Here is a 57,671-nt window from a genome sequence, read left to right as displayed (position 1 = left end):
AAAAAAACGAGAACCCCGTCTATATCTCCTGATTTAAACGAAAAAGAAACAGTATTCTTTCCAACTAATTCTTTTTTAATCTCTCCGATCAATCCTTCCAATTCCTGGTAAGAGCGTCTAACGCTAGTTTTAATTCGGAATTCTTTTCGAGAAGCATCTTTAGAAGATCGCAGAACGAGTTTGAGTTCCATTTGAGATTCGCTTTTTTTTTCGTATGTTCCGGCAAGATGATAAAAACAACCTGCATTTTTACCGGACAAAAATAGAGTACTATCTTCGGGCGGAGCTTCCTCCGAAATAAATTCGGTTTTTAAGGTTAGAAAACGAGGATCTTTTTCCGGAGAAGTCTCCTTTATATTCTTTACCCTTTCCAAAACATCACCATCCCATTCTCCCTTTTTTAATCTTTCTTTTTCGGTGGGATCTCCGAAACCATGCTGGATACTTTTTGGAATTACATCCGGATCGAAAATTTGAAAAAGCCCTTTTAAGCCTGAAAATAAAACCCCTCCGTAACCTTTACTCAAATAGTCTAGATTCGGGTCTGCGTTTTGATTTTTAAGCGGGAATATACATAGTTTTCTTTCGGTTTCAAAAGTGACTTTTGCGTGCATTCCAGATCCCGGAAAACGATAGTATTTGTCGATACCTTGTGCAAAAATTCCTATATTCAAAATAGATAATATTAAAATAAATGCAGATAATCGAATCATTTTTTTTTCACGCTTAAAGCAGCAACCAAACCGACAATCCCTACGATAGGCATCGCCAAAGCAAAAGGAGCAGAATAAACATAATCCCTTGCAAAGGAAATTTGTTCTCCTAAACCGGGGCCGAACCAGTCGGAGCCCGCGCTGACTCCCAGATAACTAAAAAGTGCCAACGTCATTACAACCCCAGGTAATCCTGTAGTAAATAGAACTTTTAAAACTGGAAAAGCCGAAGGAAAAATATGATTTTGAAAAATGTTAACCCTAGAAGCCCCAAAAAAAGAAGAAGCAAGTACAAATCCACTTCCATCCGTTTCCCGAATTTTACTTTGAAGAGTCTCGTATGAAAATGCCCAATCGCCTAACAAAATTGCGACAATCAAAACGTAGGATCCTTGTCCTAACGCGTGGACCGTAAGTAAAGCGATAAGTAAAGAAGGAACGGAAACAAACACAGAAGAAATCGGAGTAAAAATCCATCTTCCGGTAAACGGAAAAGAATATTGAAAAAGACAAATCAAAGAACTAAACGCCAAAGTAAATAACCTAGAAGGTAAAGAAAATATAAGAGTGGAAATTGTTCCGTAAGAAAAAAGACTATATACGTCTCGGCCCAATCGATCACAACCAAAAGGATGGCTCCAAGTTACAGAACAGAAACTGTCTTCTAAAAAAACTTCTGTAGGCGGATTTTTCCATAATACACCAATTAAGGTCAAGAAAACGAAAAAGATTCTCAGACCATTACCAAAGGAAATCAAAAAAGGTTCTCCTTACCGGTAAGACTCTCTTGAAAACGAAGGGAAACCCTACTGAAAATATAAAACGTAAGGCCACTATAAAAAAGAAGCGCACTCAATAATTCCGCATCCATAGTTTGAATCGCGTAATACATGGATTTCCCAATTCCAGGAAAAAAGAATATCTCTTCCACGATCATCGCTCCGGAAAGGAGAGAACTGAAATCGAGAAGAATCAAAACCACAAGCAATGGAAGAATTTTTAATAAAATATGATTCCATAATATTCTATTTTTAGAATATCCTCTAGCTCTCAAAACCTTTATATAAGGGGATTTCAATTCAATTTCAGTAAGGCTAAGAGCAAACTGATAAATTCTAGCCCAAACTCTAGAGCCCAAAGCAATTCCTGGTAAAACCACATAAGTACTATTCCAAGGTTCGTAACCGCCAGGAGGAAACCATTCCAGTTGTACAAAAAAAATTAGAAGTAAAACAACTCCTACCACAAAAACCGGCGTGGACAAAATCCAATTACTCAAAAACAAAAATATATTTTTAAAAATTCCTTCTTCTTTTTTAGAGCTGACAAGTGCCAGTGTTACTGCAAAAAAACTCCCCCAACCCACCGAAAAAACTGCAAGGTGTAAAGTAGGCAGAATTCTTGAAAAAATATGTTTCCAGACAGATTCCCCGGATGTAGTTTTACTAGATTGAAACATTATAATTCCTTTAACAAAGGAAAATATTTTAGATGAAAAGGATTTTTGTTCCAGAAAAGATTCTTCCTTAGAAAAGGAAGAATCTGCGTAAAGATATTCTTTATTTAAAGAACGTAGATGACCGAAAAGAACGGAGAAAAAAATTAATGCGACAAAAAATAAAAGGAACCTAGAGATTTCTCCCTGCACGGTTAGACGTTCCGAGAAAAAGCTTTTTGGATTTCCTCGAAGGATCCAGAACGAATCAATTTTTCTCTATCTTCTTTTACATTTAATGCTTTTGCAATCTGCGCGAGCGTCTTGATATGTTCTTGAAATTTGGTTTTGGGAACGATAAGAAGAATAAAAATATGAACCGGTTGATGATCAATCGAATCAAAATCAATCCCATTTGGATTAAGCCCCATCACACATTTGAGTTCATCTACAAGATTGACAGAACAATGAGGAATCGCAACTCCACTTCCAATTCCGGTAGACATTGACTTTTCTCTAGCAAGAAGAGACTCTAAAATTTCTTCTTTGTTTTCCGTATCTATCTGATGTGTATCTATCGCCTTTTGCAGAAGTCTGGAAATCACTTCTTCTTTGCTTCCGGATTCTAAATTAAAAATAACTGTTTCTGGTTGAAGAAGAGTCAAGAGCTGATTCATATCCATTCTCCTGACTTTTCGTTTTGTTGTCTACGTTTGTTACAATACACGATCATCATTCTAATTACAATTCGAGTTACTATAATTGCCCGAAATTATTGACTCTGCTTCCCAGAAATATACGGATCAAACTGGCTTCAATGAAAAAATAGAAAACGGAAAAGGTGAAAATAGGTAAGGAGAAACGTACCAAAACTTGGATGACATAAAAAAGGACTACAGTCGCTAAAACCGCTATGAATGAATAAACACAAGCGGTATATAAGTTTCTTCCGGGTGAAGCGAAAAGAATCGAAAATGATATCCAAGCAGACAGAAGAACGGGAAAATATTCCAAGGCTAAATTTCCAACTCCTATGCACAAACCGACTATAAAAATTAAAGGAATGTGAAAAGAATTTGGTCTTTTTAAAAAAACAGGAATCAGAAAAAGAACCGAATATGCTCCCATAGTTTCTAAAGAAGAAAATCTCAAAGGAGAATAACCTTCCTGTGAAAAAGAAAGAACGCTGAAAATATCGGAAATAGATTCATCCCTAAAAGACAAACTTGGTTTACCTGCAATTCCGGAAAAAATATCTACAGTAGGCAACAAAAGATAAAAGAATAAAAAGATCAAAAGCTGGATCAAAGAAAGTGGTATCTGAATTCGAAGACGATCGAGAGAATTTAAAAAAATTCCAGCGATTCCTGCAATTATGGCCCAGACTATCGTTCCAGGATGAATTGGTAAAAGAAGAACAAAAATTCCTGTATGAACAATCCATTTTAAAGGATAAATAGTACGTTTTATGATCGTAAATTGATAAACAAAACAAGTTCCCAAAACAATCACATAACAAATCCATAATGGAATGGTCCCGAACAAGACAATTCCTATAAACAAAAAAAGTCCCATCAAAATATCCGGATAAAACGGATCCGACTTTCGAAAAAAACCGATTTTAGTAACTAAAAGATAATCAGGCATTTCGATTTTCCTGGGTTCTACTTTTTACTTCTCGGATTTTATTTCTGATAGAAATTCCAGAAGGGCAAAGGTAAGTACAGATCCCGCATTCGATACAAGCGTCTGCAAAAAATTTTCCCTGTCCATTAACAAGAGAAATAGGATTACATTCTAAAGGACAATTATAAGTGCATTCTCCACATTCGATACAAGGAAGTTCATTCCGCTCCTGAATTTTACCAGAAACGAATATAATAGAATGATGTTTATAAATATCTAAGAAATATTCCTCGGATGAAGAATGAAATTCCCCCCCGTCAAAAAAGGAATTGAAAGTGAAGTTAGGATACTCTTTCTTTTTTTCAGAAAGTAAAAAGCCAAGACTTTGGCCGTCTCTGAGCTTAATCGGAGATTCCTCTTTTTTAAGACCGCCATTTTTTCCCACATAATAAATCGTAATATTCCTTTCTATATATGGAATTTTTTTGAATAAGGCTCTGTAGAGATGATAAAGAGTTTCGGGTCCGAGATAAAGAATTTTTTCCTTTTGGAATACATTTTCAGACAAAGCCTTTTTTACAAAATACTGCGGGTATCCTAGTGGGTATTCGTATTTTCGAAAAGGTACCGGAAACAGTATATAATCTTTAACGGAAGCTTCCGGAAACCATACTTTCAAATATTCTAAAAATCGAATATGCAGTTCTCTGCATTCTTCTAAAAGAATTTTTTGAAAATCGACCGACTGGGTTTTAGTATATGGGGAAAGTACAATCAAAGTGGAGCAAAACGTTTTAAAAAGAGAAGATAAAGTTGTATTCGAAAAATCGAGAGAGACAAGTCCGAGTTCGTCCATTCTCTGTAAGGCTTGGTCTAATTTCAAAGAAGAATCAATTCTGGTTTCACTGGATAATTGAAAACTTCCGTCTTGTACGATTCGAATCTTTGTGGAATGTTCTCCCTGAATGAGACTCGCAATTCCATCGACAGGAGACAAAAGTGTTCCGACAGACTGCCTAACGAGTGGTTCTCCTGCAAATACTCGAGTGGGAAATTCTTTTAAATAGAGGGCTCCCGATTCGGGAAATAATGTGAATGGTTCTTCCAGGACGGTTTTACGAGAAAATTTTCCGTGGACCAATCCTGGTTTGAGGGTAAAAGCGGAGGGCTTCAAAACTCTTTAGGTGAGATTTTTCACCATGTAGATTTCGTCTTTGATTGGAAGTTCTTTCTTTAGATTTTTAATATAAGGAAGAATTTCACCCATAGGCTCATAAAATTCACAGTTTACTTGCATACGGCGAGCAACGGTGAAATATTTATAGAGTTTTTCTTCTCCGGATCTTTTGGACCATTTTTTCTTGGTGCATTTTACGCGGAGAATATACTTATCCGCCTCGGATTCATATTGCCTTACGGTTACACAGTGCAGGCAATTAGCGCAGTAAACTTTCTCACTCATTCGGGTTCCTATAAAAAGTAACGGTTTTTTGTCAATTTTTCAGAAAAAAGTGCAAAGTCAAGCATAAGCCTTAGAGCTTTCAATTCTGAGTTTCATCAAAGATTGGCAAGAAAAGTCTTTTCAATTGAAAACTATTATACGTTTCTATTTTTTTATAAAATATAACGTTTTATGGATTCCCGCCATAAAAATGTGGAAACTCTACGTTTTACTATAAACGAGTCATCGGCTATAATCTGGATTCCCTTGTAGATTTAGAAAAATGCTTAGGGTTCATTATGAATTTTAATAGAGAAATAAGGGAATTTTTTCTAAAAAACAGTAGTTTTTACATTTTATTCTTACCGCCATTTTGGGAGAAATTGACTGTGTTTTTCAAAGTTTTATTGTGAGATCTGAATTTGTGGTAGTTCCCACATTTTACTGTAAAACCTGAATTTGTGAGAGTTCCCACATTTTATTTTCACAGAAAAATCAGTTTTTATAAAACGAACTTCTTACATCAAGTTTTACACTCAGGAAACCTTTATAAAATAAAGTGGATTCAACGTGAGGAATCCATGATTCATTTTTCTGAAAAAAAAATCGTGAACTTCACAAATCAATTCCTAAAATGTGGGAACTACTGCAAATTAAAAAACAGAAATTTATAACAGTTGAATCTGTCGTAGTCTAGGAACTCACATAAAACTTAGGTTTATCTGTAAAATGTGGGAACTACTGCAAATCAGGATTTTACAAACAAATTCTAAGATTGTAGAAACTCATACTTTTAGAAAATTCTTTCTTAACCGAACTCGTGTTAAAATAGGTCTTTCATTTTCGTAATGGTCACAAAACTGCAATTTCATACAAAAATTTGATTAGGCGATAATTCTTTTTGAATTTTAATAGAGGCCGATTTATGGAAAAAACTGATTTTCTTTTCAAAAAAACAAAGCTAAAAAAAGCTCTTTAGCCTTGTTTTGTTTTTATCCTTATGCCTGGGTAGAAAGTTCTTTTGCAGATTCTTGCTTAGAAGCTCCCAATTTCCAGAGTGCATCTTTCAAAGATAAATATCCCACATAGAAAAATCCGAGTGCATAAATCATTAAGAAACCTACAATCTGAGGCTTTCCGAGTGCAAAAGAAAGAAAAACGGTCCCAATACAATAAAACCCCATTAGAAATTCAAGCACCACATGAAAATCCAAAGGCACAGTATATTTCAGTCTTTCTTTCAATATATCCGTATTCTTTTCGATCTTAAGTTTAGGAGTACGTTTGAATGAAGATTGAATCCCAAGTATCGCTTCTAACCAAGCTCTTGTGTTTACAATCGCAATTCCAGTTCCGATCATAATTAAAATTGGAAGATATAACATTCTTTTTTTCCAATCTTTATGAAGAATTTTCTGAGAATACGCATAGAAGATCATAGGACCGACAGATCCTACCGATAAAATTGCCGCAGTTCCCATTAAAATTTCAATTGGTAAATCATAGAAGCTGAAACCAGACCAGTAGTCCATCAGCAACAAAGGAGCACTGAAAAGTATATTGATCACCATTAAAGGATGAACCGAATAATTAATTAAGTGAACAATCGCCTCTGACTTAATTCTCCAAGGAAGATCTGCACGAAGAATTCTTGGAAGCAACTTGACGGCAGTTTGTATAGAACCTTTACACCAACGGAATTGCTGTGATTTATACGCAGAAATCATTGCTGGAATCTCGGCCTTACATTCAATATCTTTAAAATAGCGGAATTTCCATCCCTTCATTTCTGCGCGGTAAGAAAGATCAAAATCTTCCGTAAGAGTATCGTGTTCCCATCCACCGGAATCAATAATACATTCTTTTTTCCAAATTCCAGCAGTCCCATTGAAATTCATCCAAAGATGAGATCCATTTCTGGCAACCTGCTCGATCATAAAATGTCCATCGATTCCAAAAGATTGTGCTTTGGTAAGAACATTATAGTCCGCGTTGATATGTCCCCAACGAACTTGTACCATTCCAATCTGAGGATCATCAAAATATGGCACGGTTTTAATTAAGAAATCAGGATTCGGCATAAAGTCCGCGTCAAAAATTGCGATGTATTCTCCTCTAGCAACTTTCATCCCCGCTTCTAAAGCCCCGGCCTTGTGTCCGGTACGCTCCGCCCCTGATCGATGAAGATGATGAATGTCAAATCCAAGTGATTTATAATGGTTGATTAGATTTCTAGACTTTTCGACAGTCTCGTCTGTAGAATCATCTAAAAGTTGTATTTCAAGTTTATCTTTCGGATATTTAAGTGCGACAGTTGTTTCAATCAATCGGTCCACTACATAATATTCGTTGAAAATCGGTAATTGCACAGTCACTACTGGCAGATTTGGATTGTTGATGTCTAAAATTTTGTCTGGCTCGGATTCACAATATGTATGGTTCTTTTTATAAAGGTATACCATGATATAGGTATGAATCCCAAAGAAAAAGAGAGCGACTATGTCGATCCCATAAATAGCCAGAAACAATATAGTTACGACGGTCAGCATAATGATAGCCAGGAAATATTCTTCTCGTTAAAAGTCAAAGATTTTGCACTGCATAAATTTTTTAGTTTTTTAATTTGGTCCTTTATTTTTTATTCAGAAGCCTAATGTAGGAACTCCCCTTGCCGATACTTTTCAATGGATGGACTACAACCTCCCTGGTTGTGTCTTCCACTGCGAATTTTCACTTTAAAATGGACGGGGGACGAAAGTTACACCGTCCCCTTTTTTTCCGTCTTAAGAAATATATAGCTTCTAGCCTTTATCAACTTTTCACATAAGCTCAAAAAACGTATAAGAATCCATCCCATCCTCTGAATTCATTTTTTTATAAGGGAATCTCTACAAAATCCGAATATAACTTTCTCAATATCAATTTTCTTCATCAAATCGCCGTTTTACGATTTTCATTAGAGTTGTTGAAAAAATTCCATAGTAGAGTTTAACAAAACCGCTTCAATCGATCATTTCCATCCAACGGAAACCGATGGAGAATTAATTTTTCAACAATCTACTTTTAATTTTTATCGCAAGCCTTAGTTCGCGTAAAATACTGAAGCTTTATTATATACTTCTGAGTAAAAAATTTTCTTAGTTTTTCTTATACCGAACTCATGTTATTTAGAGCTAACATAGTTTTTTTTCAAATCCATCACATCTTTTTCTATAAACCAGCAATTTCAGTTTTTACTGTTTTATTTTCGCGTGAGCGGGTTGGAGGGCGCGAAGCGTTCTCGTAGAGAACGAGCGGAAATCCGCGAGCCCGTAAACACGCGACTCCGCGCCAAAACCAGAAAATATTTTTTTAAAAATTTTGAGCGCGGAGGCACGCCCGATTCATTCATCAAAATAGTAAATTTAAAAAACTTAATATTCTAAAACTCATTTAGAAAGAAAATTGATTTATTATAAATCTATCTTCTTTCAATTCTACAAAAATTCTATTTTTGCAAGAACCTATATTAAATAGTTTTTTCATTCTTGTTGATAGTCACAAAGCGATAACTGATTCAAAAATTTGATTGAGCGACGATTCTTTTTGAATTTTATAGATGGCCCTAAAATAACTTTCTACTCAGAGCCATATAATTAATATTTAAAATTCGGGCCTAAGCGGTTTTTTAAATTTATAATATTTCAATATATAGAATCAATAAAATAGAATTTCTACAGAAATCGTTGTTATTCCACCATCTTTGAATTATAAATTTATTTTACAGAATTATATTTTCTATTTCCATTTTTCTAATATTCTTAAAATATCATTGCCGAATTTTTCTACCTTAGCAACGCCCATTCCTTTTACACAAGATAATTCTTCAGGAGTTTCCGGCATAACCTTTGCTATTTGAACAATAACAGGATTTTGAAGTACCATAAACTTTTTCCATTTTCTTCTTCTGGCTTCTCTGTCTCGAAAGTTTTTTAATTCTTGAATCAAGTTTTTGGCGGGAATTACTTTTTTTTCGCTTTCTACATCCAAACTTTTTTTCTTACGGGGAACCTTGAGAATTACCGTAGAAGAAAGAATCAATTTAGGATATTTGTCTCCTACGATCTTTACCTTTTTTTCTGAAATCCATTCGTCCAAAATTTTTAGAATCGCTTCTTCCGCAACAGAACGTAAAGAACCGTATCCGATTAAACGATCCAATTTTTTTCTCAGAATTTCGTTCGACCTAGAACCACGCAATATTCCTACGATCATTCTTTTACCGAACTTACCTGGAATTTGTTCTAATACTTTTTCAATCGTTTCTAATTCTTCCTTTGAAAAACTATATCTTTCTTTTACTTCTTGTTTTAATCGTTTGGTTTTTTCTCTTTCCAAAAACTGATTTCTTTCGTCTGCAAAATTAGATTCTACGGATTCTTTTTCTAAACAGATGTCACAGATTTTGCAAGGTAAGATCTCTTCGCCAAAGTAAGAACAAAGAGCTTGTTGTCTGCATTTGTTAGCAATGGAATATTCTTTTAAATGGGAGAGTAACGTTTCTCCTCCTTTTCGATTGTTTTCCTTTCCTATTATAAAACCTTGTGTCACAAGATCGGAAGGATGATAAAAAAGAATACAGTCAGAAGGTTTTCCGTCCCTTCCTGCTCTTCCCGCTTCTTGATAATAACTTTCCAAAGAAGCTGGTATTTGATAATGAATCACCAAACGAACATCCGGTTGATCCAATCCCATTCCAAACGCGTTAGTCGCCACTAGAATATTTGTCTTTCCGTTGTTATATCCATCCTGTGCCCTTTCTCTACTGGAATCGGTTCTTCCCGCGTGATATTTACCAACTTTGAATCCATTCTTCTTTAGAAAACCATAAACTGATTCTACTTTTTGTCTAGTTGCACAGTAGACGATCGCTCTTCCACTTGAGATTTTTTGAAAGTTTCCTTGGGCCAAAAGTTTCAAAAGTTCGTTTTCTCTTGAAATTTCGTTTTGAGGAAAACGAACCGAAAAACTAAGATTTTCCCTATAAAAACTTCCCTTGATCAATATTGGATTTTTGAGTCCTAACGAATCTGATATGTCCTTGATAACTCTAGACGTAGCCGTGGCGGTTAACGCAATTACCGGTATCGATTTCGGATACTTTTCCCTAAGTTCATGTATCTTTCTATATTCGGGTCTAAAATCGTGTCCCCATTGGGATACACAATGCGCTTCGTCTACGGCAATTCTTGCCAAAGGAAATTTTGGAAGAATTTCAAGCACCTGTCTTCCAAGCGCCTTTTCGGGTGAAAGATATAAAATTCGGATTTTACCGGTAACGGCCCTACTTAAAATTCTCAGTTGCTCTAGATCGTCTTGAGTGGAGTTGCAGTATTCCGCCGCGATTCCTTTTGCCTTGAGTGAATCTACCTGATCTTTCATCAATGCGATTAAAGGAGAAATTACAAGTGTCAATGAGGTTTCATCCAAAACCGCCGGAAATTGATATATGAGAGATTTTCCTCCTCCCGTTGGAAGAATAGCTAACGTATCTTTCCCAGCCATCAAAGATTCAATCGCGTTTTTTTGTCCGGATCTAAATTTGGATAATCCCCACTTTTTTTTGAGAGTATATTCTAAATTTTGAATATGTTGTTTCTGTTCTGAATTCATTGGATTTGAAATCGTAAACATTCGATTGTTATAGAATGTTCGGTTAAACTATAAATATAAAATTTTGTCCTAAAGTCAGCCTCTTTTTAAAAGAAACTTAAAAATTCAAATACTCTTAAACTATCCTTGATTAACCATCACCAACCCCACAAGTATTTGATCTCAATATAAATCTGTCGGAATTACGACAAATCCTCTGTAAAACTTAGTTCCCACACCACAACGCGACCCATAGGAAAGCGTTGTGTTGAGTTTTCCCTATTTTTGGGTGGAGGTGGTAAGGTTCGGAAAATTTTCCTCTATCAGAAAAACATACTTTTTGCAAGTAAAAAAACTCATTCTTGTCGGAACACTTGAAAAATGTGCTTTTTTAATCCTTCTCATTCTAAAATCCTATTCAACTTGTGGGGTTGGTTATCTTGATTAACTCGTAAATATTTTTTTCATTCTATGATCAAACAATTTCATTTAATCTTCTCCACAATTGATCGAACTAATTTCTGTAAATGTTTATTATAAAGATATATAAAATGGTACTCAAAAAAATGAACCTAAATTTTTTCGAAAACATAAAGATTTTGATGTGTGTCTGCCTTAATTTTTTTGCGTTAGCTCTACAGATTTTGTATCGAGTGGAATTACTGATCTCTATAAAATTGAGTACCGCTAATTTTATCACAAAACGCTAGTTCCATACAAAATATTAGGTACTTTATTATATAATTATGAATAATAGGACTATGTTTGTAATAGTTCTTACATTCTTAGAATTTAAACTGTAAAATTGTAAGAGCTCCTACATTTTTAGATTTTCTGGAATGAATTTTAAAATGAAAAGAATAAACATTGAACTTTCTCGAGCTCATATATTCTAAACTGAATTGCAAAAACTACTACAAAAGTTTGAAATGATCAATTCTTGATATTTATCTCTAAAGTATGGAAACTCAATCACCCAATTCAATGTACTTGTTTTAAAGTTAGAATGTAAGATTTACTCTAAAAAGAACATAAAATGGGGCTACGCACAATTATAAGAACTTCTATATATTTGTAAAATCAATCGTTAATTTTGAATAATCCAGGTTGGTAAATGAGTAAATTTTAGTACTTCCAATTATACAATCATAAATCTCTTATAAACCAAGCTGGGCTCTTAAAAACAAACTAATCTTTTTCGCCAAAGATTAATTTCAGCAAATATCTACCCATAAATTAAAACTTTATTATTATCTAATTTAGATAAACATTTCTGGACTTTTTTGACAAAAGAGTCTTTCACAAGATCATTGAGATGTATCGTCCGATAAATTTTCTATTATTTTGCAGAAGATATATAAACAGCCATTTTAAAAATAGAGTTGTTGAAAAATTAATTCTTGATCTGTTTTCATTGTATTGAAACGGACAATTGAAGCAATTTTATAAATCTTCACTATGGAATTTTTCAACAACCTTAATATCAAATAAAATTCAAACTCGTATTTTTTTATCCACTGAATTTAGCAGTAATTACTACTCAGACGCATGAAAACGGTATAAAATGAACCGTCGATTTTACAAAAATATAGAAGTCCTCAAAAATTGCGTCCAATCCGAAATTGTTAAGCGTTTTGAGTAAGTTGTATATTCTAACTTTTGAAACAATTTATGGTAATATTATTTTCAGACCTCCGATTAGTAATTTTATAAATTTTCATTTATCGAATCACTAATACTAAATTAAAACCAAATCAACCTTCATAGTTAAAAAATCTTAACATATATAATCTATATATATGCTCGAAATAAACGAACTATCATTCAAATATCCTAATTAATGCAAACTTGCTTTCACTAAAGAGTAAAAAAAGAAGAATCAAAGGTAAAAATGATGGAAAAAATTTAATAATTCTGATCTATTTCTTTTTTATTAGAGTTGTTGAAAAATTCGTAGTAGCGATTAATAAAACCGCTTTAATCAACCATTTCATAAAACAGAAACAAGACAAAGAATTAATTTTTCAACAATTCTATTGTTCAGAATTCTACAATAGAGCATCTAAACATGGATTCATCAAACTTCGTGGCGTTTTAAAATGTATATTATAACAAGTTTATATATAATTTAGTTTTGTATAACAAACATAATCTAAAGATACTGATTATAAAGTTTGGAGATTGAATCTATGATTTAGAAAAACACTACAATTCATTTTTCACTCAATCCGATAGCTCTATTTATCAACTTGTAGCAAAACGGGTTCATATAAAATTTGCTATAAACATTATATTTATTTTATATACTTACAATCGCGTATTGTTATGTCATATCGCAAAACACCTAATATTTTGCACTGAAATAGTGTTTTGCGATAAAAATTTAAAAGATACACAATTTATAGAGAGCAGTAATTTAAAAAGAGGAGTTAAAAAATGCGAAATCGGAAGAAAGTTATCATAGTGATTTTGTTAGTTGCTACTATAACTTACTTGAAATACGGTATAGACCATACACATATCCACGCTTCATCAAAGATTGAATACTCGGTTATTCAAAAACCTACCGATCCACCAAAAGACAAACCAATCAAAGTAATTGTAAGCGATGGAGGAAAGTTTTGTTACGGTCCTAATTTTAGCGGAGGTGAAAGTTACATTATAATTGAACAGTGTTGGCAAATGCACGTTATGAATGCAAGATACGACGTGTTTCAAAGAATTTCGTATAACATCAATAATACGTGGTTATGTATTACTGCTCCGGAGAAAGTAATTAAAGCAGAAGAAACCTGGGACTATGTTCATCTCAGACCTTGTACGATCAATGATCCTCTACAGAGATGGATTATAAAAAACAATTCTTTTTGGACTGCAAATGGGTTTTACCGATTGAAGGATTATAATTGGTACGGCTATATCTCTAGAAATTCTGGTGATAGATACAATCATACTTTAGATCCTTCCATGAACGATTGGGTGAATACAATAGCCACTCCCGGAAATATCAGCATTCAAACTTCTATAGCCTGGGATTTGCAAACTACTGAGGGACAGGAACGTTATTTTATTCGCTGGGGTGGTTCGGATAAAAATACAACTCCTCTCTACTACAATCCTGAAAATGGACATCTCGCTCAGTATGATCCAATCAGTGGTTCTCTCTACTGTATGTATTCTCAAGTAGACAACTATCAATGGAATTGGGTGAAATGGAAATGGTGTAGTGATTCACTTGAAAGTAAAAGCAAGGGAAATCCAACTTTTTGGAATGTCTTTTTTGAAACTGATCAAGGAGGAATGATTACAGATTATAAGGGAAATGCGCTGAGAGTTACTAGATATGGAAGCAATTGGGGTGTTGCTTATACGGCTAAGCCTGATTTTGTCAAAACGGATACCAAGAATAGTCCCACTTCTTTATTTGTAGTTGATAAAAGCTTACTGGATTGGACACGTTATACGTCTTCTAATCTTGGAAAGACAGAGCAGTATTGTCCAGCTGGTAATAAAGAAAGTGTTGTACATAAAAAAGCCAAAAGAACCTTACCGCCCGACTTTCAATTAACTGAGGCTTGGATTAGAAGACTTTATGAAATAGCAAGGACGGATCCAAGTTCGCGTACGTCACGTGGAGTATGTGGTGTTTGTATGCTTCAAGCTCTTCAGATGATAGCAGAACTCCAGGAGTATCATTCTCAAGGACCTCTTCAGAGTGGAGGTTACTTCTTCAATACGGCTCCTAATACAAACCCTTTTATCTCGTTCGAACAACGTTATCCGCACTTGGACAGGTTGCTAGTAGATATTTACAGAGTGTTTGACCATTTCTTTGACACAAGCCATACGTTAGGATACTTATCTGCTATGAATCTCTTACCTCAGTACGAATGGGGGCGCACTCGTGAATTCTCCACTATGTCTGAAATACGATCCCACATTAGATCACTCATAACTTCCCCACCCGGAAATATTTGGCTAGTGTTAATGACAATGATTTATCCAGATGGAACGAGAGGAGGGCATGCGGTTCCAATTCTTAGAACCCCTCAAGGATTAGTTGTAATTGAAACAACCATGGCAACCGCAACATTTGAAGAATACAGAGCAGCGTTAAGACCCACTACAGATTTTGAACAGATAATTAGAAATCTGAGAGGACCCAATAATATTCTAATAGGACTTTCAACTTTACAATTAGGAAGATTTTACCACAATCCGTTGGACTCTATGATATCTAACAGAAATTGCACCGGGGAAGGAAGTGATAGAAGAGGCACAGGAGGATATCCAGCTAGCACATCGGTAAACCAATGCTCAAGTAAAAGCAGCCGGTGCTCCCTGCAGTAATTTAACGACTTAAGAAACGTAAGTTCAGTTTAAAAATTCGTTTTATAAAAAACTGATTTTTATATAAACAATAAATAGAGTTGTTGAAAAATTCCATAGCAACAATTAACAAAACGCCTCAATCGACCGTTTCCATGAAATAGAAATCAATGGAAAATTAATTTTTCAACAATTCTAATGTAGGAACTCTCCAACTCGAATTATAAAAGATGAATGTTTAAAAATTTATTATGCGACTTAATCTGTGGGAACTCCCATAAAATCTATATTTTACAGTAAAACTTTGAAATGCAGAAACTCCGCTGTTTTTAGCCTTTAAAAAATTAGATCAATCATTTCCAATAAATGAATGTAAGAACCACTACTTTTAGAATTTGTTCGTAAAATCATGATTTGTTGTAGTTCCTACATTTACAAAAAAGTCTCGAACCCTTCAATAGAATTATAGTGTACACTTTAAGATATAATCCAATTTAGCAGACTTTACTACTCGGACGCATGAAAATAGTACCAAGTTATTAACGGCCTAATTTACGAAAAAATAGTGGTACTTAAAAAATAACGCAAATTCGGGATTTACGGCATTTTAAAGCAAGACCCAAATATTCAAATTTTTGAAACAATCTAACACAAGTATTCTATTCATGCGTCCGAGTAGTAATTCTGCTCAAAACCTATAAAAAATACCTAAAAGCTTGTCTCAAATCTCAAAAAATTTTTACACGATAGTTCTTTAGAAATTTTTAATAAACTGCAGTAGTTCCTACAAATTAAGTCGCATTTGACAATTGGTGAACTTTCGAGTAGTTCCCACATTTTAGGAATCGAGATCACAATTTTTTTTAGAAAAATGAATTCTCCATCTATTTCCGTTACATTGGAATAGATAATTGAAGTAAATTTGCTAATCTCCACTTTTAACAACTCTATTCGATTTAAACAAGAAAATTAGAAACACAGTTCTAATTTTTAAAAATGTTCAATTATAAAGTATTTAAAGTTTCTCTAAAATACCTCAAAATATAATTTAACAAAACTTCTGCTTAATTCAAGTAGATTGATTTATTAACGGAAAAATTTTTATTTTCTCAATCAGATTATATAATAAATACCCAATATTTTTACGTCGAAACAGTGTTTTGTAATGAAAATTAAAAGCACTCAATTTTATAGAAATCCGTATATGCAGATTTTATTTTTTAAAAGAAAGATCTAACATTCTTTGAACAGACATTCTGCCTTTTTCGATCACTTCCGGATCAAGATGAATTTCATACTGATCGTATAACAAAGAATCTCTGATTTTTTCGAGGGTGATTTTTTTCATATGAGGGCAAACCTGACAAGTAGAAACAAAATGTCTGTCCGGAAATTCGGAACGAAGATTATCTCCCATAGAACATTCGGTAATTAAAAAAATATTTTTAGCTTCAGACTTACGGATAAAATCGCTCATCTGAGAAGTAGAACCAGAATAATCCGAACGATCCACCACTTCAGTTTTACATTCTGGATGAGAAATCACTGTAACACCAGGAAATTGTCTTCTTGTTAGTTCAATGTCTTCCGCAGAATACATTTCATGAACCATACAACTTCCTGGATGAGTGATGATTTTTTTCTGAGTAAGATTTTGAACGTTCGCAGCCAAATAACGATCTGGTAAAAAAATCACGGTATCACTTTCCAGAGATTCTACCACCTGCAAAGCGTTAGCCGATGTACAACAAATATCTGTCTCCGCCTTTACATCCGCAGTACAATTGACGTAAGTCACGACAGGAACACCCGGATATTTTTGTTTTAGATCAATTACATCTTGTCTAGTAATACTTTCCGCGAGAGAACAACCAGCCTTCAGATCCGCAATGAGAACTTTCTTTTGAGGAGACATCAACTTAGCTGTCTCCGCCATAAAGTGAACCCCGTTAAAAAGAATTACATCCGCATCCGTATCCGCTGCCACTTTACTCAGATAAAGAGAATCGCCGGTAATATCCGAAACACCATGAAACACATCCGGAGTCATATAGTTATGACCAAGGAGAATCGCGTTCTTTTCTTTTTTTAATCTTTGAATTTCTTGGATCAGAGGTAATTTTTCATCCACCTCATGTTCCATATAAGTGTTTTTAAGAGCTTTTGCAACTTCTTCGAGAGTTTTCATGGATAAGGCCAATAAGTAGTTGTAGTTGAAATCCCATTTAACTTTGGAAAAGAAGAATTCGTTCCCGTGTTACAATTAGACTGGCATTGTCTCCAAAGATTCCCGCTATTTGTAGAACTAGAACGTTTAGCGGTAACATAATCAGATTCGGTTTCAAAAGAACATGAACCGGAATAATTCAAAAAAAACGTGGAATTACATTGGCTCCAACACCGTAATAATTCTTCTAAAACTTCCCTATTTTGCATATTAGCTGGCTGAATTCCTTTTTGGAATCGATCCATTTCCTGATCAGAACATTTTTCGCTGATAGATACGGGAGATTTTAAACATAAATTTTCTTGAGTATAATAATCCGAACAAACCGGGTTTGCATTCAAAGATAAGATCCAACCCAAAAGTTGTTGATTAATTGTATCCTCTTCTTTTTTAGAAGTGACACAATTTAAAAGAATAATAATACAAAATAGAAGAATAAAAACAAATTGTTTGTGCACAGCAAAACCCATTTGTAATTCAGTATCTTGTATGAGAAGTGTCTCTACAATCAAAAAAACAAAGAACAAAAAATCCGTTTTTCAAATCTTAGTTTTTCGATTCTAAAATAATTGACATGATTCTTTTTGATTTTTAAATCATCCCTTATTCCCCAAAATCAAACAGGATTGGTGTTACTTTTCATGAGAAAATTATCTTCTCTAATTTCTGTGTTAGTTCTCCTTATGTTCTTAGGAAATTGCGCAGCTACAGTCGATGTAGAATATCCGGTATTCCCGAAAGATAAAGAAGGCCGTGCACTTCAGAAATTCCTCGGAACCATTCGTAACGTAGGTTTGGCTGTTGAAGCTCCTAAAAAAAGTCTTTGGGAAGCAATTTTCGGTGAAGGTTCCAGCTTTATCGATCAGATGCCTTCTAAAGTTTTCGAGGCGTTTGACAAAGAATCTTATTACAAACTTACCGACCTGAGTAAACGTGCAGACGCAATCAACGAAGCAAGTCTTTCTCTTACAGGAATCACTAAAAATAGAGCGAAGATCGGAAATCTGATTGGAGCGGAAGCAATTCTATACATAGGTTACCAAAAACCTTATACAGAGTGTAGTACTGAAAATAAAATCGATGCAGTTGCAGCTGGTTTGAAAGTGGCAGGTTTCGCCGCTTCTATGGCAACTGGTAAAGACGTAAATACAGGAAACGAACCAGTATCTAAACCTACTGGAGTACGTATGATGTTAATTCCTCTCGATGCTACTCTCATTAAAGTAGAAACTGGGGAAGTAAAAAAAGCGGTAGTTTCCAGTCCTGCAAAAATTTTCAATAGCGTAGGGAATTTAGAATGCCCTTCAATTTTAGATTCTTTCGGACAAGGTTTGGATGAAGCTGCTGCTTATATCAAGGGCAGACTTTCTCCAATCGTTAAAACAGAAAGAATTAAAGTTTTCGTTAAAGACGAGGACGAAGAAGTAAAAGAACTTCTTCAAGAAGGTTACGAAGAAATCGTTGGTGAAACTCCAAGTTTCAAAAAAGCAAAAGAAGCTTGGGAAAAAGCTGATAAAAAAGCAAAAGGTCAGTCTTGGGGAGCAAAAGCAAACCTTGCAACCTACTATTTTTCAACAGGTGATTTCGAAAAATCAATTAAACTCTACGAAGAAGCTATGAAATTAAAAGATGCTGATAAGAGCTATCTGAGAGAACTTAGAAAAAGAGTAGAGGCTACTTTCGCCGTTGATGAAAGCAACGCAAAGTAATCTGGTTTCTTTGAAATTACAAAATTGTATGAAAAGCGGACGAAAGTCCGCTTTTCTTATTTTTATCCTAACTTTTTCGATCTTATTTTTTATTGAATGTAGAAAAACTCCGAACGAAGAAGAATGCGTAGAAAATCAAATGCACAACGTCAAACTAATTGCAGATGCATCTGAAGACGAAATCCCACCTACAATGCAACAGATTATGTTGAAACAGATTCTTCAACCGGACATGTCAAAAGCGATTGTTCTACGTTGTATGTCCGAAAAAACACTCAAACAAGTACAATGCGAATTGAAAAAGGAAAAGTTCAGGGATTTAATAGAATGTAAAAAATTCGGAAAAGAAGAATCAAAATGAACACGACCTTAACGATATTCTCAAAATCTACAAATAGATTCAATTTTTTAAATATTATAAACAATTAATTTTTCTAGATTTCTTAAAAAGAAAATTTCAACAGATTTTTTTTTGAAAAACTATGGTAAACATTCTTAAAAATACCTAAATTCGGGGCAATTGATTGGAATCGACCTATTTCAGAGTTTTGAAAAATTCCATAGCAACGATTAATAAAACTGCTTCAATCGACCATTTTATGAAACAGAAACAAGATGAAGAATTAACTTTTTAACAACTCTATTGTACTGAAGTCTATGGAACTCACGCTTTTTAATTCGTAAAATGCGATGCAATTCCTACATTTTGTAGAAAATTAACAACGAAATTTTATAGTAAACCCAGATTCGTGAGAGTTCCCACAAATTTAGTCACATTACGAATTTTAAATACTCATAATTCTAATTTAGCTTCGTAAGAATTCCTACAACTTAACAATAAACCCAAATTTGCGGTAGTTCCCACAGATTTAGTCACATTACGAATTTTAAATACTCATAATTCTAATTTAGCTTCGTAAGAATTCCTACAACTTAACAATAAACCCATATTTGTGGTAGTTCCCACAGATTTAGTCACATTACGAATTTTAAATACTCATAATTCTAATTTAGTTTTTGTAAGAATTCCTACAATTTACAATTTCAAAAAGATTCAAAACAAGAACATAAAAACTGATAACGTATTTTTTGATTTTACTATTTCTACTATAAAAACGCATAAAAATGGAAACCAAGAACGAACGGCAGATTCTTCGAAAACATAAAAACTTTTACAAATTATACCAACCCAGAATTGATAATTTTAATTAACGTGAATAGGACGTAAAAAATCCGTTTTATTTTAGATCAATTTTTTCGTAAAAAAAATAAATGTGGGAACTCTTACAAATCGTGGATTTACCAATTAAACTTTGAAAATTGTGGGAACTACCCTACCATAAAACATAAAAAGAATCATTGTCCAATTAGATTTCTGCACAAAACCGCTGTTTTGCGGCCATCATCAAAATTTAAACCCATTTTAATGTGAGTTCGGCGACGAATAAAAATTTTCTAAAAGTATGAGTTCTTACAATTTTAGAATTTGTTCGTGAAATCGTGATTTGCAGTAAGTTCCACATCATTTTACAGAAAAACCTAAACTTTGCGGTAGATCCCACATTTTCAAAACAAAAACAAACGGTGGATTTTTGGAAAATGTGGGAACACTCACAAATTACGCCTAATCTGGAATTGTTGACTTATTAGAAAAAGATCCTACATTTTAAAACAAACTAGCTTTTGATACGTCAGAGTAACAAGCCGTATTTATTTTCTTCATAAGTAAAACAGAATTTTCTAATGTTTTTTCGAAAAAAAATAGTAACTTTAAGGTCCAGAACTGTTTCTTCTTAAATAGGCAGGAATATCGTAGTCCTCAACTTTAGAAGAAGAACTATTCGAAGAACGTAATCTTAAAGATCCCGAATTTCGGTTTTGTTCCGTATTCTCATCTTGGAAAAAGTCTTTTTTTTCAAGAGCAGAATTTTCCATACCAACTGCTTTTCTTTGAAACCCGTAATTCTCTTGTGCTCCTCTCTGAATCGAATCTTGATTTTGAAGCAATTTACCTCGTTTGTGAAAACCAGTCGCAATCACAGTCACTCTAATTTTATTAGAAAGACTTTCATCCTCATGAAGACCTACGATGATATTTGCATTCGGATCAACTTGAGAAGTGATAATTCCAGAAACCTCGTTCCAATCCGAAATCGTAAGATCCTTTCCACCAGAAACGTTGATAAGCAAAGAAGAAGCTCCGGCAATCGAAGTAGAGTCTAACAACGAATTGTTGATTGCATACTCCACCGCTTCTTTCACCTTACCTTCACCGCTTCCTTCACCTACTCCCATCACTGCGTCTCCGGTATCGCGCATAATCGTTTTTACGTCCGCAAAATCCACGTTGATCAGTCCCGGATTGTTGATGATGTCGCTAATTCCCCGAACTGCATTGAGAAGAATATCATCTATTACTTGAAAGGCGAGATCAATCGGAGTATTTTTATCTACAACTCTAAAGATAGAATCATTATTGATTAAAATCAATGTATCCACGTGAGAACGAAGTTGTTCGATTCCTTTGCGTGCAAATTCCATTCTTCTTCTACCTTCAAAAGAAAAAGGAAGAGTAACCACCCCCACAACAAGACATTTCATTTCTTTAGCGATCTTTGCGATCACAGGTGCGGCTCCAGTCCCGGTCCCGCCGCCCATTCCGGCAGTTATAAAAACCATATCCGATCCACGAACAATGGATTGAATTCTTTCCTTATCTTCTTCCGCGGCTTTTAGCCCAAGTTCTGGATCTCCACCGGCTCCCATACCCCGAGTAACTTTTGTTCCTAAGATGATTTTATTTTCTACGGGAGAACGAAGTAAAACTTGTTCGTCTGTGTTGAGAATCGCGAACTCAACTCCTTTCAAACTAGAATTGGACATTCTAGTCACCGCATTCATTCCTCCACCGCCAACTCCAAACACCTTGATTACAGCGGGGCTCGTTTTAGTTTCTTCTTCAAATCGGATCATGTTATTTTTCCTTACAAGTCAAAGATTGTCTTCGATCCATCTTCTAATTTTTTTAGACCATCCTTCCGAACGATCCACGGATTTTTGATCCATATCAGTCATCCTGTCTGCGTATTTAATCATACCAATGGTCGTAGAGAATTCAGGAGAAGACGCTTTCTCCGCAAGTCCCGTAATTCCACCCGGCCTGGCTCTAGATGACGTTAGACGAAATACGTCTTCGGCAAGAGTATCAATCCCTTCCAAAAGACTTCCTCCTCCTGTCAGAATTACCCCACCCGCGAGAAATCCTTTTTTACCTGACTTTTCCAGTTCCTTGTCTACCATCTCAAAAATTTCTCTCATTCTAGGTTCAATGATAGAAACCAATTCTTCTCGAAGCACTTGTCTTGCGGGTCTACCACTGATTGGAGGGATCTCGATCGTTTCGGTCGGATCAATTTCAGAAAGAATCGTATGTCCATATCTTTTTTTCAAAAGTTCTGCGGTTTCTAAAGTGGTTTTAAGTCCGATGGATATATCGCTCGTAACATTGATTCCTCCAAAAGGAATCACGGAAGAATAAGAAATTCCCCCGTCCACATATACGATTAAGTCGCAACTTCCGGCACCGATGTCTAACACGGCGGTTCCCAAATCTTTTTCCCCCGAAGTCAAAACCGCTTCTGAGGAAGCAAGACTGGAAAGAATCATTACCTCACAACCTAGACCGGATGATTCAATACATTTTTCTAAATTATGAATTGCTGTTATTCCGGCTGTGACTATATGAACTTCCGCTTCTAAACGAACTCCGGTCATTCCAATCGGATCTCGAATGCTGCTTTGATCATCGACTGAAAATTCTTTGGAAAGCACGTGTAAAATTTGTTGATCCGCAGGAACTCGGATCGCTTGTGCGGCTTCGATCACTCTTACTACGTCTGGTTCCGTTACGGTTCGATCACGATTTGTAATCGCCACCACTCCTTTAGAATTATCTGCCTTTACGGTTTTACCTGTGATATTAACTGCAACCACAGAAATTTCTTGACCAGACATAAGTTCCGCCTCACTTACAGCTTCGATGATGGAACGTGTAGTAGATTCAATATTGATAATAGAACCATTCTTAATTCCAGAAGAGGGGTAAGCACCGGTCCCGATGATTTCTACCTCGTATTCAGAGACTGGACGGGCTACGACTACTTTGGTCAACGAAGTCCCCAAATCCAAGGCGGCAATAATTCTATCTCTTGGTTCTGACATATCAGTGATAGACAGCGTCTTCTCCTCTGATGTCTACAAGTTCGGACTGAATCCGATCTTTTTCAAAATATGCTAATATAGCGTAGAGTTTTCTGACCTGATCTCTATGAAGAAGAGTACCGATTTGAATTCTCAAACGGATCGGTTCATCCGCAAAGAAAAAAATTTCACCGTCTTCTTGTAGTAAAACTTCGGAGATTCTAGGTTTCAAAGCTGGATACATTTTAAACGCGTGTTCCACCGAATTATAAAGATCTCTAAAACTTGCGTCTTGAATAGCTCCACCTTTAATCTGGAAATTCCCAGAAAGAACACATAGATCTTTTTCACGAATATCATCCTGAGAAAGAAGTCGTAACTCCGAATCAATCTCATAGAGATGCCCACTTGAATTGACGACGTAAATTGCTTTTCTCTCGGTAAGTTCCACAAGAAGCTGATCTTCCGACTTTTTAGTAATACGGACGGAGTTAATCCTCGGAAGTCTGGAAAGTTTTTTCTCTAAAAGATCTAAGTCCAGCGAATCAAAAGATGTCCCGGGTTGGATTTCAAGCATTCTTACGATTTCTTCCGTTTTAAGCTTTTCATGCCCCGTAATGATTAATTTATTCAATTCTCGTGGAATCATCCCTTGATAACCGAATCCAAGAATCATTCCAATGCTCAAAATTCCGATCAGGAGAGCCAAAAGTAGGACGTTTCTTCTTTTTTGCACAAATTCTCGTAGAAAGTCAATCAGATTATGTCTCATAATAAATTCTTAGAAGAAATTTCTTTTGTAGTTTTCTTATCGGTATTTAGATCTTATTTACACATTTTGTTTTTTGATGCAGACGGCTGATACGTTTTAACTTGTTCAAAAACTAGAAATTTTACCGTGAAAAAGACCTAATTTGTAGGAACTCCCTTCCAAAGTGTTGAAGAAAAATGAAATCCGATCAAAGATTATAGAAAACAAAGAAGGTTTATCTAACGTGAGTTCGGCCATGATTCATTTTCTGAAAAAAGTTGGCATCTGAACTTTACAGATCGATCTCCTAAGATGTGGGAACTACCACAAATTACGATTTTACGAACAAATTTTAAAATTGTAGGAACCCATACTTTTTTTCTCATCCTCTTACGCAGAACTTACATCATTTGGAATTCGTCCAAAACTCATTTGTTTCTCTCAATTTAATTTTACTTCTTCAACTAAATTTTGGACAAGCTCTTGCTTTTGACAGATATAAAATCCAGTAAGAACATCACTTTGTCTTAATCATAAGATGTATCAGTTTTTCTAAAAAACAAAACTTAGGTTTCATAAGAACTCCTATATAACTTTCAATTAAGATTGTTAGTTGATCACTACCCGAAATTTTTTAAAAAAGAAAGTCGCGTCAAAACGACCGTTCTATAAAATCCGATCTTAACGGGAACCTAATCTTTTTATGAATCTTTCCAAACACACAGCCGTTCTCACAGGGATTGTTTTCTTCTTAGCATTTTCCTTAAGTATGTATGTCTCCGTTATTGAAAAAGCCGGAACCAAAGACGAATATCCATATACCATGAAAATTTATTATCCCCGTTTGGAAGGAATTCATCCAGGTGCACCCGTTCGAATTTTAGGAGTAGAAAAAGGAATTGTACGTAGTTTAGACGTGGTTCCGATTGACGAAGTAGAAGATCAAAGATTCCTCAATAAGGATCAAACGAAGGCAATCGAAATTATTGTTAGACTGAAAGAGCCAATCACACTCTGGGACAATTATAAAATTACATTCCAAACCAACACGATTCTCTCTGGAAGAACCATCGATATAGACCCTGGATCTTTCGATAAAGAAGAGACGTCCTTTTTTCAACCTACTTACTTAGAAGAAGAACAAAAATCTCCAGACTTCTTACCTTCTGCAGATTACTTTGAAGATTTTTTCGCGGCTTCCACGGGAGTCATCCGAGAAAATCGTGAAGACATCCGAACTTCTTTTAATAATTTTTATGAAATTTCAGAAAAATTGAAATCAAATCGAGGAACAATTCCCCAGATCATTAACTCTCCGGAAACGTACGATAACGTGATAGAATTACTTACAGATGCTAGAATTTTCGGTAACGATGCTCGTCGTTATCTGGAAGGGAACCGCAAGTTGGAACGTTCTGCTCCGATTCCACTCACGATTAATATGTATCGTAGAACTACTTTGATCGGAAACGTGAGTAATCGGTATTATTTCGGAAAGTTATAAATTTTAAAACTCTTCTTCTCCTCGACGGGAATTGTTCTTTCAAAGATATTTGTATTGTATGGAATTTAGCTTTCCTTTACCAGGAAATCCCATCTTTGATTACGTTCTATTGCCTTGTTTTATTTTTTTATCTAGAGTCACAGACGTATCCATCGGAACAATTCGAGTTATACTTCTTACAAGAGAAAAAAAAGGAATCGCAGCCTCTTTAGGATTTCTAGAGGTTCTACTTTGGGTCGTAGTAATCACCCAAGTCATCAAAAATCTAAACAACGTATTTTGTTATCTCGCCTATGCAGGTGGTTTTGCAACGGGCACTTTTATCGGAATGATTTTAGAAGAAAAGTTGGCGATCGGATTTTCACTTCTGAGGATCATATCTCCGCAAAACGGAAGTGAAATCGCAGACAAACTTTCCGAAGCAGGTTATAGAGTAACTATAATGAACGGACATGGCAGCCGAGGTCCGGTCAAAATCGTTTTTACGGTTTTAAAAAGAAAAAAAATCGATCAGGCAATGAAGATCGTTCAAAACGTGGAACCGGACGTATTTTATTCGATAGAAAACGCCCGAAGGACCAATACGACCACATTCGAAGATTCTCCAGGACTTCTCAGAAGAGGAATCCTGGAAAAAATCCTAAAAATTAGAAAGTAATATTTTCGTTTGGGTTTTTATACCGGAATTTTGACGTAAAGTTTTTTGATTTCTTTTTGGATGAATTTAGGGAAGTTCATCTGATATTCGTTGATTAGAAGTTTCCAATCATCTTTTCGAATAAACTTTCTACAGTTTACCGATCCACAGCCGCACTCGAAAGTTTGGTCGAAGTTTACGATGAAATTCGCATAATCGATGGTAAGTTCTTCTCCGGCCCGAATGTCCCTTTTAGCTACAATGTTATCGTCTTGGTCATACCACATATTTGGATCACAGGAATGATTCATGAAATTAGAATGATTGATCACATATTGATCACTAGTAGGTCCGGTCACTAAACCGAAGTCTACATCATATCCGTACTTCATGAAGATGTCCTTTTCAGAATCGGGAAGCGACTCGGCTTCTTCGACCGTTAGAACTTTCCATCCAAATTCTTCGTCTTCGATCCACTCACTGTAACTGAACAGCAAGGTTCCCTTGGGGATGTCCTTCGTTGCGAAGGTTCCGTTCTCCCCGAATTTGTTGATTCGTTTTTCGATCATGCAGAAGATCCCTGCGTTTATTGCCATTGGCAAAATTTTTATCTATCAAGAATGGTATAAAAAAAACTTCAATTAAAATACTAAATTCGAGTAATATTTAATGCAACTTCCCGCCGACCTCAATTTCATTCCAAAAACGTAAATCACCTTTCTAAGATCTACCTTGAAACAAAAATTAAGGGACCCGCGACTCTCAAAAAGTTTTATCCTATTTCGTTTCTGACGAATCATTCATTCAATTTGAAAATTATTTTCTTAAATTTCTAAGACCAACGAAAATTTGTGAAAGAACCTATTTCTATTTAGGACCTTTCTTTACTCAGTAAAACTCTAAAAAACAAAACGTAAAAAATCAATCTCCCATGTTTCCTTGAATCAGTTTTATTTGTTCTTCAAAAATCCTTTTCTTTAATAGAATCGGACTTTTTTGCGAGTGTATAAAGTTTTCTCGGATAGCCGAATCCTCCTGAAAAAGTAGGATAAGATAAACTTTTTTATGAATGAGTTTCTTTTTTAATACAATCTCGGATCTAAAAGTAGAATGATCAGTTTCAATTTCTCTAAAAAGTTTTCAGAGACGTATTTTACAGCAACCATACAAGCTAAATATATGTATAGTTATTTATTAATGCGACATGAAGATTTATATTTATTGAGTTTTTTCAAACAAATCAAAAACTGCAAGATCTCATTTTGATTTTGGGACAAATTCTTAAATTCGATAAATCTAATTTTTACTTTTTAGATTTTATAGAGATTCTCTATGAACATTAAAAATGAAAGGTCACCTAAATTGATTCAAATGGCCGATTTAACTACAAATTTTAATACTTCGGTTTAACGAAATTTTTCTAAATGAAAATCTTTTTTAAAAAAAAACGTATAGAAGCTCCGGATACCCTTGCACATCTTTATCTCAATCCGAAAAATTCTTCCTGGGCAAACTTCGGTTATTGGAAAGACACTACCGACTACCCTACTGCCTGTAAAGAGTTAGCACTACTTTTAGGTAGAAAAGCAGATCTGAAACCTGGGCTCAAAGTATTGGATCTGGGTTTTGGATGTGGGGATCAATTCTTTGTCTGGAAAGAAAAATTTTCTCTAAACTTTTCCGATCTAGTAGGCGTCAACGGCTCTTTCGTCCAAACTGAATTTGCAAAAAAACTGATAGAATCTAAATCAAATGTTTCCCCTAAATTGATTTGTTCTTCCGTCGAAAAAGCGATTCTTTCTTTTCCACATCAATCTTTAGATAGAATTTTTTGTCTAGACAGCGCTTCTTTCTTTTCCGATCGAATAGAATTTTGTAAACAGGCCTTTAAAATTCTCAAACCTGGAGGCAAATTAGTTTCCGCAGAACTGATTTTGAAAAATTCGAAACTGGGAATGATAGATTCTTGGTTTAGAAAAATGATTTGTAAATCCGGTTCGATCCCTAAAAACAACCGAGTTACACCGGATTCTCTTTCCCAACTTTTAAGATCTTCTGGCTTTTTGTTGGAAGGTTTTGATTTTTTAGAAAAATACATCTTTGAGGGTTTTTCAAATTTTCTTAAAATGAAATCGAAAGAATCGAGTATTCCCAAAGAAATCTCTCGTAAATATTCCTACTTTGCCGAGTTTTTAGGTGGAGAAAGAATGAAAAAATACTTTCAATTTGTTTTATATTCGGCGGTCAAACCAGACTAAAAACGTTCCGAATTTTCTACCCAACGTTTTACATCTAAAGAAGTGGATACCCCTGCTTCTAATAGAGGAATTCCATATCTTGCATAAGAGCCACAAAACCAGATTTTTCTTCCAGGCTGTTCTTGAAGAGCTTTTAGTTTCTCTACCGTTTTTTGATTTTTCAAATCGATGATCGGTCTTTCAAATCGAGAACGGGAAATCAAAGTGCCTCGTTTAGGTTCTTCTAATGGATTCCAGGTTTGAAAGATTTCAACCTTTCCAATTTCCGGAAGGACCTTGTTCAAACGAATCGTAGCAGAAGGTTTGTCTGTCTCCGGCGAAAGAGTAAAACAAAGTGGGGCCCAATGTCTTTTTTTATTTGGCATAAAAGAAGGATCGGTATGCATTAAAATTTCCGATTCTTCATAATGAAACGAAGACAGAAGCTCTTTTTCCGGAGCCATCTCATCTGGAAGCAACGAAATCGCCTGATTTGCCGGGGTGGCTATAATTACTCGATCAAATTCTTCTTTTCCGTCATCAAAAGAAACAAATACTTTTTTTCCATTCTGTTCTATCTTTCTAGGATTGGTTTTTAATCTAAGTTCTTTTGCTCCAATGGAAAGTTTTTCTGTAATGTCCTTGGTTCCATGACTTGCGGTTAAAAATCGTAAAAACTTCAGTCCCTTAGAATGATAACGAATCACCGCTTCCGCTGGATAATTTTTTGCACTTAGAATCGTACACGTATTAATGGTGGCGAACATTGGAATCAGATATTTATTTTCAAATTCTTTAGAATATCCGAATCTTTGTAAGAATCCGGAAATCGTAAGTTGTTCTCCACGCAGGGACTCTAATTGTTTTGCAGATTCGCCATAAAAACGAATTGTATCAGAAAAAATTTTTCTAGATTCACCGTTTTTAAAACAAACCGGAGAAACGAATGGGTAAAAATTTCCTCCGATCCCGATCGTAGCAAATTGAAAATAAGTAGTTCCGTCCCTTTCACTCAAAGAAAAAGAATAATCTACCGGTCTAAACTCAATTCCGGCTTCGTTATACATTTCTATTAGACAAGGATAATAATTTTGTTTGAACGCTCTAAAAGGAACGTCAAATCTAAAAACTCCGTCCTTTAAAGATATATCCGTTCCATGCGCATCCATTCCGGGAAGAGAATGACGTTCAATTAAAATTACGTCATGTTCTTTGCTTAAATACCAACACGCGCTTAACCCCGCGATTCCACTTCCTAAGATTGCGATTTTCATATTTGGTTCTTAATTTTAGATTTCTGAAAAGAAAACATAGGATTTTTTTCTTTTAAAATGAAAATCATATTTATACGTTCGAAAGATTTTTTGATAATCGAATCGATCCTCAAACTGAATTTTAGACCTTTAGTTGGTGTATAAGTTTGATGTTCCTTTTTTACTTGCGAAATAATTTCTATCCTCTTGCATACATTTTTTTGAATGAAATATTTGTCGGAAGAAAGTAAGTATTCATTCAACTTTAAGATCTAAATTTGTGGTAGTTCCCGCAATTTTTTAGAGTTCTTTCTAAAATCTCAAAATAAATCTATTTGAATATTTAACAAACGTGGTAGTTCCCACAATTTACCTCACATTGCGAATAAAAGCTTTTCAGTTTTGAGACATTTTCTGAATTGAATTGTAAATTTTAGTAGTTCCTACATTTTTCCAATTCTCTTCCGTTTATCAATTCTATATAATAAAGCTATTGCAGAAATTTACTCTACTTCAGTGTAAGAAAATTTTGGCAAATAAACACTTTAGGTCATAGTAGTTAAGCTCACGAATTTCATAGCTAAGATGACTTGCGGTCACTCTCAAACAGATTTTATGATAAAAATTTGCGGTATCTACGATATACTCTGAATAAAATCATTCTTTTTAAATTCGATAGAAGTTCCCTTAAATTAATAGTATAAGTTCTTTTTTTAGTAACAAATTTTTCTAAACTTCGAATTCTTTTAGTAGGATGTTTAATCTTAAAATTTTAATTTTTATCTATATTATATTTTTTTCTCCTAATTTAATGGCGACTCCTAAAACAGAAAAAGCCACATTTGCCGGCGGTTGTTTTTGGTGTATGGAAGGACCATTCGAATCTCTTCCCGGAGTTATCTCGGTCGTAGCCGGTTATTCCGGGGGAAAAGAATTCTATCCTACTTATCAGGAAGTAAGTCGAGGCAAAACGGGTCATAGAGAAAGTGTTCAAATAGAATTCGATTCTTCTAAAATTCGTTATGAAGAATTACTAACAGTTTTTTGGAATCAAATCGATCCAACAGACAATGGTGGACAATTTGCAGATCGAGGAAATCAATATAGAACTGGCATTTTCTATCATAACCAAACTCAAAAAAAAGCTGCCGAAAAATCCAAACGTGAAATTTCAGAATCCAAAAAGTTTCCCGGTTCGATCGTAGTCGAAATCATTCCTTTTACTTCTTTTTATCCTGCGGAAGATTATCACCAAAATTATTATAAAACCAATTCGGAACAATATAAGAAATATAAAAAATACTCAGGAAGAGAAGATTACTTAGAAAAAATGTGTAGGCAACGTTAAAACACAAGGAATCAGAATCGATTGTGTTCCACTCCAATTCCTTGTGTTTTTAAATCTGATCAGCAGAGACGAATCAAAAACATAGTAAGTCTTTGAAGTTTATCTCTTCCTTGTCCTGGTTGAGGCAAATCCTTTTCGATTGTTTTTCTATAAATCGCTTTGAGATGGTTCTTTAGAGTTCCTGAATGTACTCCAAGTTGTTGAATGAGACAAGCTCTTGTCTGCCCAGCAACTAAACGTTCACAGATTTTCGCTTCCTGACATGTCAGCCCGTATTCCCTTTGCAGTTGTGGGAAAAGAGATTCTTTAACTTTTGTGTTTTGAAAATTTTCGACGGGCATCGACTGTTCTTCGGTTGGAACTGCACTGACCTCGTCTTTCGAAGAAAGGTCTACTCTACATAAGAAATTTGAAATGTTTCCCGCTTCGTCTCGAAGAGGGGTAATCCTTTCCTTCCAAGCAATCGTTTCTCCTGATCCATTTCGATTTAAGAAATTCCCTTCGTATTCTTTGCCTGAAAGAATTGTTTTCCATAATTCTTCGTAAAAATTAGGGTCGTGTACTCCCGCTTGAAACAACTTTGGGTTCTGTCCAATCAGTTCACTTCTGCTATAACCGGAAAGTGTTTCAAATACCGGATTAATATATTCAATCATCCCGCACCGATTTGTTATAAACATCGCATGTGGATATTGATAAAAATAAGAAACTAAAATCGAAGAAAGGTTCATCATTTCTTTACCTCCTCGATTTTTACTTTCGTCGTAGACATAGATCTCCTCCATTTCTTAAGGAATAAACGATTCTTATCTATATTGAACCGCTATAAACATACCTAAGTATTTAGTTGGATTCGTCAACTAAGTGGCCTTCGAAAACATTCAGAAACATTGATAAAAATCAATAATTCAAATCCATTAAGTAATAGACCATCTTATTTAAACGCAAATATTTGCTTAAATTTTATTTCTACTTAATTAAGAGAATACTCTTCTCTTAATTAAATGTTTAACGAACAGGATAAAAATTATGAAAGAATGTTTAATGCCAAAAAAGTATCTTATTGGAATTGGAACTCGTACAAAAAATGAAAACGAAATGGGATCAAACGGAAACATTCCGAAGTTATGGGAAAAATTTTTTGGTGAAGTTCTACCTAAACTTAAAACCACAGACAAGTTCATCTATGCCGTTTACAAAGATTATGAAAGTGATGAAAACGGAGAATACTCTTATTTCATCGGAGTTCCTTCTGATGAAATAAATATTTTCGAAACAGTTCAACTTCCAGAAGGAAAATATTTGGAACTGACTTCGTTAAAAGGTAAAAGCCCCAATATAATCATTGAGCTCTGGCAAAAAGTTTGGACAAATTCGGATATAAAACGCAGAAGAGCCTTTGAAGTAGACTATGAAATTTATCCAATTGACTTTTCGGAGACTCCAGAAACTCAAGTCCACCTTCTTCTTTCCGTTAAAGACTGACAAGAATTAATAGTTAAGTACTTTATAAAGTTATTAACTATTAATTTATAATTTTCTGCACAACAGTCACTATGTTTTTTTAAGTTCTGTCGAACGAGCCGAGAGGACGTTTAATTCAATTCAGCAAGTTGCATTAATTTTTTATTCGTCAAGATTTTCTCTACGAATTTACGTTAACGAAAGAGTTATAGGTGCTAATCGAGTAGGTTTTTCAAGACAATTTCTCTGGAAAAATTGTAATTTGTAAGAGTTCCCACAATTGTTTTACAAGAAAACTTTTTCATAAAACGTGGTAGCTCCCACAAACCACAATTTACAAAAAAACTTTTGAAAATGTAAGAATCACTATTTTTAAAAAAATTTTCTCACACTAACTCATGTTAAAAACCAAATAAGTCCGTAAACTTCAGGCAAATTCGAATGAGAGTTCCCACAGATTAAGTCTCATTTCTAATTAGTCTGCGGTTTTTAATTTGTATTTTTGCTGTTGTAGTTCCCACATTTACAAAAAAGTCTCGAACCCTTCAATACAATTATAGCGCACACTAGGATATAACCCAATTTAGTAGACTTTAATTTCTGCTCAAAACCTATAAAAAATACCCAAGAGCTTGAAACCTCAGAAAATTTTACATGATAATTCTTTAGAAATTCTTAATAAAATATAGTAGTTCCTACAAATTAAGTCGCATTTGGCAATTTGTGAACTTTTGAGTAGTTCTGATGTCGTTCAATTTTCATAATAGTTCCCACATTGGACGGTTTTGAGATGAAAATTCATGATTCCAATTTTTACAGAATTAGTAACCAATCACCTTCTCTTCAAATCTAGAAAGAACGCCATTTTATCTAATTTCAACTTTCAAAATTTCATTTTCAAAAGAATTTGGCCGTATGACAAATCTTCAACTTGTAATTGGTGATAAAAAACTTTCCTCTTGGTCCATGCGTCCTTGGATTTTATTAAAAGAAAAGAATATTCCGTTTATTGAAATCTCTTTAACTCTAAACACACCAGAATTTTATGAAAAGATAAAACTCTATTCCAATGCAAGTAAAGTACCAGTCCTAATAGATGGAGACATCAAAATCTGGGATACTAATAGCATCGTAGAATATTTAGCTGAAACCTTTCCCGAAAAAAATCTTTGGCCTAAAGATAAAACATTAAGAGCCATCGCTCGTTCCATCGTCGCAGAAATGCATTCTGGTTTTTCCGATCTTAGAAAAAATCTACCAATGAAAATAATTGAAAGACTCTATGGCAAATCGTTTCCCGAAGAAGTTTGGAAAGATATTCAAAGAATTGAATCTATCTGGAAAGACTGTTTAAATTTATATCAAGGTCCTTTTTTATTCGGAAAAGAATTTACAATCGCCGACGCATTTTACACTCCGGTTGTGGGAAGATTCATCACATACGGAATAGAACTCGATTCAGAAGCAAATAAATACGTTTCTACAATCAGCGGTCTTCATTCTTATAAAGAATGGATAGAAGAAGCCTTAAAAAGTAAATAATAGAGTTTATAAAAACTACTCAGAATTATATGATAGAGTTTTCAATTCAACAATTTACACATTTATAATAGAGTAGTTGAAAAATTAATTCTCCTATCTGTTTCTATTTTATGGAAACGGTCGATTGAAATAGTTTTGTTAATCGGAACTAGGGAATTTTTCAACAACTCTAATTCTATAATGCAAATTCAACGTAAGAAAATTTGAGCGAATCCGGCTTTGCCGGACCGCGCTTTCAGCTGCAGTCAATAAATTGCATAAAAGAAGTGTAATACAATATTACGTCTTTAGTTTCAATTTAGAACACGATCTGTCGAGCGCCTGAGATACTGAGTTTGAGAGAGCGTTCTGCTAAGTTTCTCTACACTTCAATCGCTTTCGAATTAGATTATACCGAAGTTAAGCTAATCGACTCTTTATCACAACATTGATAGGTACTCAATTTATAGAAATGGATAATACGTCTTGTTAGGGATTCAAACATGATTAATTATAAAATTTTGGGACAAGTTCAAAGATGAAACTTTTGACTCTACAAAACATCAATTTCATGCAGAAATTTGATTAGCCTATCATTCATTTTGTATTTACAGAGGTTCACTTAAAGCAAATTTACATCATATTATTATTTTTTTATGTATTTTTTCTATGAAAATAAAACATTTTAATATATTAAATTACTAATTTATTGAAAATCAATCCCTTTGTAATCTAAGGGCGTTTAAAACTACCGAAACCGAACTGAGAGCCATAGCCCCACCCGCAACCCAAGGTGCTAAAAATCCTGCGGCTGCGATCGGAATACCTAACGTATTATAGAGTAGCGCCCAGAAAAAATTCTGTCGAATATTATAAACCGTTTTTCTGCTGATAGTAATAGCGTTTACAATTGAATTCAAATCCCCGTTTACGATCACTAAATCGGAAGATTCCATTGCCACATCCGTTCCGGTTCCCATAGCAATCCCAAGATCCGAAATCGCAAGCGCAGGAGCATCGTTAATTCCGTCCCCCACCATAGAAACCACTTTTCCTAAACTTTTTAGATTCTTTACTTCCATCGCTTTTTTCTCCGGAAGAACTTCAGCTAACACGCGTTCAATACCACAATCTTTTGAGATAACTCGAGCCGTTCTTTCATTGTCTCCAGTTATCATATAAACTTCTATACCCAAAGATTTCAACTTTTCGATCGTTGCCGGAGTAGATTCTTTAAGCGTATCTGCTAATGTCAATATAGCAGAATGAATTCCGTTCACACTCAAATGGACGACCGTATTTCCTTCTTCTTCTCTTATTCGTTTCAGATTGTTTAATTCTTGATTCAGCTCTATTCCTTTTGCGTAAAATAATCTCTCTGTTCCAATCAATATCCGATTTCCCTCCACAATGGCGGAAATACCTCCTCCAGGTATTGTTTCAAAATTTTCGGGAATCGCTAAAACAAGACCTTTTTTCTTTGCACTTTCTACGATCGCTTTCGAAAGAGGATGTTCCGAGTTCTGTTCAGCAGAAGCGGCTAACGTAAGTAAATTATTTTCTTTAGTCATATTCAAACTTTCTAAACTTTTCAAAACCGGTTTTCCATAAGTTAAAGTCCCGGTCTTATCAAAAACAATTGCATTTACTTTATGCAATATTTCTAATGCTTCTGCACTACGAAACAAAATTCCCATAGTAGCCGCTTTTCCAGACCCGGTTAAAACCGAAATCGGAGTCGCCAAACCTAAAGCACAAGGACAAGCGACCACAAGCACAGCAATTGCCTTTTCTAGTGCTACTGAAAAGGTAGAAGGCAAAATCCAAAAATACCATACACATAAAGTAATTACTGAGATCAAAACAATCACTGGAACAAATATTTCCGAAATTTGATCTGCAATCCTTTGAATCGGAGCCTTGGTTCCTTGGGCTTCTCGAACCGCTCGAATGATTCCCGAGAGCAAAGTTTCTTTTCCAACTTTTAAAGCCCTGAACTTGAAAGTTCCGTTTTGATTTAATGAACCTCCGTAAACGAAATTGGAAATTGTTTTTTCAACAGGAATGCTTTCTCCGGTTAACATCGATTCGTCGATGGTTGAACTTCCCTCTTCTATTATTCCGTCCACAGGAATACTTTCTCCCGGCTTTACCAAAATCAAATCTCCAGAGCGAACTGCAAGCAAAGGGATCTCTTGAATCTCTTTTTCTCTAATGACGTTCGCTTTTTTTGGTTGTAAATTTACCAAGGATTGAATTGCCTTCGAAGATTTACCCTTTACTATATGTTCCAACAATTTTCCAAAAAGAATCAAAGTGATCAACACAGATGAAGTTTCGTAATATAGATTCGCTGTCTTATGAATGTATTTTTCATTGAAAATAAATGTCAAATAGACGCTATAAAAATACGCGGCAGACGTTCCTAAAACAACTAGAACGTCCATATTAGCTCCCCCATTTCTAAGAGCGCGAAAACTACCTTTATAAAAAGAAGCTCCGATCCAAAATTGGATTGGGGTAGCTAAAACAAACTGTAACCAAGGATTCATTAGAAAAGATAAATATTCAAAATTTAGATTATTCTCAAAATGCCCAATCATACTTAAAAGTAATGGTAAAGACAAAAATGCGGAAACAATAACTCGAACTTTTAGTTTTTTGAATTCTTTTTTCTGAATTTCTCCATCTATTTCTATATCTTCGTGAACAACCGCACGATAACCTAAAAAATCTATTTTATCCATTAGAATTTCTTTTGAGATTGAAGATTCAAAATCTATCTTTGCGGTTTCCATTGCAAAATTAACTCTTACATCCTTAACTCCTGGTATTTTTTTAAGTCCTTTTTCAATTCTAAGTGCACAATTGGCACAGGTCATTCCAATTACGTCTAATGTTACTTCATTTAAATGCAATTCTTGTTGAACTTTCATCCTGGTTTATAACCTTTTTTTAAAATAGTTTCTTTAACCTTCGATAATTCTTCTGTAGTTCCTTTTCCGTAATAAACGACTTCCCGATTTTCTAAGTTTGCTTTTCCCGTAAATCCGGCTTCTTTTAAAGCAGACTCAATCGTTTTTAGACAATGTAAGCAGGTCATCCCTTCTACAGTTAGCCTGATTTCTTTCATTAGATTCTCTTCTTTGTTTACCTTAGAATATAACCTACAGTTGTCATAAACTCTTCTAAAATTTTTGAATCGTTTCCTCTGATCCTCTCTGTGACACAAGTTCGAATATGACTCTTAAGCAATCCCCTAGATACACCGTCTAATGCTGATTTTACGGAAGATATTTGATTAAGTACATCATCGCAATATTTTTCGTTTTCAATCATCCCTTGAATTCCTCGTATCTGTCCTTCTATTTTTTTTAATCTTAGAATCAGATTTTTACTTTCCTTTGGATCCGATATAAGTTTGTGTTTTGGTTTATGTTTCATATACTATACCTCCCTATACTATAGACTTTTGATTTCATTTGTTGGTTATTTATTTTTATACGTCTTCGTGTAAATACTTCGTGATTTTTTTTAGTTTTAGATTCAGTTCTAATTAATTTAAAACTTTTTAGAAAACCTTTCAAAAATATCTTAGAATCAGCTTTTACTCATCTCTATAAAATAAAGCTCTTGAAAAATTAATTCTTTTTGTTTATGAACCATTAAAGTGAATGAATCATGCTATTTCTCTAATATTAGATATGAAATTTTCAGAAACCCTATTATTAAAGTGTAAACTGTTGGGCTGGGTATTTTATTATGTAATTCCGAGTAATATCCTTTCTGTTTATGACTTTGTACTTCTTTATCAAATTACCAATTTGGCAATGCACATCTGCCTCCCGAACATTGATTTACTGTTGCACTGGTCGGGTATCCTCCTGAACCTCTTCTATTTTCTCCCTCTCCAGTGCAATTCATGTTAGAGACCATGAAGTCAAAAAGATTTTGATAAGCTTGTTCCAATTGTATAGTTACAAGTACGGTCAGAGTTCTATCTGCTTCTTCTAGATAATCATTAATTATCTGGACGATACTCGTACTAGGTGTTAAATATAGCCTGTAGAGTTCAAATGACATCGTAGACACTCTCGTTTGAATTACAATTAAGCCCTGAGAGGTCCTAAGAATTGGAAGAGCATGCCATCTCAAGGTTTCGTCTGATTCACGACGCTGCATTAACCCTAACCAAATACTTCCGGGAGGAGAATCTATAAGTGATCTAATGTGAGAATGCATATCAGACCGAGTAGTAAATTCACGAGAAGGAGTCCATTCATACTGAGGCATCATAGTCATAGCAGATACTAATGTCAGTAATCTAGTTGTATTATAGGCAGGACCATATGCTGTAGCCGCATCCGTCAGCATCGTGTCTAATTCCGGATAACGTTGTCTAAACGAGTCAAAAGGATCCGTATCGGGAGCGGTATTGAAAAAATAACCTCCACCCTGAAGAGGTCCATGAGAATGATACTCTTGGAGTTCTGCCAACATCTGGAAGGTCTGAAGCAGACAAACTCCGCATATACCATGGATCTGTCCCTCAGTCAATGAAGCTGAAGTTGCTATATCATAAAGTCTTCTTAACCACTCCTCGGTTAATTGAAAATCCGGTGGTAAAGTCCTTTTTATTCTTATATTATGGTTTTCTTTCTTACTAGCTGGACAATACTGATCTGGATTTACACCGTAAGAGTAACCAACTCCAAGCGAGATTAACAAAACTAATAATAAAACTATCCAACGACCCATTCTTACGCTCCTCTTTTCTAAAAAATTAAGGTTTGGTTATGTAACATCCATAACTACATAAGATAAATATAGTATTTCGTTAATCTTGTTTGAATCCGTTGATCGACAAGTCGACTATCCAAGTGAATGGAAAACATACAGTATCATTTACATCGTCTTTTCAACCGTTATCATATCTTCAAACAACACGAATTCTTTATAATTTGTATCTCTGATTGATCTTATTATCAGATAAACTTAAGAAGATTCCCTTACTAGATATAACTTGAAAAATCAGAATTCTAAAAATTAGGAGAACTGGTATTTCATTTTATTTTCGATTCGCTTTGAAAATTTTTTGTGTTTTATCTAAAAAGATCTGTTTTAAAGAACATTCTACATAAGTTGCATATAGATTTTCTAATGTTTCTAATAAAAAGAAATCGATTAAAATTATATTCATCATTTTCACCTTCTACCATCCTTTTTGTATTACTGATCTCTATCAATGAGTACCGTAAATGTTTATTGCAAAACTCTGTTTCAACTCAAAATACTAAGTATTTTATAGTTCTAAGTAGCGCGAATAATTCAATTTTATGAGTTTACTAAAATAGATATTCAGTCTTCAAGTTGTAATAGGATTTCAATATTTAACATCCATTTAGTTTTTGAATTAGAACATTTACAGCAATACACATCTGCCTCCTCCTCTTCCTGAACATTGGTTTACTGTTGTTCTGGTTGGATATCCACCTGAACCTCTTCTATCTCTTCCTTCTCCAGTGCAATTCCTGTTAGAGATTGTGAAGTCAAAGGTATTGTAATAGAGCCCTTCTAACTGTGCAGTTACAAGTATTTCCAAAGTCCAACTTGACATTTCCAAGTTATTCATCACTTGGACCGGGTCCGTAGTAGGTGTTGCAAATCGTCTGTAGGTAAAAAATGACAACGAAGCAGAATTCGTTGGAATTACCACTAACCCTTGAGAGGTTCTCAGAATTGGAACGGCATGACCTCCCGTAGTTCCATCCGGTCTACGAACCCTGAACATCGATAACCACATACTTCCGGGAGGAGAAGCTATAAGTGATGTAATATGAGATAACATCTCTGATCGAGTGGTAAATTCACGAGAGAGAGTCCAGTCATATTGAGGCAACATAGTTCGAGCAGATGCCAATCCCATCCTAGGCACGTTACCATCCTGACTATACACTATAGGTATATTTACTAACATCGCGTCCAATTCCGGATAACGTTGCCTAAACGAGTCAAAAGGATCTCTATCATGAGCAGTATTGAAAAAATAACCTCCACCCTGAATAGGTCCATGAGAATGATATTCCTGGAGTTCTGCCAACATCTGGAAGGTTTGAAGTAGACAAGTGCCGCATATACCATGGACCTGCCCCTCACTTGTAAATGAAGTTGAAATCGCTATGTCGTAAAGTCTCCTTAGCCATTCCTCGGTTAGTTGAAAATCCGGTGGTAAAGTTCTTTTTATTCTTATATTATGATTTTCTTTCTTACCAGCTGGACAATACTGATCTGTCTTTCCAAGATTACTAACTGTGTAACGAACCCAATTCAATAAATTTCTATCAACGATAAATAGAGAAGTCGGGTTATAGGTTGTATCCTTTTTCAAATAAGAAAGTTTAGCCGCATACGCAACACCCCAATTAGGTCCATACCTGGTAACCCTCAGTGCGTTGCCCTGATAATCCATGATCATCCCACCTTCTTCGGTTGCAAGATATACGTTCCAATAAGCTGGATTATCCTTACTGATAGGTGCATCACTACACAATGCCCACGTCACCCAATTCCAATCATAACTACCTACCCGAGAATACATACAAGAGAGCAATCCACTCACTGGATTGTATTGAGCAAGATGTCCACTTTCAGGATTGTAGTAAATAGGTGTCGTATTTTTATCCGAACCTCCTGAACGAATAAAATAACGATCACTTCCTAAATCCCAAGCGATGGAAGTCAAAATACTGATGTTACCGGGAGTGGCTACTGTATTGATCCAATCACTCATTGAAGAATCTAAGGTATGATTGTATCTATCCCCCGAGTTTTTTGAAATATAGGCATACCAATTATAATCTTTTAACCGATAACGCTTATCTGCTGTCCAAAAGGAATTGTCTTTTACGATCCATCTTTGCAGAGGATCATTGATTGTACAAGGTCTGAGGTGAACATAGTCCCAATTTGTCTCTCCCTTAACTACACTCTCTGGGACGGTGATACATAACCACGTGTTATTAATGTTATACGAAATTCTTTGAAACACGTCGTATCTTGCATTCATAACGTGCATTTGCCAACACTGTTCGATCACAATGTAACTTTCACCGCCGCTAAAATTAGGACCGTAACAAAATGTTCCACCACTACTTACATTGACTTTGATCGGTTTATCTTTTGGTTTATCAGTAGGTCTTTGAATGATTGAACTAGGAATATCATTCGATGAAATGGGAACAACATCTGGATTTACACCGTAAGAGTAACCAACTCCAAGCGAGATTAACAAAACTAACAATAAAACTATCCAACGACTCATTTTTACTCTCCTCTTTTTTGAAAAATTAAGATTTGGTTATGTAACCATCTATAAATACAGTAGTCTCTCTCATCTTGTTTGAATCCGTTTATCAATAAGCCTCCGAGTGATTGAAAGACATACAGTATCATTTACATCGTCTTTTCTATTGTTATTAATATCTTTAAACAATACGAATTCTTTATAATTTGTATCTCTGATAGATCTTATTATCAGATAAATTTAAGAAGATTCCCTTACTAGATATAACTTGAAAAATCAGAATTTTAAAAATTGGGAGAACTGGTATTTCATTTTGCTTTTGATCCATTTTAGAAATTTTTTGCATGCTATCTAAAAAGGTCTGTTTTAGAAAATATTCTACATAAGTTGTATATAGATTTTCTAATGTTTCTAATAAAAAGAAATAAGTTAAAATTATATTCATCATTTTCACCTTCTACCATCCTTTTTGCTTCTCAGTGAAAACAAAACTTTTCACTGTCAGGGATATTAATGAAGATAAATGATTATCTGTTTATTTTGAACATATATATGAATTATATTTGGGTTTTGATCTGTAATTGAAGTTCTTCCAAAAGCGAACACGATTGGTTATTCAGATTTTGCGTATCAAAATTTTAACGAGTTTATAAGAAACGAAAACTCATTAGACAAATAATATAGGAATAAATTTCTAAAGAAGGCAACCGAACCTCGAAAATCCGCAGTAAAATTGATACATTTGATATACGAAGACCTTTTCCGAAAAATAATTAGAACAATATAGAATGGAATTTCAAATTGACTGAATCATTGTAATGACTAGAACTTGCATCCCAAAACGCTCAACAGAATATATACTTTATATATAAAAGAATCGTTGAAAAATTAATTCCCCATCTGTTTTCGTTGCATTAAAATGGACAATTAAAGTAATTTTTCTGATCTTACACTACAGGATTATTCAAAAACTTTATTATATTAATTATTTTATATATTAGTAAAAAATTATACATAAAATCACCCAATACTTTACATTCCAATAGAGATCTTTATGACAAAAATTTCCGCTAATCAATTTTATAAAGATTAGTAATCCAGATAATTTAATAATTTATTTCAAATTTTTACACGATTCAAAAACCAATAAATCTTAAGTATCAAAATCAGACTACAACGTAAAAACCCAACATAATAGATTTTTTTTTACAAAATACGAAGGTGACGATCTCAAAATTCAACTTCTATAAAAAATCACCACCCTTGAGACTGCAATCAGATGAAAATTCATTTTAAAAAATTTAAACATTCCTATGAATTCATATTTAATATATAAAATATTCTAATTTACTAAAATTATAGAATTCAGATAAAAAATGAACTACTCAAAAGGAATATAAAATTGTCGCCAAACTCTAAATAATGAAATGTCTAAAGTTCTTCGTCTAAAGGAGAATATAGGATAAAAATTAAGATACATTAGAATAGTTGAAAAATTAATTCTCCATCTGTTTCTATTTCACGGAAACGGTCGATTAAAGCAATTTTGTTAATTGAACTATGGAATTTTTCAACAACTCTATTATTTATATAATGCAGGGTATGATTACGAGCGCATGAAAATAATACTAGGCTACGAATTTATTTCAAAAGTCAAAATGTAGGATCGGACCAACAATTCGGGTTAAATGCAATTTTTGAGAACTTCTATATTTTTGGTAAAATCGATCGTTAATTTTTATGTGTCCGAGCAGTAATTTTGTAGGAACCAATACAAATTCTTAAAAATTTAACTGAAAAATTCGATCTGACTGATGTATTTTAAGTTTTTATTGTATTTTTTTATAAATAATTTTTTTACTCAAGACTTCTAATTTCAATTTTTTGCTTGATTGATTTTTCTAATAAAGTATGTTCCAACGCGTTTCCAATTGAAAATTAAATTAGGTAAAAAATATGAAAAAAATGAATTTGAAAATTTTATTAACGTTAGTGTTTCTAATAACGAACGTTACATATGCGTCTGGAGGAGGAACCTCTAGTAAACCTCTTTCTGGAAGTTATCCGATCGTACTAGCCCACGGATTGTTTGGTTGGGGAAACGGCTCTACCGTTGTTGATTATTGGGGTGGAAATGCCGCCTATCTTAGAAATCAAGGTGCGTATGTTCTAACTCCTTCCGTCACTGCGTTAAATTCAAGTTCCAGCAGAGCCTCCCAATTAAAAACGTCTATTCTAGCGGCTATGGCTGCAAACAATTATACCGGCAAGGTGCATATCATAGGGCATTCACAGGGTGGATTGGATGCGCGTTATATGGTTTCCAACCTTTCTATGAGTACTAAGGTTGCCACCTTAACGACGTTAAATACTCCTCATCAAGGAAGTCCTATCGCAAATATCGTAGCAGCGGTTATTCCTAATTGGGCTTTACCTTACGTTTCAACGGTTTTAAATACTATAATCGGTTTTGTTTATGGAGATTCCAGCCAGAACGCTATCTCAGCTTTAAAACTTCTTACCACAGACGGACTAAAAACGTTCAACTCTGTAACGCCTAACGTGTATGGTGTAAAATATTTTTCGTATGGATCAACGATCAGCGTTCCAGATCTAATTCAACATCCAGCGATGGGAATCTTACATCCGATCTGCGCAATCGGAGCTCCTTTTTACGGGATGAGTATCGCAAATGACGGTGTAGTTCCAGATTCTTCTCAAAGGTGGGGAACTTGGAAAGGAGGACCTTCAATACCAATTTTGACCACGGGAATAGATCATTTAGAAGCAACCAACGCTCTCTATCTAGGACAACTCTAGTACGATACAAATGCTTATTTCTTAAAGATGGCGAATAACGCAAAATCTAATCAATAAAATAGATTGAATCAAGATCTCCCTAAAATTATACCCGATTTTGGGGAGTTTTTTGCGATCAGTTCAATATCATCTAATGTTAATTAGGCGTGAAAGTTTGAACAGAGCCTGTAAATATTTTGTAAACGTTAAGTTTGAATAAAATAAAACGGTCCTCCACTCTGGTCAATAAATTGCATGCAAAAAACGTTATGCGATTTATTATCTTTAGTTACAGTTTATGATAAAACACAATTCGTCGAACGACCTGCAGAAGCAACCCATAGGGAGCATCACCAACCCCACAAGTTAATAGGATTTTAGAATCAAAATGAACTAAAGCAGAACGGGCTTTCTATGGATCGCCGTTCTGGGCTCAAAAAGGCACATTTTTCAAGTGTTCCGACAAGAATGAGTCTTTTTACTTGCAAAAAGTATGTTTTTCTGATAGAGAAAAATTGTCCGAACCTTACCGCCTCCACCCAAAAATAGGGAAAACTCAGCACAACGCTCTCTATGAATCGCGTTGGAAAACTCAACACAACGCTCTCTACGGATCGCGTTGTGGGATTGGTGATGATCGGAAGCAATGCATTGAGTTCAAGAAGCGAGACACTGAATTTGAAAGATCGTTTTGCTGAGTTTGCGCATCCATCCCTTACACATCTGATAAAATAGAACTATTGTTAACGTGTTCGCTTTCGCACATTCTAAAATAAATCTGTAAAAACCTGATTTGTGAGAGTTCCCACATTTAAAGAATCGATCTATAAAGTTCAGATTCTAACTTTTTTCAGAATTATGAATTCCTTACACCGAACTCACGTAAACTCAGATTTTTTAAAAAAGCAATCTACCAATAAAAAGGCATAATCCGTGGGAACTCATAAGTCCACAGATTACAAAAAAACTTTCAAAGCTAGGAACTCATACAAAAACTAAATTATAAAAAACAAATGTTAAAAAACACAATGTGACTTAATCTATGGGAACTCACATAAACTAGGGTTTTCCAAAAACACTTTTAAAACCTCAACATTCTTCGCAACAAAAGTGCCGATAACAAAATTTCCTTCAAAATCTTTAAAATACCGGTATCAAAAAAGTATAAAAATTTAATAATATTAAAATTTACTAATTTTTAAAATCGTCTTCCAGCCAATAATAAAACACAGGCAATATCACCAAAGTAAGAATTGTAGAAGACACAATTCCTCCGATCACTACGGTCGCCAACGGTTTTTGTACCTCCGATCCGAGACCAGACCCAAACGCCATTGGCATAAATCCAAAAGAAGCGACAAGTGCTGTCATAATTACAGGACGAATCCGGCTCGTAGCTCCTTTTAAAACTGCATCCCTTAAAGATATTTTTTCTTTCTCTCGTATCCTGTGAATCGTATCCAATTTAACAAGTCCGTTTAACACAGATATTCCGGATAACGCGATACATCCCACAAACGCAGAAACACTCAGATCCATTCCTCTCAAAAAAAGGAGCCAAATTCCTCCGGTCAAAGCAAACGGAACACAGAAAAAAACAAGCAGAGCTCTACGAACCGACTTCAGTCCCAGATATAAAACCACGAAAATCATTAAAAATGTAGAAGGAAGAATGACAGATAATTTGTCTTTTGCTTTGGAAAGATTTTCGATTTGCCCACCCCAAAACACAGAATATCCCTGAGGAATATTCATATTAGAAATCTTATCCTTTGCCTCGGAATAAAATCCTTCCAGATCTCTTCCTCGAAGATTTACAGAAACAGCCACAAATCTTCTAGACTTATTCCTGGATATTGTCATGATTTTTTCTTTTTTTTCTATGGAAGCGAGAAGTTTAATCGGAATCATACCTCCGTCTTCTGTCCCAATTCCTATATTCGATATTTCAGATTCGTGATTTCTAAATTCTTCTGAAAGCCATATTTTAATCGGAAATCGAACTTCTTCCTCATAATATCCTCCCAACTCAAATCCGCTCATGGAACTCTCAACAGCACTGTTAAATAAAGGAAGAGATATATTATAATATTTTAATTTAAATGGATCTGGGATTATATCGACCACGGTAGATTTTCTAAGCGCCATAATCGGATCTAGTTCCACTTCTGCGGCTCCGGGAATGTTATGTAAGGTATCTTTTAAGGAATTTTGTAGATCCAAAAGAGTATTCAAATCTTTTCCCAATATTCTTACACTAATATCAGCTCTACTTCCTTCTAAAAGTTCGTTAAACCTAGCCTCCAAAGGTTGACTGAGAGTTAATTCGGATTTTGGAAAACTTTCTTGTACTTTTTTATGAATTCGGTTTAACAGATTTTCCCAATTTTTTTCCCCTAACAAATCGTTCAAAGATTCCTTTTTAAGTATGATAAAAGTATCCGCATTAAAAGTTCCCATCGGATCGTTTGCTACAGAACTGGTTCCGATTCTAGAAAACACGCTCTGAATCTCCGGCATTTGCATCAGTAGTTTTTCCACTTCTTTTTGTTCTTTTAAACTTTCTTCTATACTAATATCTCCTTCCCTTACGATCACCAACATCAAGTCCCCTTCCATCAACTTAGGGAGAAAAACCGTTCCCATTCTAAAATAAATAAACAAAGTAAGTAAGAAAAATAAAATAGAACCGATTATAATCAATTTAGGTTTTTTTAATAAAACGGGAAGATACGTTTCATACAATATTACGATTCTACTTTTTTTAACCTCCTGGTTTACGATACGTTTAGGCGGAGTGATAAAAAAGAACAACAAAGGAGGAAGAAAAAAAACAGCTAAAATCAAACTAAATCCTAGTGCAAAAAGAACTGTCTGAGCCATAGGACGAAACATCTTACCAGGTATTCCGTCTAACGTAAAAATCGGAACATATACGAGCATGATGACTACGATTCCAAAAGACACCGGTTTTAAAACTTCTAACGAAGCGTTCAAAATCGTACGGATTTTTTCTTCCCGACTGAAAATCGCATCTCTTTCAAATCGAGTTAACACGTTCTCCGTAATTACAATCGAAGCATCCACAAGAAGTCCGAAATCGATCGCTCCCAAACTCATCAGATTTGCGGAAATCCCAAAAACTTTCATAAAGATCGCGGTCAAAAGCATAGAACCCGGAATGATCGCCGCGACAATGATCGAAGCTTTTATGTTATAAAGGATAAAAAACAAAGTCAGTATAACTAAAACCGCACCTTCGGAAAGATTTTTGGTCACGGTTAAAATTGTAGAATGAATCAAAAACGATCTTTCGAGTAGTATTCTAACCTGCACGTCCTCTGGGAGTTTTAAAAGTGACACGGCGCGATTTAGATCCGAGTTCACTTGAAAACTGTTTTCTCCTCGCAACATCATCGCGGTTCCTAAAACGATTTCCTTACCTTCCGAACTCGCCCCACCTAATCGTTGTTTACCGTGTTCTTTTACTTCTGCAATATCGGAAACCCGAATAGGAGAACCAGTAAGAGTACGACGAACCGTAACTTCCGATAAAGAGTTTAAACTTTTTTTGATTCCATAAGCTCGGACAATGGCAAGTTTTCCGTCATTCTCTATAAAACCACCTCCAAAACTTTCCCCGATCGTGGACAACTCTCCGATCAACTGATCGATAGTTATTCCCCAAAATTTCATTTTGTTAGGATTTAAATCGATATGAATTTCTTTTTCATATCCTCCGTTGGAATCCACTTCTACAATTCCAGGCACGAGCGCTTTTATCTGAGGACGAACCGTATAATCTTGAACAGTTCTCAAATAAAGCAAACGTTCTTTTTCGGGAAGAGAAGCGAGTTTACTTCCTTGTTTTGCCTCTACGGTATAAAAAAAAATTTCTCCAAGACCTGTGGTATTTGGAACAATTGTAGGTGAGATTCCTTTTGGAAGTTTTTCCTGTGCACTTGAAATTCTTTCCAAAACCATACTTCGGGCTTGATATATGTCCGTTCCTTCTTTGAAAATTAAAGATATATTAGAAAGTCCGAATTTAGATACGGAACGAACATCTATTAGATTGGGCATTCCCATCAGTTCTGTTTCCAGCGGAAACGTAACTACCTTTTCTACCTGCTCTGGATCTAAAGATCCAGTTTTCGCGATCACGATCACTTGAGTGTTTGTAATGTCAGGAACAGCGTCTATCGGCACATCTTTCAAAGTGAAAAAAGAATAGATGAATAAAAAAAATACGGTTCCCGTCGATAGAATCGGATTACTTAAGCTGATATTCAAAAGTCTGGACAGCATGTTGCAAAGTTCCTATAATTTCTTTTTCGTTTGTGATATACAACAAATTGAGCAGAGCTTCCAAATGCGCAATCTGAGCGTCCAAGATCGCATGATGTGTTTCATGAAGTTGGTTTTCCAATTCCAGATAACTGATCATCAATATTCTTCCTTTTTTGAATTCCACATCCGCATAAATCAGATCCTTTTCAATTTCGTCTAACTTAGAAAGATTAAAAAGTTTGAGATTGATTTTGGATTGTTCGTAATCTAAAAAAGCTTGTTTAAATGCGGTCTTGACAAGATTTTCTTGATGACGAAAAATTTCTTGTTTGGACTTTACATTGACCTCCGCAGCAGAAATTTTATTTTGAAACCGATCCCATACTGGAATTCTAAACTTAAAACCGAAATCATAAAATCTGTTGGCGACTCCTGATCTGTCTTCTCCCACTTGGCTGATGATAGAATAATCCGGATATTTTTCCAAACTGGCAAGGTTTAATTCTGTTTTCGCTTTTTCGATTTCACCTTTAGCAGCCATCAAAGTCAGATTTTGAGAAACTGCTTTGTTTAGTAGTTCATTAAAATTGAATTTTACTCCTTCCGTAAAAAATGGAATTCGAAACGAAGGAACGGATTCAAGCATAAGATACAAATTCATTGCTTCATATTGTTTATTTGCATCCAATTCTAGATCGTTGAAATGTTTTCTAAGAGCCAAAATTTTTCTTTGAATGATAAACAAATCAGTTTTTGATTGAGGAGTGATAAACGGTCTAGCACGGATGTAACTTTCTAAGATAGATAATCTTTTAAGACGTTCTTTGACGTGATTTTTTTTTCCGGCAGAAACCAGATAACGATAAGCAAACTTAAGTGCGTTAAATCGAATTGAGTTATTCGCTTCTTGAAGTTGAATCTCCTTAATTTTAGAATCATTATCCACTAAAAGTTGATGTAGTTCTTTTCTACCCGGAAAATACACGGGTTGTTCAAACTGAAGGGCATATTCTGAACCACTTTCATTCGCGGCACTCCTACGACCATAGTCTAAAGTCAAAGAAGGATTCTGTGTTTTTCCCTGCTGTTTACGTTGATAAAAAAGAGATTCCAAGTCCGCATTTAAAGAAAGTAATAAAGGAGAATTTTTTTCGGCCTTATCAAGAATAGTTCGAACGTCCAATTGAGAAGAGTTTTCTGATCGAACAGGGCAAACTAAAATTGCCAAAAAAAATATCGTATTGAACAAAATAGGTAAGTTTAAAAAATCATCTGCAACGTTTTTCATTAAAATCAAAAATAGTTTCAAAAAATAGAATATACTTTTGTAATTTTCAGGAAGATGGTCCCGTTTAATTCGCATAGTCTACCTCAATATTTAAATCGAAAATTTCTGTATCAGAGCAAAACTCTTTCAAATTTTAAGATCGAAAGAACGTTCTATCGATTTCAAAACAGAAAGGATTAAAATATGTGGGACTATAAATTAAATCAAAAGACGAACTGAGTCTAACGTTTGAATTTCGTTTAAGCCAGCTTTGAAAAAATCAGAAATGAATCGGATATCCATCTTGAAAGTAAAAAACGAAAAGTATACGTTTGAGGAATGAATTTGAGGTGGTATAAAAAATTTTAGTAGTTTAAAAAAGTTTGTACCGATTTCCGAAAAAGTAATCGAGCCGGAATCCCAATCGCAACCTGGAGCTTCATCCGAATTCGATTCTTGATGACAAGAAGATTGAAGAGTTTCGATCGTTTCTTTTATTTTAGAATCGAATCCGCAAATTGGCCCACAGCCCAAAGTCAACATAAGAACGGCTAACAATGTACATCCGATCCATGTTTTGAATATAGCTTGGCCCATATCTTATCAACTTAATGTTCATCTGAACTTGTCAACGTAAAATAGGCACGCCTATTGCGCAAAACACATAGAAGAATCGTCGCGACTTTCCGAAAGAAATTGAACTTTAGGTTTTCAAGTCCGATCAATTGTGATCAAACCCTGACGACAATTCAAAATACAAGTTGCAGTATCGCGCTCTGACTCGACTACGCGTTCGCTTTGGGGACCTGCGATCTCGAAACAACTTCTCCATGGGTCGCATTTCAGATCTCTGGCGTGTATAAAAATCTCCCGCCAAAAACAAGGAATAATCTATTCCCACAGATTCAGTTCCCTAAGACAGTTTATGGTTTTCGAAAACTTTTTTGTTATTAAAATTCTATAGTAATTTTTCAAGAGAATCAGAACTTGATATACAAATATAAATCATTTAGAAATCAAAAATACAAATCGTAAGAATTGATTAGAGTTGTTGAAGAATTAATTCTCCATCTTGTTTCTATTTCATGAAATGGTCAATTGAAGCAGTTTTGTTAATCGCCGCTATCGCTATGAAATTTTTCAACAACTCTATTGTATTCTATCTTGATAACCTATATTTTTAAAATGAAAACTCAATGAGTTTCAAACTGATAACGAAAAATATCATAGTCCCTAAAATCTTTATCAATGTCTATATTCAAATCTAAAATTTTACCTTGTTTTAAATCGTATACCCAGCCGTGAAGTTGAAGATCATTACCTCGACTCCAAGCGTTTTGAACAATGGTGGTCATACAAAGATTATAGACCTGTTCTCTAACGTTTAGTTCTACAAGCCTTTCGTGTTTTTCATTTTCATCTAAGATACCGGAAAGTTCCTTTCGATTCATACGATACACTTGTTTGATATGTCGTAACCAAGCGTCGATCAAACCGTGATATTTTCCATCTATCGCAGTTTTTACTCCGCCACAATCGTAGTGACCACAAACAACGATGTGTTTAACTTTCAAAACTTCAACGGAATATTGAAGAACCGACATTAGATTCATGTCTGTATCGATCACTAGATTTGCAATGTTTCTATGAACGAAAAGTTCTCCTGCACTCGTTCCTGTCATCTCATTGACCGAAAGTCTACTATCGGAACAAGAAATAAGAAGATACTGAGGGGTTTGCCCTAATGCAAGATTTTTAAAATAATCCGGATCTTTAGAAAGTTTTTCCTCCACCCAAATCCGGTTATTCTCAAAAAGTTTTTGATAATCTTGTTGAAGGACCAAGTCCAAAGGTTTGTTCTGGATCTTCTCGTAACTGGAAGTAACATCTATAATTTCCAATTTGATATTGCGCGATCTGGCTACGATCTTAAAGTCTTCTATAATTTCCAAAACGTCCGGATCAATGTATTTGGATCTAGAACCATCTATAATCAAATGTGCGTTATCCGGAACCTTATCTAGTTTATATAACATACTAGATTTATTCAAAAAGGAAACGTCTTCAGAAAGATCAATCTTCACTTCTACTCCGTAAGCCATTTCTTTTTTGTTAAATTGGTAAGGATTGAGAATGTTTCTTCTCATAATAAAAAATACGGAAAATAAACAACCAATACCGATTCCCACCAGAATATCTGTAAAAACAATTCCGACTAACGTAGATATAAAAGGAAGAAACTGATCCATTCCTTTTTTATATTGTGTCTGTAAAATTTTATAATCCGTAAGTTTGTAACCTACGACCAAAAGTACCGCGGCCAAAGAAGCCAAAGGAATTTTTGCGATCCAAACAGGAATCAAAATTACAGAAACCAAAATCAATAAACCGTGTAAAAAAGAGGAAAACCGAGTTCTTGCTCCTGCGTGTAAATTCGCGGAACTACGAATGATTACGGAAGTGATCGGTAATCCACCTAAAATCGCCGAACATAAATTTCCGGTTCCTTGAGCGACTAACTCTCTATTTTTAGATACGATTCTTCTTTGTGGATCTATCTTTTCAATCGCATCTAGATTCAACAAGGTCTCCAGACTCATCACAAGACATAACTTAATTGCAATAAAATAGATCGTCTGATTTTTCCATTGGGAAAAATTCGGAGAATAATCATCCAAGAACAGATCCAGAGCCCCGTTCAGCTGAATTGGTTGAATCAAATGTTCCCCGCTCACTACAATACCTAATTCAAAAATCCGAAACATTTCATTTAACAAAACACCTGTTACGATCGCTACCAAGGAACCATGAATTATAAATTTCTCATGTAGTTTGAACTTTTCCCAGATTAAAATTAAAACCAGGGCAACCGTAAACAAAATGATCGCGCCTGGTGTAAAACGGTAAAAAGCGGTTAAAATTTCCGAAAAAGTATTTTCCCGATCTTTCTGAAAAAACCCCATGTCTCCTTCATAATCAATATCGTAACCTATCGCGTGGGGAATCTGTTTTAAAATTAAAACAACTCCAATCGCAGCTAACATACCCTTAACCACTGCAGAAGGAAAAAAATTACTCAGAATTCCAGCTTTCAAAAAACCTAATATAATTTGAAAAATTCCGGCCAAACAAAGAGCTAAAAGAAAATCATTAAAATTTCCTAATGTTTTAATGGAATCAAAAACGATCACGGTCAATCCAGCCGCAGGTCCACTTACGGATAAGGGAGATTTACTGATCAGAGAAATTACAATTCCACCAACGATACCACTGATTAAACCAGAAACGATAGGGGCTCCCGAAGCGAACCCAATTCCTATACAAAGAGGGAGAGAGATTAAAAAGACTACTAAACCAGCAGAAAAATCGTGTCTTAAATTGTCCCAAGAAACACGAGGAAAAGAATATAAGATGTTCATAATATGCTCCTTCGGCTTTAAAGCCAAAAATTTCGAAATTGTTAAATCGAAAAAAAGAGCTTTTCCGGAGGTGGGTTTTCTATTTTCGAAACATATTGAACAAGAATTAACTCGGTTAAATCTCCGTAGTGTGCAATTTCCAAATCATAACCGATCGCAAACTGCTCTTTTTGAGATACAAAATCTTCTGATTTAAATTCTATCGTTTTTTCTTTTTCGGTTTCAGAAGATTGGTTTGTGACGAGAGAAGAATTTTGATCATAAAATTGAGAGTATATAATCGCAGAATAACAAATCAGGATCATTCCTAAAACAGAAAAAAATTTATAAAAAATTCCAAAACCTAAAAATCGATCCAAAAAAATACGTAAGTTCGACATAAGAAAACTTGGGCGAATCCGGCTTGCCATAGGCAGCCGGACCGGGCTCTCAGCTCTGGTCAATAAATTGCATAAAAGAAACATAATACGATATTTCGACTTAAGTTTCAATTTATTGACCTCGCATCTATCCCTTTCGCGTTAAAAAAAGAAAAACTTCCCTGTTTTGAAAAACAAAACCGGAAGAAATTTAAATCATTTAAGCAACTTAAAAGTTTCATACACTTTTCAAATAGAATGCTTTGAAGTTTTCTAAAACTTTACGTTTTTTGAACCTTAAAATAACATTTCTTTTAAATGCAATCGATTTCTCATTAAAAATTTGTCTTATTTTTACGAAAACGTAGAAAGAAATTCAAGTTCGTTTTTAATAAGAATCGATACGATTTTCCACTCAAGAACTATAGAACAGAGTACCAATATGTTGCACTCAAATAGTTCTTTATGGCGAAAATTTCCAATACTCAATTATTAGGCACAAACTACTGATCTTATAAAATTGAGTACAGTTAATTTTATCACAAAACGCTGATTCCATACAAAATATTAGGTACTTTATTATATAGTTATGAATAAGACTTCTTTAATCTTCCATTTTATGCAATCGCATCAAAATATATCAATTCCATCTTTGCTCTATTTTCAATTACCCAAATTTTAGGGTCAGAATTCTCATTATATTCAATAAATTATTTTATAGTTATTTCAAGCATTTTTTAACATTATAATAAACTTTATCTTTTTATAATTCGAATTTCTAATTTTTCGTTTACTGAATCCTTTCTAAAGAGGATAATCATCCAAACAATTCTCCTTAAAAGACATATTACTGATGGAATATATAGAAAAAACAGAAAGAGAAACGGATACGATCACTTCCGCCGAACAAAAAGATCATGTAATCACAAAGTATCTTTTAGATAAGGAACTTGTTTTCAAAATCGATCCATTTGATAGAAAAGCAGTCATTAAAAAAGTTTTAGAAGAAGGTGAGAAAATAATCATACAAGTCTCCAAAGAAGAAGATTTACCAAAAGAAAACTCTTTCATTCTTTATACGATTCTCGCTAAATACATACAATTAGAATGTATTCTTCTTCAAAAATTGGAAAATTCACTTTTTATAATCAAAGTAGAAAAACTTGCCATCGCGAGAAAAAACAGAGAAACTCAAAGATTTCAAGTTGAATCGGATACAATGTATGTAACTAATGTAGTCTCTTCCAAAACAGTAATCGAAGCAAATATGTTCAATATTCCTACTTTAGTTAAAGTAAACTTCGAAGACTTTAAAAATCGGCTCAAACAAAAAACAAACGATACCGTAAACATAGATACGTTCGGGCCTGGTTTGAATCATAAATTCGAAATCGTCAAAAAAACGCTTAAATACCTTCTTTTAGAAAACACTCAAGATCCAAACTCTTATAAAAATAACTCTCCGGGAAGAATCCACTACGAAAAGGAAATAGACGACGATCTAGATTCCTGTATTCAAGAATACAAAGATCAACAAATTATTTCCGAATTGATTGTTCCAATCGTTTATATAAATCACTCGGAAGAACAGATTCCAATTGGTTATTTTTCTATACAGAGCAAGGAACAATCTTTTACCGAAAAGGACATACAAGAATTTCAAACTTTAGCAAATGATATGATAGAAAGAATTAAAGAATCGAACACGATCAAAACTTCTGAACATTTTTCAATCCTTGAAATTTCGAAAGGCGGGATCAGGGTTAAGATCGAAAATCCACATTTAATCGAAACACTACCCAAACAAAACGATTTTGTATTCGACATCTTTTTTAAAATGCAGGCTCCGTTTACGGTTCACGGTATAATTCGTTGGTTAACACTGGACGAAAACGGCCATCTCATTTTAGGAATAGAACTCGCAGGGAAATCCGATTTGCCGGGAGAAAGAGCCCGTTTTGAATCGAACATAGAACTTCTGGCTTCCAATTAATTTATATAACTTGGATAACCTCCGTAAAAAAGCTGAGATGGAAACTATTACAATTTTAGACATAGATCTGTAAAATTCAGATTTATAAGAGTTACTACATTTCGTTTTTTGCATAAAGATTAATTTTCATAAAATAAACTTCTTATATCAAACACACGTTAATATTATTTCAAGAAAATGAATCATATAACGTGAACTGGATATAGAAAATCAGAATATACTTTTTTAAATGAAAGTTCTTACAGGTTCGTTTACAAAAATGAATTAAAAAAATTTAATATTTATTTTGGTAAGGATCCAAATATTGATGATCCTTTCTCCAAGGACGTAGTCCATGAAACTCGACCCCAGCGGCTTGTTTTGCGTTTAGGACAATTTCTTTTCCGCGATGCCGTATAACACATTTTGCACTTCCTATATCACTTTGTTCTACGTATCTAGGACTTCCATCCGGATCTCTGTAAATATAACCCGCAATTTGATCCTTGTCCATTTCACTTTCCACTAATATTTCATAATCGTCTAAACGAGTTTGAAAACGTAGTTTCGGATATTCTACCTTTGTAGTACTTCTCAAAGAACGAAAGATAGAATGTTGATGAATAGGAACTCCCCCTTTTAGAAGTGTAACAAAGGTCAAACTAGGAGTAAACTGTTGAGGTCGAACCGTTACAATTTCCATAGACCAATTGTCTGGATCATCGTCAAACTTAGGAACAAAAGTCCAAAACAATTCAGATACTCGATTGGTTCCCCAAATATGGTTAAAATGTCCATTCGCATTTTGGAATGTAAATTTACGATTCGCAAGTTGAATCCAACCTGCAACTTCCGTAAAAGGTGAAGAAACGATACTTCTTGTTTTTGGAATCGGAGTTTTTTCTAACCAACGTGGTAAGTGTGTGGCAGGTTCCAATTGATGTCTAAATTCCAAATCCCAAGCCAAATTTTCCGATTGTGAGGTTTGGACTTTTCCGTTCATATGATCCGGTCCCACCGAAGCTTCAGGAAATTCGATCGAATTTTCTCCAATTGAAACGTCTTCGTAAGGAAAAGACTGTGCAACGGTTCGATGATTTTTTGGATTTTTACGATCGAACAAAGAAACCCAAACCGCCCCCGTAGAATACAAATCACGGTTGTTTCTAGGATTGAGAGTAGAATATCTTATCCAAAAAGCCTGGTCATTTTCAGGAATCAATATGGCAGCAAACCAAATTTCAAATCTAGGTTTTACATAACTCGCCGCGAATTTAGAAATAAAACTTTCTCTTAAGTTCATCTTTTATTAATATTTGGGCGAGCTTTTTAAATTAAAAATTCCTAAACCCTACCCTTTCTCCTTTCCTTCAGGTATTCAATCACAGCTGGCATCACAGAAATAAGAATAATCGCAAATATTACAATTTTAAAATTTCTTTTTACGAAATCCAGGTTTCCGAAATAATACCCTCCGAGAATAAAAATTGTGATCCATAGAATTCCACCCATCACATTATATGCAATAAATTTAACATAAGTCATGGTTCCAATTCCGGCCACAAAAGGAGCAAAAGTGCGTATAATCGGTATAAATCTGGCGATAATGATCGTCTTTCCACCATAAACCTCATAAAACCGGTGCGCTTTTTGGAGATGTTCTTTTTTGATCAAGGGTATTTTTTCTTTTTCTAATATTTTTTCTCCTATAAAATTTCCCACCGAATAGTTCACAGTATCCCCTAATATAGCTGCAATAATAAGAAGAACTAATGTACTTCCGAGATCCAGAGAACCTCTAGCGATAAAAGCCCCGACGGCAAAAAGCAAAGAATCTCCTGGAAGAAAAGGAGTTACGATCAAGCCAGTTTCGGCAAAAATGATCAAGAATAGTATAACGTATGTTCCATTTTGATACGTCTGTATGATCGTATCCAAATGCGTTTCCAGGTTTAAAAAGAAATCGAGTAAAAACTTAAAAATTTCCAAATTGCCTCCCTACTTGCGAGTCGTATTGTAGATTGTATTTAGAGCCTATCCCAAAAACTGGAAGGAAAATCTTCTGTAAGTTTGTAACAAAATGTGGCAGTTCCCACAGATTACGTCACTTAAAGCAATTTACAAGTTTTGATTGTAACTTTCGTTTCTAAACTCTTATGTGAGTTCCCACATCTTTTAGAATTTAGGCAGGTTCTTAGGATAAAATTTATTGAGGATCGAGTAAGTCAAACGTGTA

Annotated in this window: 46 protein-coding genes and 1 pseudogene (1 of these 47 cut by a window edge); 13 read left to right on the top strand and 34 right to left on the bottom strand. The window is 34.6% G+C overall.

The features are described from left to right. From BW942_RS09770 to BW942_RS09730, 8 genes are all read right to left on the bottom strand, one after another. Positions 1–713, bottom strand: partial view of a PEGA domain-containing protein gene (locus tag BW942_RS09770; RefSeq protein ID WP_000620380.1) — the start only. 871 nt of this gene lie to the left of the window's left edge; 713 of the gene's 1,584 nt are visible here — the first part of the coding sequence; the start codon lies at positions 711–713; its stop codon lies beyond the left edge, outside the window. Continuing rightward, on the bottom strand, positions 710–1,471 hold the full coding sequence (locus BW942_RS09765) for an ABC transporter permease (RefSeq protein ID WP_000622788.1): 762 nt from the start codon (positions 1,469–1,471) through the stop codon (positions 710–712). The genes BW942_RS09770 and BW942_RS09765 overlap by 4 nt, the downstream gene beginning before the upstream one ends. After that, the gene (locus BW942_RS09760) at positions 1,468–2,361 is read right to left on the bottom strand and encodes an ABC transporter permease subunit (protein WP_017861745.1); all 894 of its coding nucleotides are present in this window, start codon (positions 2,359–2,361) and stop codon (positions 1,468–1,470) included. Before BW942_RS09760 ends, BW942_RS09765 begins: the two co-directional genes overlap by 4 nt. A gap of 2 nt (positions 2,362–2,363) precedes the next feature. Then, entirely contained in the window at positions 2,364–2,825 is a 462-nt protein-coding gene (locus BW942_RS09755; RefSeq protein WP_001072664.1) for a PTS sugar transporter subunit IIA, read from the bottom strand. 79 nt (positions 2,826–2,904) lie between these two features. Beyond that, positions 2,905–3,795 (bottom strand): hypothetical protein, encoded by an 891-nt coding sequence (locus BW942_RS09750; RefSeq protein ID WP_001113566.1) that lies wholly within the window; start codon positions 3,793–3,795, stop codon positions 2,905–2,907. Beyond that, complete coding sequence (locus BW942_RS09745) at positions 3,788–4,948, bottom strand: 4Fe-4S dicluster domain-containing protein (RefSeq protein WP_000804576.1); 1,161 nt, start codon at positions 4,946–4,948, stop codon at positions 3,788–3,790. Before BW942_RS09745 ends, BW942_RS09750 begins: the two co-directional genes overlap by 8 nt. A gap of 6 nt (positions 4,949–4,954) precedes the next feature. Continuing rightward, positions 4,955–5,236, bottom strand: a complete 282-nt coding sequence (locus tag BW942_RS09740; protein ID WP_001291938.1) for a hypothetical protein — start codon at positions 5,234–5,236, stop codon at positions 4,955–4,957. Positions 5,237–6,213: 977 nt separating this feature from the next. Continuing rightward, positions 6,214–7,677, bottom strand: a complete 1,464-nt coding sequence (locus BW942_RS09730) for a cellulose synthase family protein (protein ID WP_000262844.1) — start codon at positions 7,675–7,677, stop codon at positions 6,214–6,216. On the opposite strand from BW942_RS09730, the gene BW942_RS09725 reads away from it, so the two are divergent. Then, positions 7,651–7,869 carry a hypothetical protein gene (locus BW942_RS09725; protein ID WP_000242458.1) on the top strand — a complete coding sequence of 73 codons (219 nt, stop codon included), beginning with the start codon at positions 7,651–7,653 and terminating at the stop codon, positions 7,867–7,869. The two genes, BW942_RS09730 and BW942_RS09725, sit on opposite strands and share 27 nt — an antisense overlap. A gap of 1,123 nt (positions 7,870–8,992) precedes the next feature. Here the strand turns inward: BW942_RS09725 and BW942_RS09720 are convergent. Next, the gene (locus tag BW942_RS09720; RefSeq protein ID WP_002095496.1) at positions 8,993–10,867 is read right to left on the bottom strand and encodes a RecQ family ATP-dependent DNA helicase; all 1,875 of its coding nucleotides are present in this window, start codon (positions 10,865–10,867) and stop codon (positions 8,993–8,995) included. Positions 10,868–12,145: 1,278 nt separating this feature from the next. Further along, positions 12,146–12,328, bottom strand: a pseudogene (locus BW942_RS22095) (hypothetical protein). Between the two features lie 954 nt (positions 12,329–13,282). On the opposite strand from BW942_RS22095, the gene BW942_RS09710 reads away from it, so the two are divergent. Beyond that, positions 13,283–15,196, top strand: a complete 1,914-nt coding sequence (locus BW942_RS09710) for a DUF1561 domain-containing protein (protein ID WP_082279642.1) — start codon at positions 13,283–13,285, stop codon at positions 15,194–15,196. A 1,192-nt stretch (positions 15,197–16,388) separates the two neighbouring features. Here the strand turns inward: BW942_RS09710 and nadA are convergent. Then, on the bottom strand, positions 16,389–17,363 hold the full coding sequence (nadA, locus tag BW942_RS09705) for a quinolinate synthase NadA (protein WP_000853488.1): 975 nt from the start codon (positions 17,361–17,363) through the stop codon (positions 16,389–16,391). Beyond that, a complete protein-coding gene (locus tag BW942_RS09700; RefSeq protein WP_001971016.1) occupies positions 17,360–17,872 on the bottom strand; it encodes a hypothetical protein in 513 nt (170 codons plus the stop codon). Before BW942_RS09700 ends, nadA begins: the two co-directional genes overlap by 4 nt. Before the next feature lie 171 nt (positions 17,873–18,043). Here BW942_RS09700 and BW942_RS09695 point away from each other — a divergent pair, with 171 nt between their 5' ends. From BW942_RS09695 to BW942_RS09680, 3 genes are all read left to right on the top strand, one after another. Further along, positions 18,044–19,111, top strand: a complete 1,068-nt coding sequence (locus BW942_RS09695) for a lipoprotein LipL41 (protein ID WP_001228945.1) — start codon at positions 18,044–18,046, stop codon at positions 19,109–19,111. Beyond that, on the top strand, positions 19,092–19,472 hold the full coding sequence (gene lep / locus BW942_RS09690; RefSeq protein WP_000648447.1) for a LipL41-expression chaperone Lep: 381 nt from the start codon (positions 19,092–19,094) through the stop codon (positions 19,470–19,472). Before BW942_RS09695 ends, lep begins: the two co-directional genes overlap by 20 nt. 592 nt (positions 19,473–20,064) lie before the next feature. Next, positions 20,065–20,277, top strand: a complete 213-nt coding sequence (locus tag BW942_RS09680; protein ID WP_082279641.1) for a hypothetical protein — start codon at positions 20,065–20,067, stop codon at positions 20,275–20,277. 604 nt (positions 20,278–20,881) lie between these two features. Here the strand turns inward: BW942_RS09680 and ftsZ are convergent. From ftsZ to BW942_RS21975, 4 genes are all read right to left on the bottom strand, one after another. Next, entirely contained in the window at positions 20,882–22,084 is a 1,203-nt protein-coding gene (gene ftsZ, locus BW942_RS09675) for a cell division protein FtsZ (RefSeq protein ID WP_000617710.1), read from the bottom strand. An 18-nt stretch (positions 22,085–22,102) separates the two neighbouring features. Continuing rightward, entirely contained in the window at positions 22,103–23,332 is a 1,230-nt protein-coding gene (gene ftsA / locus BW942_RS09670) for a cell division protein FtsA (RefSeq protein ID WP_001294723.1), read from the bottom strand. Position 23,333: 1 nt separating this feature from the next. Then, entirely contained in the window at positions 23,334–24,083 is a 750-nt protein-coding gene (locus BW942_RS09665; protein ID WP_001216304.1) for a cell division protein FtsQ/DivIB, read from the bottom strand. 105 nt (positions 24,084–24,188) lie between these two features. Then, positions 24,189–24,320: a hypothetical protein gene (locus tag BW942_RS21975; RefSeq protein WP_002083805.1), complete on the bottom strand. Its 132-nt coding sequence runs from the start codon at positions 24,318–24,320 to the stop codon at positions 24,189–24,191. A gap of 445 nt (positions 24,321–24,765) precedes the next feature. Between BW942_RS21975 and BW942_RS09660 the strand changes: the two genes are divergently transcribed. Both BW942_RS09660 and BW942_RS09655 read left to right on the top strand, forming a co-directional pair. Continuing rightward, positions 24,766–25,566, top strand: a complete 801-nt coding sequence (locus BW942_RS09660) for an MlaD family protein (RefSeq protein ID WP_001054065.1) — start codon at positions 24,766–24,768, stop codon at positions 25,564–25,566. Positions 25,567–25,624: 58 nt separating this feature from the next. Next, positions 25,625–26,224: a DUF2179 domain-containing protein gene (locus BW942_RS09655; protein WP_000395815.1), complete on the top strand. Its 600-nt coding sequence runs from the start codon at positions 25,625–25,627 to the stop codon at positions 26,222–26,224. A 17-nt stretch (positions 26,225–26,241) separates the two neighbouring features. Here BW942_RS09655 and BW942_RS09650 read toward each other — a convergent pair whose 3' ends face one another. Then, on the bottom strand, positions 26,242–26,772 hold the full coding sequence (locus tag BW942_RS09650; protein ID WP_000570772.1) for an SET domain-containing protein: 531 nt from the start codon (positions 26,770–26,772) through the stop codon (positions 26,242–26,244). 855 nt (positions 26,773–27,627) lie between these two features. Here BW942_RS09650 and BW942_RS09645 point away from each other — a divergent pair. Beyond that, a complete protein-coding gene (locus tag BW942_RS09645; RefSeq protein ID WP_000688305.1) occupies positions 27,628–28,461 on the top strand; it encodes a class I SAM-dependent methyltransferase in 834 nt (277 codons plus the stop codon). On the opposite strand, the gene BW942_RS09640 is transcribed toward BW942_RS09645, so the two are convergent. Together BW942_RS09640 and BW942_RS09635 are read right to left on the bottom strand one after the other, a co-directional pair. Continuing rightward, positions 28,458–29,714, bottom strand: coding sequence for an NAD(P)-binding protein (locus tag BW942_RS09640; protein WP_000684307.1), 1,257 nt, complete (start codon positions 29,712–29,714; stop codon positions 28,458–28,460). The genes BW942_RS09645 and BW942_RS09640 overlap by 4 nt on opposite strands. Next, a complete protein-coding gene (locus BW942_RS09635; RefSeq protein WP_001008156.1) occupies positions 29,711–29,956 on the bottom strand; it encodes a hypothetical protein in 246 nt (81 codons plus the stop codon). Before BW942_RS09635 ends, BW942_RS09640 begins: the two co-directional genes overlap by 4 nt. A gap of 491 nt (positions 29,957–30,447) precedes the next feature. Between BW942_RS09635 and msrA the strand changes: the two genes are divergently transcribed. Beyond that, positions 30,448–31,041 (top strand): peptide-methionine (S)-S-oxide reductase MsrA, encoded by a 594-nt coding sequence (gene msrA, locus BW942_RS09630; protein WP_000482620.1) that lies wholly within the window; start codon positions 30,448–30,450, stop codon positions 31,039–31,041. A gap of 59 nt (positions 31,042–31,100) precedes the next feature. On the opposite strand, the gene BW942_RS09625 is transcribed toward msrA, so the two are convergent. Beyond that, the gene (locus BW942_RS09625; RefSeq protein ID WP_000391357.1) at positions 31,101–31,826 is read right to left on the bottom strand and encodes a PAS domain-containing protein; all 726 of its coding nucleotides are present in this window, start codon (positions 31,824–31,826) and stop codon (positions 31,101–31,103) included. Positions 31,827–32,070: 244 nt separating this feature from the next. Here BW942_RS09625 and BW942_RS09620 point away from each other — a divergent pair, with 244 nt between their 5' ends. Together BW942_RS09620 and BW942_RS09615 are read left to right on the top strand one after the other, a co-directional pair. Continuing rightward, positions 32,071–32,526 (top strand): GyrI-like domain-containing protein, encoded by a 456-nt coding sequence (locus BW942_RS09620; RefSeq protein WP_000656643.1) that lies wholly within the window; start codon positions 32,071–32,073, stop codon positions 32,524–32,526. Between the two features lie 894 nt (positions 32,527–33,420). After that, positions 33,421–34,047, top strand: coding sequence for a glutathione S-transferase family protein (locus BW942_RS09615; RefSeq protein ID WP_000183410.1), 627 nt, complete (start codon positions 33,421–33,423; stop codon positions 34,045–34,047). A 695-nt stretch (positions 34,048–34,742) separates the two neighbouring features. On the opposite strand, the gene BW942_RS09610 is transcribed toward BW942_RS09615, so the two are convergent. The 7 genes from BW942_RS09610 to BW942_RS09580 form a co-directional block, all read right to left on the bottom strand. After that, the gene (locus BW942_RS09610; protein WP_001982140.1) at positions 34,743–36,962 is read right to left on the bottom strand and encodes a heavy metal translocating P-type ATPase; all 2,220 of its coding nucleotides are present in this window, start codon (positions 36,960–36,962) and stop codon (positions 34,743–34,745) included. Next, positions 36,959–37,159, bottom strand: coding sequence for a heavy-metal-associated domain-containing protein (locus BW942_RS09605; protein ID WP_000659127.1), 201 nt, complete (start codon positions 37,157–37,159; stop codon positions 36,959–36,961). Before BW942_RS09605 ends, BW942_RS09610 begins: the two co-directional genes overlap by 4 nt. A gap of 17 nt (positions 37,160–37,176) precedes the next feature. Beyond that, positions 37,177–37,470 carry a metal-sensitive transcriptional regulator gene (locus BW942_RS09600; RefSeq protein WP_000681098.1) on the bottom strand — a complete coding sequence of 98 codons (294 nt, stop codon included), beginning with the start codon at positions 37,468–37,470 and terminating at the stop codon, positions 37,177–37,179. 372 nt (positions 37,471–37,842) lie between these two features. Beyond that, on the bottom strand, positions 37,843–38,784 hold the full coding sequence (locus BW942_RS09595) for a DUF1561 family protein (RefSeq protein WP_000533980.1): 942 nt from the start codon (positions 38,782–38,784) through the stop codon (positions 37,843–37,845). Positions 38,785–39,094: 310 nt separating this feature from the next. Then, positions 39,095–39,226: a DUF1563 domain-containing protein gene (locus BW942_RS09590; RefSeq protein ID WP_001021442.1), complete on the bottom strand. Its 132-nt coding sequence runs from the start codon at positions 39,224–39,226 to the stop codon at positions 39,095–39,097. Positions 39,227–39,448: 222 nt separating this feature from the next. Next, entirely contained in the window at positions 39,449–41,347 is a 1,899-nt protein-coding gene (locus tag BW942_RS09585; RefSeq protein WP_082279640.1) for a DUF1561 domain-containing protein, read from the bottom strand. A 181-nt stretch (positions 41,348–41,528) separates the two neighbouring features. Continuing rightward, positions 41,529–41,777, bottom strand: a complete 249-nt coding sequence (locus tag BW942_RS09580; RefSeq protein ID WP_170870526.1) for a DUF1563 domain-containing protein — start codon at positions 41,775–41,777, stop codon at positions 41,529–41,531. Between the two features lie 1,508 nt (positions 41,778–43,285). On the opposite strand from BW942_RS09580, the gene BW942_RS09575 reads away from it, so the two are divergent. Continuing rightward, positions 43,286–44,149, top strand: a complete 864-nt coding sequence (locus tag BW942_RS09575; protein WP_050558218.1) for a lipase family alpha/beta hydrolase — start codon at positions 43,286–43,288, stop codon at positions 44,147–44,149. Between the two features lie 1,170 nt (positions 44,150–45,319). On the opposite strand, the gene BW942_RS09570 is transcribed toward BW942_RS09575, so the two are convergent. The 5 genes from BW942_RS09570 to BW942_RS09550 form a co-directional block, all read right to left on the bottom strand. Further along, entirely contained in the window at positions 45,320–48,436 is a 3,117-nt protein-coding gene (locus BW942_RS09570; protein WP_000952676.1) for an efflux RND transporter permease subunit, read from the bottom strand. Further along, positions 48,402–49,781, bottom strand: a complete 1,380-nt coding sequence (locus BW942_RS09565; protein ID WP_001220692.1) for a TolC family protein — start codon at positions 49,779–49,781, stop codon at positions 48,402–48,404. The genes BW942_RS09570 and BW942_RS09565 overlap by 35 nt, the downstream gene beginning before the upstream one ends. A 123-nt stretch (positions 49,782–49,904) precedes the next feature. After that, on the bottom strand, positions 49,905–50,228 hold the full coding sequence (locus tag BW942_RS09560) for a hypothetical protein (RefSeq protein WP_001983303.1): 324 nt from the start codon (positions 50,226–50,228) through the stop codon (positions 49,905–49,907). 650 nt (positions 50,229–50,878) lie between these two features. Further along, on the bottom strand, positions 50,879–53,104 hold the full coding sequence (locus BW942_RS09555) for a carbonic anhydrase (RefSeq protein WP_001024278.1): 2,226 nt from the start codon (positions 53,102–53,104) through the stop codon (positions 50,879–50,881). 41 nt (positions 53,105–53,145) lie between these two features. Continuing rightward, positions 53,146–53,514 (bottom strand): hypothetical protein, encoded by a 369-nt coding sequence (locus tag BW942_RS09550; protein ID WP_000168340.1) that lies wholly within the window; start codon positions 53,512–53,514, stop codon positions 53,146–53,148. An 802-nt stretch (positions 53,515–54,316) separates the two neighbouring features. Here BW942_RS09550 and BW942_RS09545 point away from each other — a divergent pair. After that, positions 54,317–55,456 (top strand): DUF1577 domain-containing protein, encoded by a 1,140-nt coding sequence (locus tag BW942_RS09545; protein WP_000455718.1) that lies wholly within the window; start codon positions 54,317–54,319, stop codon positions 55,454–55,456. A gap of 274 nt (positions 55,457–55,730) precedes the next feature. Here the strand turns inward: BW942_RS09545 and BW942_RS09540 are convergent, their stop codons facing one another. Then, positions 55,731–56,738 carry a hypothetical protein gene (locus BW942_RS09540; protein ID WP_001053431.1) on the bottom strand — a complete coding sequence of 336 codons (1,008 nt, stop codon included), beginning with the start codon at positions 56,736–56,738 and terminating at the stop codon, positions 55,731–55,733. 41 nt (positions 56,739–56,779) lie between these two features. After that, on the bottom strand, positions 56,780–57,424 hold the full coding sequence (locus BW942_RS09535; protein WP_000402219.1) for a DedA family protein: 645 nt from the start codon (positions 57,422–57,424) through the stop codon (positions 56,780–56,782). Between the last annotated feature and the right edge of the window lie 247 nt (positions 57,425–57,671).

The sequence above is a fragment of the Leptospira interrogans genome, from assembly GCF_900156205.1.
Classification (GTDB): Bacteria; Spirochaetota; Leptospiria; order Leptospirales; family Leptospiraceae; genus Leptospira; species Leptospira interrogans.
This window is presented reverse-complemented; position numbering and strand designations above follow the sequence as displayed.

Coding starts and splice junctions, on each gene's coding strand:
- BW942_RS09645 (WP_000688305.1), top strand. CDS start 27,628: ATGAAAATCTTTTTTAAAAAAAAACGTATAGAAGCTCCGGATACCCTT.
- BW942_RS09655 (WP_000395815.1), top strand. CDS start 25,625: ATGGAATTTAGCTTTCCTTTACCAGGAAATCCCATCTTTGATTACGTT.
- ftsZ (WP_000617710.1), bottom strand. CDS start 22,084: ATGATCCGATTTGAAGAAGAAACTAAAACGAGCCCCGCTGTAATCAAG.
- msrA (WP_000482620.1), top strand. CDS start 30,448: ATGTTTAATCTTAAAATTTTAATTTTTATCTATATTATATTTTTTTCT.
- BW942_RS09550 (WP_000168340.1), bottom strand. CDS start 53,514: ATGGCAAGCCGGATTCGCCCAAGTTTTCTTATGTCGAACTTACGTATT.
- BW942_RS09610 (WP_001982140.1), bottom strand. CDS start 36,962: ATGAAAGTTCAACAAGAATTGCATTTAAATGAAGTAACATTAGACGTA.
- BW942_RS09650 (WP_000570772.1), bottom strand. CDS start 26,772: ATGATCGAAAAACGAATCAACAAATTCGGGGAGAACGGAACCTTCGCA.
- lep (WP_000648447.1), top strand. CDS start 19,092: ATGAAAGCAACGCAAAGTAATCTGGTTTCTTTGAAATTACAAAATTGT.
- ftsA (WP_001294723.1), bottom strand. CDS start 23,332: ATGTCAGAACCAAGAGATAGAATTATTGCCGCCTTGGATTTGGGGACT.
- BW942_RS09590 (WP_001021442.1), bottom strand. CDS start 39,226: ATGAATATAATTTTAATCGATTTCTTTTTATTAGAAACATTAGAAAAT.
- nadA (WP_000853488.1), bottom strand. CDS start 17,363: ATGAAAACTCTCGAAGAAGTTGCAAAAGCTCTTAAAAACACTTATATG.
- BW942_RS09750 (WP_001113566.1), bottom strand. CDS start 3,795: ATGCCTGATTATCTTTTAGTTACTAAAATCGGTTTTTTTCGAAAGTCG.
- BW942_RS09625 (WP_000391357.1), bottom strand. CDS start 31,826: ATGGAGGAGATCTATGTCTACGACGAAAGTAAAAATCGAGGAGGTAAA.
- BW942_RS09660 (WP_001054065.1), top strand. CDS start 24,766: ATGAATCTTTCCAAACACACAGCCGTTCTCACAGGGATTGTTTTCTTC.
- BW942_RS09615 (WP_000183410.1), top strand. CDS start 33,421: ATGACAAATCTTCAACTTGTAATTGGTGATAAAAAACTTTCCTCTTGG.
- BW942_RS09710 (WP_082279642.1), top strand. CDS start 13,283: ATGCGAAATCGGAAGAAAGTTATCATAGTGATTTTGTTAGTTGCTACT.
- BW942_RS09700 (WP_001971016.1), bottom strand. CDS start 17,872: ATGGGTTTTGCTGTGCACAAACAATTTGTTTTTATTCTTCTATTTTGT.
- BW942_RS09560 (WP_001983303.1), bottom strand. CDS start 50,228: ATGTTGACTTTGGGCTGTGGGCCAATTTGCGGATTCGATTCTAAAATA.
- BW942_RS09725 (WP_000242458.1), top strand. CDS start 7,651: ATGGTTCTTTTTATAAAGGTATACCATGATATAGGTATGAATCCCAAA.
- BW942_RS09565 (WP_001220692.1), bottom strand. CDS start 49,781: ATGCGAATTAAACGGGACCATCTTCCTGAAAATTACAAAAGTATATTC.
- BW942_RS09665 (WP_001216304.1), bottom strand. CDS start 24,083: ATGAGACATAATCTGATTGACTTTCTACGAGAATTTGTGCAAAAAAGA.
- BW942_RS09755 (WP_001072664.1), bottom strand. CDS start 2,825: ATGAATCAGCTCTTGACTCTTCTTCAACCAGAAACAGTTATTTTTAAT.
- BW942_RS09720 (WP_002095496.1), bottom strand. CDS start 10,867: ATGAATTCAGAACAGAAACAACATATTCAAAATTTAGAATATACTCTC.
- BW942_RS09580 (WP_170870526.1), bottom strand. CDS start 41,777: ATGATGAATATAATTTTAACTTATTTCTTTTTATTAGAAACATTAGAA.
- BW942_RS21975 (WP_002083805.1), bottom strand. CDS start 24,320: ATGGCCGAACTCACGTTAGATAAACCTTCTTTGTTTTCTATAATCTTT.
- BW942_RS09695 (WP_001228945.1), top strand. CDS start 18,044: ATGAGAAAATTATCTTCTCTAATTTCTGTGTTAGTTCTCCTTATGTTC.
- BW942_RS09575 (WP_050558218.1), top strand. CDS start 43,286: ATGAAAAAAATGAATTTGAAAATTTTATTAACGTTAGTGTTTCTAATA.
- BW942_RS09620 (WP_000656643.1), top strand. CDS start 32,071: ATGAAAGAATGTTTAATGCCAAAAAAGTATCTTATTGGAATTGGAACT.
- BW942_RS09595 (WP_000533980.1), bottom strand. CDS start 38,784: ATGGGTCGTTGGATAGTTTTATTATTAGTTTTGTTAATCTCGCTTGGA.
- BW942_RS09740 (WP_001291938.1), bottom strand. CDS start 5,236: ATGAGTGAGAAAGTTTACTGCGCTAATTGCCTGCACTGTGTAACCGTA.
- BW942_RS09605 (WP_000659127.1), bottom strand. CDS start 37,159: ATGAAAGAAATCAGGCTAACTGTAGAAGGGATGACCTGCTTACATTGT.
- BW942_RS09585 (WP_082279640.1), bottom strand. CDS start 41,347: ATGAGTCGTTGGATAGTTTTATTGTTAGTTTTGTTAATCTCGCTTGGA.
- BW942_RS09600 (WP_000681098.1), bottom strand. CDS start 37,470: ATGAAACATAAACCAAAACACAAACTTATATCGGATCCAAAGGAAAGT.
- BW942_RS09545 (WP_000455718.1), top strand. CDS start 54,317: ATGGAATATATAGAAAAAACAGAAAGAGAAACGGATACGATCACTTCC.
- BW942_RS09570 (WP_000952676.1), bottom strand. CDS start 48,436: ATGCTGTCCAGACTTTTGAATATCAGCTTAAGTAATCCGATTCTATCG.
- BW942_RS09730 (WP_000262844.1), bottom strand. CDS start 7,677: ATGGTATACCTTTATAAAAAGAACCATACATATTGTGAATCCGAGCCA.
- BW942_RS09555 (WP_001024278.1), bottom strand. CDS start 53,104: ATGAACATCTTATATTCTTTTCCTCGTGTTTCTTGGGACAATTTAAGA.
- BW942_RS09540 (WP_001053431.1), bottom strand. CDS start 56,738: ATGAACTTAAGAGAAAGTTTTATTTCTAAATTCGCGGCGAGTTATGTA.
- BW942_RS09640 (WP_000684307.1), bottom strand. CDS start 29,714: ATGAAAATCGCAATCTTAGGAAGTGGAATCGCGGGGTTAAGCGCGTGT.